This is a genomic window from uncultured Amphritea sp. (assembly GCF_937127095.1).
GTDB lineage: Bacteria > Pseudomonadota > Gammaproteobacteria > Pseudomonadales > Balneatricaceae > Amphritea.
In genome coordinates this window covers 57,672-115,342 of the sequence record NZ_CAKZLP010000050.1, presented here as the reverse complement: position 1 = coordinate 115,342, position 57,671 = coordinate 57,672, and the positions used below count along the sequence as shown (strand labels likewise).

At 50.2% G+C, this 57,671-nt stretch carries 46 protein-coding genes and 3 tRNA genes (2 of these 49 cut by a window edge); 11 read left to right on the top strand and 38 right to left on the bottom strand.

All coding sequences use genetic code 11. From position 1 onward, the window contains the following. The 3 genes in view from Q0499_RS11475 to Q0499_RS11465 are tightly spaced (each overlapping or abutting the next) and all read right to left on the bottom strand, a layout consistent with a single transcriptional unit that may run on beyond the window. Window positions 1-749, bottom strand: the 5' portion of a protein-coding gene (locus Q0499_RS11475) for an ABC transporter ATP-binding protein (RefSeq protein ID WP_299199441.1). 28 nt of this gene lie to the left of the window's left edge; only the first 749 of its 777 coding nucleotides appear in the window; it begins with the start codon at window positions 747-749; the stop codon falls past the left edge of the window. Then, entirely contained in the window at window positions 736-1,503 is a 768-nt protein-coding gene (locus tag Q0499_RS11470) for an ABC transporter permease subunit (protein ID WP_299199439.1), read from the bottom strand. Before Q0499_RS11470 ends, Q0499_RS11475 begins: the two co-directional genes overlap by 14 nt. After that, entirely contained in the window at window positions 1,500-2,612 is a 1,113-nt protein-coding gene (locus tag Q0499_RS11465; RefSeq protein ID WP_299199437.1) for an ABC transporter substrate-binding protein, read from the bottom strand. Before Q0499_RS11465 ends, Q0499_RS11470 begins: the two co-directional genes overlap by 4 nt. 735 nt (window positions 2,613-3,347) lie before the next feature. Here Q0499_RS11465 and Q0499_RS11460 point away from each other — a divergent pair. Further along, complete coding sequence (locus Q0499_RS11460; RefSeq protein ID WP_299199435.1) at window positions 3,348-4,553, top strand: porin; 1,206 nt, start codon at window positions 3,348-3,350, stop codon at window positions 4,551-4,553. Between the two features lie 564 nt (window positions 4,554-5,117). Here the strand turns inward: Q0499_RS11460 and Q0499_RS11455 are convergent. The 10 genes from Q0499_RS11455 to hppD all read right to left on the bottom strand — a co-directional run bounded on the left by Q0499_RS11455 (window position 5,118) and on the right by hppD (window position 14,790). After that, window positions 5,118-6,698: a GMC family oxidoreductase gene (locus Q0499_RS11455; protein WP_299199433.1), complete on the bottom strand. Its 1,581-nt coding sequence runs from the start codon at window positions 6,696-6,698 to the stop codon at window positions 5,118-5,120. 14 nt (window positions 6,699-6,712) lie between these two features. Further along, entirely contained in the window at window positions 6,713-7,291 is a 579-nt protein-coding gene (locus Q0499_RS11450) for a gluconate 2-dehydrogenase subunit 3 family protein (protein ID WP_299199430.1), read from the bottom strand. Between the two features lie 80 nt (window positions 7,292-7,371). Continuing rightward, window positions 7,372-8,133, bottom strand: coding sequence for a lipoate--protein ligase family protein (locus Q0499_RS11445; protein ID WP_299199428.1), 762 nt, complete (start codon window positions 8,131-8,133; stop codon window positions 7,372-7,374). After that, entirely contained in the window at window positions 8,126-8,803 is a 678-nt protein-coding gene (locus Q0499_RS11440; protein WP_299199427.1) for a 2-oxo acid dehydrogenase subunit E2, read from the bottom strand. Before Q0499_RS11440 ends, Q0499_RS11445 begins: the two co-directional genes overlap by 8 nt. 17 nt (window positions 8,804-8,820) lie before the next feature. Continuing rightward, window positions 8,821-9,054 (bottom strand): lipoyl domain-containing protein, encoded by a 234-nt coding sequence (locus Q0499_RS11435; RefSeq protein WP_299199425.1) that lies wholly within the window; start codon window positions 9,052-9,054, stop codon window positions 8,821-8,823. A gap of 3 nt (window positions 9,055-9,057) precedes the next feature. Beyond that, the gene (locus Q0499_RS11430) at window positions 9,058-10,080 is read right to left on the bottom strand and encodes an alpha-ketoacid dehydrogenase subunit beta (protein ID WP_299199422.1); all 1,023 of its coding nucleotides are present in this window, start codon (window positions 10,078-10,080) and stop codon (window positions 9,058-9,060) included. Between the two features lie 41 nt (window positions 10,081-10,121). Continuing rightward, entirely contained in the window at window positions 10,122-11,108 is a 987-nt protein-coding gene (locus tag Q0499_RS11425; RefSeq protein WP_299199421.1) for a thiamine pyrophosphate-dependent dehydrogenase E1 component subunit alpha, read from the bottom strand. A 402-nt stretch (window positions 11,109-11,510) separates the two neighbouring features. Next, entirely contained in the window at window positions 11,511-12,857 is a 1,347-nt protein-coding gene (locus tag Q0499_RS11420) for a peptidoglycan DD-metalloendopeptidase family protein (RefSeq protein ID WP_299199419.1), read from the bottom strand. A 247-nt stretch (window positions 12,858-13,104) separates the two neighbouring features. Then, window positions 13,105-13,629, bottom strand: a complete 525-nt coding sequence (locus Q0499_RS11415; protein WP_299199417.1) for a gamma carbonic anhydrase family protein — start codon at window positions 13,627-13,629, stop codon at window positions 13,105-13,107. Between the two features lie 84 nt (window positions 13,630-13,713). Continuing rightward, window positions 13,714-14,790, bottom strand: a complete 1,077-nt coding sequence (gene hppD, locus Q0499_RS11410) for a 4-hydroxyphenylpyruvate dioxygenase (protein WP_299199415.1) — start codon at window positions 14,788-14,790, stop codon at window positions 13,714-13,716. Between the two features lie 548 nt (window positions 14,791-15,338). Here hppD and hisA point away from each other — a divergent pair. From hisA to Q0499_RS11395, 3 genes are all read left to right on the top strand, one after another. Beyond that, window positions 15,339-16,094: a phosphoribosylformimino-5-aminoimidazole carboxamide ribotide isomerase gene (gene hisA / locus Q0499_RS11405; protein WP_299199412.1), complete on the top strand. Its 756-nt coding sequence runs from the start codon at window positions 15,339-15,341 to the stop codon at window positions 16,092-16,094. Next, entirely contained in the window at window positions 16,075-16,686 is a 612-nt protein-coding gene (locus tag Q0499_RS11400) for a GDSL-type esterase/lipase family protein (protein ID WP_299199410.1), read from the top strand. Before hisA ends, Q0499_RS11400 begins: the two co-directional genes overlap by 20 nt. A gap of 79 nt (window positions 16,687-16,765) precedes the next feature. Then, on the top strand, window positions 16,766-17,191 hold the full coding sequence (locus tag Q0499_RS11395; protein ID WP_299199408.1) for a hypothetical protein: 426 nt from the start codon (window positions 16,766-16,768) through the stop codon (window positions 17,189-17,191). A gap of 157 nt (window positions 17,192-17,348) precedes the next feature. On the opposite strand, the gene Q0499_RS11390 is transcribed toward Q0499_RS11395, so the two are convergent. Next, entirely contained in the window at window positions 17,349-17,888 is a 540-nt protein-coding gene (locus tag Q0499_RS11390) for a cytochrome b (RefSeq protein WP_299199406.1), read from the bottom strand. Window positions 17,889-18,099: 211 nt separating this feature from the next. Here Q0499_RS11390 and Q0499_RS11385 point away from each other — a divergent pair, with 211 nt between their 5' ends. Next, a complete protein-coding gene (locus tag Q0499_RS11385) occupies window positions 18,100-18,882 on the top strand; it encodes a DUF4197 domain-containing protein (RefSeq protein WP_299199404.1) in 783 nt (260 codons plus the stop codon). Window positions 18,883-18,891: 9 nt separating this feature from the next. Continuing rightward, on the top strand, window positions 18,892-19,452 hold the full coding sequence (locus Q0499_RS11380) for a peptidylprolyl isomerase (protein ID WP_299199402.1): 561 nt from the start codon (window positions 18,892-18,894) through the stop codon (window positions 19,450-19,452). A 154-nt stretch (window positions 19,453-19,606) separates the two neighbouring features. Here the strand turns inward: Q0499_RS11380 and Q0499_RS11375 are convergent, their stop codons facing one another. The 5 genes from Q0499_RS11375 to Q0499_RS11355 are packed head-to-tail and all read right to left on the bottom strand — an operon-like array spanning window position 19,607 to window position 23,232. Continuing rightward, window positions 19,607-20,065 (bottom strand): YiiD C-terminal domain-containing protein, encoded by a 459-nt coding sequence (locus Q0499_RS11375; protein WP_299199399.1) that lies wholly within the window; start codon window positions 20,063-20,065, stop codon window positions 19,607-19,609. A gap of 33 nt (window positions 20,066-20,098) precedes the next feature. Beyond that, window positions 20,099-20,650: a nitroreductase family protein gene (locus Q0499_RS11370; RefSeq protein ID WP_299199397.1), complete on the bottom strand. Its 552-nt coding sequence runs from the start codon at window positions 20,648-20,650 to the stop codon at window positions 20,099-20,101. 24 nt (window positions 20,651-20,674) lie between these two features. Beyond that, a complete protein-coding gene (queF, locus tag Q0499_RS11365) occupies window positions 20,675-21,502 on the bottom strand; it encodes an NADPH-dependent 7-cyano-7-deazaguanine reductase QueF (RefSeq protein ID WP_299199395.1) in 828 nt (275 codons plus the stop codon). 13 nt (window positions 21,503-21,515) lie between these two features. Continuing rightward, window positions 21,516-22,289 (bottom strand): ABC transporter permease, encoded by a 774-nt coding sequence (locus tag Q0499_RS11360; protein ID WP_299199392.1) that lies wholly within the window; start codon window positions 22,287-22,289, stop codon window positions 21,516-21,518. Next, window positions 22,282-23,232: an ABC transporter ATP-binding protein gene (locus Q0499_RS11355; protein ID WP_299199389.1), complete on the bottom strand. Its 951-nt coding sequence runs from the start codon at window positions 23,230-23,232 to the stop codon at window positions 22,282-22,284. Before Q0499_RS11355 ends, Q0499_RS11360 begins: the two co-directional genes overlap by 8 nt. A gap of 162 nt (window positions 23,233-23,394) precedes the next feature. On the opposite strand from Q0499_RS11355, the gene Q0499_RS11350 reads away from it, so the two are divergent. Next, a complete protein-coding gene (locus tag Q0499_RS11350) occupies window positions 23,395-23,790 on the top strand; it encodes a PA2817 family protein (protein ID WP_299199387.1) in 396 nt (131 codons plus the stop codon). A gap of 72 nt (window positions 23,791-23,862) precedes the next feature. Here the strand turns inward: Q0499_RS11350 and Q0499_RS11345 are convergent, their stop codons facing one another. The 7 genes from Q0499_RS11345 to Q0499_RS11315 all read right to left on the bottom strand — a co-directional run bounded on the left by Q0499_RS11345 (window position 23,863) and on the right by Q0499_RS11315 (window position 29,713). Next, window positions 23,863-26,727, bottom strand: coding sequence for an EAL domain-containing protein (locus Q0499_RS11345; protein ID WP_299199384.1), 2,865 nt, complete (start codon window positions 26,725-26,727; stop codon window positions 23,863-23,865). A 26-nt stretch (window positions 26,728-26,753) separates the two neighbouring features. Then, a complete protein-coding gene (locus Q0499_RS11340) occupies window positions 26,754-27,959 on the bottom strand; it encodes a hypothetical protein (protein ID WP_299199381.1) in 1,206 nt (401 codons plus the stop codon). Continuing rightward, window positions 27,949-28,377, bottom strand: coding sequence for a hypothetical protein (locus tag Q0499_RS11335; RefSeq protein WP_299199378.1), 429 nt, complete (start codon window positions 28,375-28,377; stop codon window positions 27,949-27,951). Before Q0499_RS11335 ends, Q0499_RS11340 begins: the two co-directional genes overlap by 11 nt. A gap of 161 nt (window positions 28,378-28,538) precedes the next feature. Then, a tRNA-Glu gene (locus Q0499_RS11330) sits at window positions 28,539-28,614 on the bottom strand. Window positions 28,615-28,852: 238 nt separating this feature from the next. Further along, a tRNA-Gly gene (locus Q0499_RS11325) sits at window positions 28,853-28,928 on the bottom strand. Between the two features lie 10 nt (window positions 28,929-28,938). Then, window positions 28,939-29,014: transfer RNA gene (locus Q0499_RS11320), tRNA-Glu, on the bottom strand. A gap of 234 nt (window positions 29,015-29,248) precedes the next feature. Further along, window positions 29,249-29,713, bottom strand: a complete 465-nt coding sequence (locus Q0499_RS11315) for an Lrp/AsnC family transcriptional regulator (RefSeq protein ID WP_299199376.1) — start codon at window positions 29,711-29,713, stop codon at window positions 29,249-29,251. Between the two features lie 141 nt (window positions 29,714-29,854). Here Q0499_RS11315 and Q0499_RS11310 point away from each other — a divergent pair, with 141 nt between their 5' ends. Both Q0499_RS11310 and rarD read left to right on the top strand, forming a co-directional pair. Then, window positions 29,855-30,838, top strand: a complete 984-nt coding sequence (locus tag Q0499_RS11310; RefSeq protein ID WP_299199374.1) for a hypothetical protein — start codon at window positions 29,855-29,857, stop codon at window positions 30,836-30,838. 10 nt (window positions 30,839-30,848) lie between these two features. Next, window positions 30,849-31,766 (top strand): EamA family transporter RarD, encoded by a 918-nt coding sequence (rarD, locus tag Q0499_RS11305; protein WP_299199372.1) that lies wholly within the window; start codon window positions 30,849-30,851, stop codon window positions 31,764-31,766. 81 nt (window positions 31,767-31,847) lie between these two features. On the opposite strand, the gene pobA is transcribed toward rarD, so the two are convergent. The 8 genes from pobA to Q0499_RS11265 all read right to left on the bottom strand — a co-directional run bounded on the left by pobA (window position 31,848) and on the right by Q0499_RS11265 (window position 38,589). Beyond that, window positions 31,848-33,053 (bottom strand): 4-hydroxybenzoate 3-monooxygenase, encoded by a 1,206-nt coding sequence (gene pobA / locus Q0499_RS11300; RefSeq protein WP_299199465.1) that lies wholly within the window; start codon window positions 33,051-33,053, stop codon window positions 31,848-31,850. A gap of 192 nt (window positions 33,054-33,245) precedes the next feature. Continuing rightward, on the bottom strand, window positions 33,246-33,935 hold the full coding sequence (locus tag Q0499_RS11295) for a VIT family protein (protein ID WP_299199369.1): 690 nt from the start codon (window positions 33,933-33,935) through the stop codon (window positions 33,246-33,248). Between the two features lie 175 nt (window positions 33,936-34,110). After that, a complete protein-coding gene (locus tag Q0499_RS11290) occupies window positions 34,111-34,773 on the bottom strand; it encodes a TrkA family potassium uptake protein (protein WP_299199367.1) in 663 nt (220 codons plus the stop codon). Continuing rightward, entirely contained in the window at window positions 34,770-36,224 is a 1,455-nt protein-coding gene (locus Q0499_RS11285; RefSeq protein ID WP_299199365.1) for a potassium transporter TrkG, read from the bottom strand. The genes Q0499_RS11290 and Q0499_RS11285 overlap by 4 nt, the downstream gene beginning before the upstream one ends. 103 nt (window positions 36,225-36,327) lie before the next feature. Further along, window positions 36,328-36,768 (bottom strand): OsmC family protein, encoded by a 441-nt coding sequence (locus Q0499_RS11280; RefSeq protein ID WP_299199363.1) that lies wholly within the window; start codon window positions 36,766-36,768, stop codon window positions 36,328-36,330. A gap of 58 nt (window positions 36,769-36,826) precedes the next feature. Next, window positions 36,827-37,867: a zinc-dependent alcohol dehydrogenase family protein gene (locus tag Q0499_RS11275; RefSeq protein ID WP_299199362.1), complete on the bottom strand. Its 1,041-nt coding sequence runs from the start codon at window positions 37,865-37,867 to the stop codon at window positions 36,827-36,829. A gap of 206 nt (window positions 37,868-38,073) precedes the next feature. Then, complete coding sequence (locus tag Q0499_RS11270) at window positions 38,074-38,265, bottom strand: hypothetical protein (protein WP_299199359.1); 192 nt, start codon at window positions 38,263-38,265, stop codon at window positions 38,074-38,076. Window positions 38,266-38,355: 90 nt separating this feature from the next. Then, the gene (locus tag Q0499_RS11265) at window positions 38,356-38,589 is read right to left on the bottom strand and encodes a glycine zipper 2TM domain-containing protein (RefSeq protein ID WP_299199357.1); all 234 of its coding nucleotides are present in this window, start codon (window positions 38,587-38,589) and stop codon (window positions 38,356-38,358) included. 398 nt (window positions 38,590-38,987) lie between these two features. Between Q0499_RS11265 and Q0499_RS11260 the strand changes: the two genes are divergently transcribed. Both Q0499_RS11260 and Q0499_RS11255 read left to right on the top strand, forming a co-directional pair. Further along, the gene (locus Q0499_RS11260) at window positions 38,988-39,548 is read left to right on the top strand and encodes a lipid-binding SYLF domain-containing protein (RefSeq protein ID WP_299199355.1); all 561 of its coding nucleotides are present in this window, start codon (window positions 38,988-38,990) and stop codon (window positions 39,546-39,548) included. Window positions 39,549-39,662: 114 nt separating this feature from the next. Continuing rightward, entirely contained in the window at window positions 39,663-39,851 is a 189-nt protein-coding gene (locus Q0499_RS11255) for a Thivi_2564 family membrane protein (RefSeq protein WP_299199353.1), read from the top strand. Window positions 39,852-40,230: 379 nt separating this feature from the next. Here the strand turns inward: Q0499_RS11255 and Q0499_RS11250 are convergent, their stop codons facing one another. The 4 genes from Q0499_RS11250 to Q0499_RS11235 all read right to left on the bottom strand — a co-directional run. Beyond that, window positions 40,231-40,404, bottom strand: a complete 174-nt coding sequence (locus tag Q0499_RS11250) for a hypothetical protein (protein WP_299199351.1) — start codon at window positions 40,402-40,404, stop codon at window positions 40,231-40,233. 242 nt (window positions 40,405-40,646) lie between these two features. Further along, window positions 40,647-41,981, bottom strand: a complete 1,335-nt coding sequence (locus tag Q0499_RS11245; RefSeq protein WP_299199349.1) for an HlyD family type I secretion periplasmic adaptor subunit — start codon at window positions 41,979-41,981, stop codon at window positions 40,647-40,649. Next, complete coding sequence (locus Q0499_RS11240; RefSeq protein WP_299199346.1) at window positions 41,981-43,654, bottom strand: ATP-binding cassette domain-containing protein; 1,674 nt, start codon at window positions 43,652-43,654, stop codon at window positions 41,981-41,983. Before Q0499_RS11240 ends, Q0499_RS11245 begins: the two co-directional genes overlap by 1 nt. A 10-nt stretch (window positions 43,655-43,664) precedes the next feature. Further along, a protein-coding gene (locus Q0499_RS11235) for a Calx-beta domain-containing protein (protein ID WP_299199344.1) crosses the window boundary here: on the bottom strand, window positions 43,665-57,671 show its 3' portion. 3,345 nt of this gene lie beyond the right edge of the window; the window shows 14,007 of its 17,352 coding nt (coding positions 3,346-17,352); its start codon lies beyond the right edge, outside the window; it ends in the stop codon at window positions 43,665-43,667.

The following is a 57,671-nucleotide window of genomic DNA, read 5'->3' as shown; positions in this document are numbered from 1 at the left end:
CCAGGGCCAGAGAGCACCCCTTCTAACAAACCGGAATAGTCACAGAGCAGCTCGGTTTTCCAGCGCTGCAGTCTGCTATCGTCAGGCAAACGGGGGCGCGCTATATCAACCGGTTTATCCAGAATCACCATCCCCGGCGCTGAGGAGAGAAACAGAATCCGGTCCGCCAGCTGAATCGCTTCATGCAGGTCATGGGTGACAAAGATAACGCTGGGTTGCTGCTCCACCCATAACTCACTTAACAGTGAACGCAGGTTGTCCGCATTGGGGGCGTCCAGTGAGACAAAAGGCTCATCCAGCAGCAACAGATCCGGTTCGGTCAGAAAAGCCCGGGCGATACTGACTCTGCGCTGCATCCCGCCAGACAGATGCTTTGGATAGAGAGGTGATTTACCGGCCAGCCCCACCTTATTCAGAATCTCAGCAATATCAGACTCTGTCGCGTCAGGCTTCACCAGGCGCAGATTCTCAGCCACCGTTAGCCAGGGCATCAGTCTCGGCTGCTGGAAGATATAACCGATCTTACAGTCGGGCTTACCGGTCAGAGGGCAACCGTTAAACTTAATCTCACCGGGAGCACAGCTTTGCAACGCCGCAATCATATTCAGCAGGGTCGTTTTACCCGCACCCGAAGGGCCAACCAGCGCGACAAACTCACCCGGGGATACGTTAAAAGACAGCGGCCCCAGTACTTTGTCCGGGCTGTTGGCATAGAACTTACTCTGGAGGGCAATATCAAGACTGACCATGGTATCCCCCCCGGGCAATGTAACGATCCAACGGACGCATAATCAGCCCCTCAATCACCAGAATGATGGCTGCAAACGCCAGGGTATAAGCCAGAATGCTGGAGATATCAAAAAACTGGAAATAGGTGCCCAGCTGAAAACCAACGCCATCACTGCGCCCCAGCAATTCAACCACCAGCACAATCTTCCAGATCAATGACAGACCGGAGCGGGCGGATGCCATAATGAAGGGGTAAAGCTGTGGCAGATATACTTTAAAGAAGTAACGTAACGGAGCAACCTGAAACACCTTTGCCACCTCCAGTAGATCCCGGTCAACCACCCGGGCGCCTTCACGCACCATCACCACAACGGTGGGGATTTTATTAATCGCCACCGCAGCAATGGCCGCCGCCTCTACCAGACCAAACCAGACATAACAGAGCATAATGGTAACCAGCGCTGGCACGTTAAGAGCGATAATCAGAATAGAGTCGCCTGCGGCATTCAGACGGGTAAACGCCCCCATCATAATGCCGATAAACACCCCCAGCAGCATCGCAATGGTAAAACTGAGCAACACCCTCAGCAGGGTCACCAGCAGGTGATGCAACATATCCCCTTCAAACAGGTGGCTTCGCAGACTGGCAAACACCTGAAGTACACTGGGGAGGTTACTGTTATCCATCAGCACAGCGGCACACTGCCAGACTAAAAACAGCGTAGCGAGGGGCAACACGCCAAGCAGCAGCTGTTTTATACCGGGAACGATCATGGGGCCTCCTCCCCGGCTGCCACCTGTGTCACACCCGACTGGGCGTTTGCTATCCAGAACAGGGACCGGTCCAGTTTATCGGCCCCCCCTGTCAGCTCTGCCCCTCCCTCGCGTAACATAAAGGCATAGATACTCTCCAGTGCATCCAATTCATCTTTACCGAACTGCAACTGTACGCCTGAACGATAGCCCTTCCTCAGCGCCGCAAAAATCTGCTCATCTTCCGCTCGGGTCAAATTGCGGATGCGCAGCCATTCGGCATCGGAGACCAGCAGAATCTCCCTGGCTTCCCGGGACGCCTTTAAAAAATTCCCCAGCAATTCACTATGCTGCTGTCGCCAGGGTTCAGCAAACACCCAACCCAGCATGGGTACCTGATGATTGACGCCTAACCCCCTGATCATCTCGTCAACCGAGATAATCGGCTTAAACCCGCGGGCTTCAAGTCTGGCGCCGTAATGCCAGAAATTAAGACTCAATGGCAACTTTCCGTCATACATTAACTGATTCAGCAAAGGAGGTGCGGCAAACACCGGCTCAACCACGTCTAAAAGATCTTTTCCCAACACCTGCTTACTGTAGGCCTGTAGCAGCAGCCAGCTCTTATCGACAGCCCCCCCGGCAACGCCCATGCGTACACCCTGAATATCCTTCACAGATGAAACCGCGCTCTGGGGCTGAGCATAAAGCCCTCCGGTTGCGGCTGAGACAGGCGAGAAACCGAACATCCTGTGATTAAATCGCTGCCGGTTCACCCAGACCCAATCGCTGTAGATCAGATCGACAGCAGCACTCTGCAATGCAACAGCACTGGCGTTTTTACCTGCAACAGGGGTCACCTCAAGGGAGAAATGGTATTTCTTATCAAGAGCATGGTGGCGTATTACATCCATCTCCCAGTTGACGGTGCCAAATTGCAACGCAGCAACCCGCACCGTCGGCAGAGATTCAGCAAAAGAAAGAGAACAAGGCAGCAAGCCCAACGCCGCGGTAAAAAACAAAGCCGCGACACTGGCTTTGCCCTTTTTAATCAAAGCCTGTCTGTTCAACACAATGTTGATCAGAACAGATAAGCTCACTGAAGAAACAGCAGAAAACACGATCTTCATAACAGCATTCCCAGATATCAGATTTAAGGTGGCTGAGGCCTTTCTTTTTCATACGCAGTCCCCTTCGTCATCAGCCACACGGTGAGATTAAAAAAGGCCCGACATATCGTACAAAACACCCTGAAGGGGAAGGGGTAAATAAGGTATCGGTTACGATATGCCGGACAAATAACTTACGAAAATACAATCAGTAAGCTGGATTAAGTCTCACAACTAACAATTGTAATTACAGCAATAACAGTACCAAAAACATAAGTTATTGATAATTGTACGAAATAACTAATTTTCAAATTATTCATCCCTGCAGGATACTCTTCGATGAAACAAACTGTCTCGATTATATGCGACACAAAGTCTTAAAAATGTATAGCCCGAAAAAGAGAAAAAAAATACAAAATTAAAAATTAAATTTTTTATCCTATTAAAATCTGATGATACTTATATTTTAACGCCACAGTATGGTTCATAAAGATGAAACAAACTGTTTCATAACCTGACCTCATATATTCGATATGGTTTTTATTAAAAATAGTCCAAACATAAAACAAACCAACAACCCATTGAAACAAATAATAACTTTTATTATTTAAAGACAAAAAATATATATTGGCATACTCCCTGCTTTTCCCACACCGGGTCGATATTAAATCACTTTTCACTTTCTTCTTTAAAAGAATGCAAAAGTGAAAACCCCGTAAATAAATCTAACTATAAATTCCATTGGGGAGTAACTCTATGAACTTAAAAAAGGTATCCCGAAAAAAGATGGCGATAATCAGTCCTGTTAAAACGCTGACAGCGATGATTATTCTATCAGGGGCAGCAACCCATGCATCAGCCGATATTCTGATCGGCGAAGCAACCAATACTAAACTGTCGATGTATGGCATTCTTGATGCGGGGGTTCTCTATCAGGATAAAGTGTCCACTGATGGTGATGAGAAACTGGGAATGGAAACCAGTGGTTTACGTCAAACAGTACTGGGATTTAAAGGCTCCCGGTCACTGGATAATGGAATGGATGCCTTCTTTAACCTTGAAGCCCACTTCGATCTGGATACCGGTATGTTTCATGGTACCGGTGATGCAACTACAGATGGCGATGACAGCAGTGGCAGACTGCTTTTTCGCCGCCAGGCAAACCTAGGGGTAACTGGTGACTGGGGTACGGTGATCATTGGCCGTCAATATGGCCCCGCACTGCTGGCTCACCTGGGCACCGAACCACGCATCTTCAAGGAGCAGTTCTCCAACCTCTATGCCTGGGCCTATAGCCAGTACTTCTCTACCGTGAATGATCCTGCCAGCACTGATGGTCGCAATGCTAATAATGATGTCGGTATCTTCTTTAAGAATGCGGTGCAGTATCGAAACAACATCAATGGTTTAGACTTTGGCGTACTTTACTCTTTCGGCGGTCAGGAAGGCTCGCAGAAAGAGGGGGACGTTGTTGCCATCGGTGCTGCGTATAACGCAGGTCCGGTAACGCTGTCCGGTTCTTACCAGAATATGCGTGACCAGCAAACCGCTGAAGATGTTGTCACCAGCTGGGCACTGGGCGCCGCCTATGCCGTTGGCGATCTGAACTTCAAAACCAACTTCATGAACACTGAAAACAATGATGCTAACGGCAATCAGATTCTGGATCTGGATGCACTGGGCGTTGGTATGGACTGGCAGTGGAATGAGAAAAATAGCGCAACCCTGGCATATTACATCAATAAGGATAAAGCGCCCAGTAAGAGTGTAGAAACTAAATCACTGGTGTTGAGCAACGAATACACCATTGGTGAATCGACTATTGTTTATGCTCAGATGGCCCATGTCGATGCGGATGAGATGGGTACGATTTCACGCTATGCTACCTCTATTGTTGCCAGCCCTGCACCTGCAGGCGAGACAACCACACTGATCAACGTTGGTTTTAACTTTGCGTTCTAACTAGTCCCTCCCTTTCAAGCCCCACGGGAGTCAGCTTCCCTGGGGCTTTTCGTTTTTTATAGCCCCCCAATCGGGTAAAACACTCCACCCCTTTTACCACACAGCCGACCTATCGTTATCAGCTCAGCCCGCTTCTATCCTACCTTCTCAGGATGCTATGACACCGTTTGTTAACTACCCCTCTGCCCAGGCATACACTGAGTGACGACTAAAAACTGACCGGGAACGCCATCAGGTATTCACCAGTAGTCCCCCGTAACAAATCGCTAAAAGCGGATTTTGAAACACCACTCATCAATAACTGAACCGCTGTGTCTGAGTGTCTGAAGTCTGAGGTGTCAGGTGCCAGGTGAGTAAAGCAGAGATAAAAAGCAGGCGAATTAAATGAATGGCGTGAACGTGAAGGGTTCACAGAAGATAAGGTTGAGCGTTCAATTCGGCACAAACGATATATATAACCACTGAACATATAGCCTAATTAATATAATTACACAGCACTAAAACAAAAAAGGCACGTCCGAAGACGTGCCAAAGAGTTACACCGAGTGAAACTGATTGATGCGATCAGATCGCCTGTTTATTCATCTGGTCAACAATATATTCCGCCTGTCGAATCGCCAGAGCAACAATGGTTAAAGTTGGGTTTTCAGTTCCACTTGAGGTGAACTGGCTGCCATCAGAGACGAACAGATTCTTAATATCGTGTGCCTGACCCCAACGGTTAACCACACCATCTTTAGCATGCTCACTCATCCGGTTGGTGCCCATATTATGGCTGGCGGGATAGGGAGGAAGTTTATTCACTTTAAGCGCGCCGATAGAATCGAACAGTTCCTGTGAGCGAGCATAAGCATGGTTACGCATGCGGGTATCGTTAATGTGATCGGTTTTATACACCACCGGTACCGGCAGTCCATACTGGTCTTTCTCTGTCGGGTGGAGGGTAATATTGTTGGATTCTACCGCCATATCCTCACCACAGATCCAGAAACCAGCCATATTCTGGTAATTTGCCAGTGAATCAGACACTTCACGTCCCCAACCACCTTTACCGGGATTCAGGAAAGCTGACATAAAAGGCAGGCCCAGATGCAAGATTTCCAGTTCATAACCCGCCAGGTGCCCCCGGCTAGGGTCATTATCCTTCCACTCATGGACAATACCCGGTACGACCGTGCTCTTATACATATGCACCGGCTTTTCGAACTCCGCATATACACCACCGGCGGTATGGGTCATATAGTTCTGCCCTACCTGGCCCGATGAGTTAGCCAGGCCATCCGGAAACATTGATGAAGCCGAGTTCAGCAGCATCCGTGGTGACTCGATAGAGTTACCGGCAACGGCAACGACCCGGGCTTTTTGCAGCTGCTGATTACCATCTTTATCCGCGTAGAGTACGCCGGTCACTTTACCGGTTTTGTCATGCTCAATTCTGAGCACCATCGATTCCGGGCGCACCTCGGTTTTACCTGTGGCTTCAGCCTGAGGGATCTCGGTGTACATAGTTGACCACTTCGCACCGATACGGCAACCCTGCATACAGAAACCATTAACCTGACAAGAAGGACGTCCATCCCGGGTTTCCGTATTGATCGCCAGAGTAGCCTGTTCACATTTAGCACCGATCCGTTTAGCACCCTCAGCAATCACTTTGTAGTGATTACTTTCACCGTGAAACGGCATACCTGTGGCCTCAGTACCACAGACCCCCATCTTCTTTTCAGCCTTGAAATAGTATGGTTCCATCTCTTTCAGGGTGACCGGCCAGTCGAGAACATTCGCACCCGCAACCGTGCCGTTGGTGGTTTTCATCTTAAATTCGTGTTCCTGAAAACGCATCGCCACACCGGCCCAGTGCATCGTCGCACCGCCTACACCTTTTACAATCCACGCGGGCAGATTAGGGAAATCACTAGCAAGTCTCGCTGGCCCCTCGACAATGCGCTTGTCCAGCCAGGAAATTTTACCAAACATCTTCCATTCATCATTTTCGATATCATCCATTTTGAAGCGCTTACCCGCTTCCAGTACAACCGACCGGATACCCTTCTGCGCCAGTTCATTGGCCAATGTGCCGCCACCCGCTCCAGAACCAATGATTACCACCAGGCTGTCATCGTTTAAATCAAATTTAGTAGACATAATTATTCCCCTCTTCAGATCCAGTCAATATCGTTGTAACCACGGTTGATGTAGCCGCCTTTTTCCCAGGCAGATCCACCAAATCCAAAGCGAGGCCATAGATCCGGGTTGTTGTAGATGCCCATCATCAGAGCACCCTTAATGTTCTGAAAGAAAGGAGACGACTCGATCTGTTTCAGTACAACAACACGCTCTTGTTCAGATTTGATATCGATATAACTGACACCAAACTGCTGCGAAGCGATCTGATCCAGAGATTTAGCACCGCCAGACAATTCCGACAACTTTGTATCATCGGTGGCCGCAGCGGTAATCATTGGCGTTAACACCTGGGTATAATATTTATCTTCCAATGTGTCGTGAGGATAAATATCCCGCGCCATTTTCAACAGTGTGATATTCGCTTTATCGCCAATTTTCTTAGCGGCATACGAGTCAGGCGCGAACAAGCCTCCACTAATAACGACAGCCGATGCGGCTACTGCGTATGTACCGGTTTTAGACAGGAAGCGTCTTCGATTCATACAGACCTCATCTGCTTTGCCTTTAGCGGCACCCACAGATGGTGATAAATCCTTCTTATTTTTATTCATAATGATCTCCAGGGTTTACATTATTTTTCAAACTGAATAGCGACCAGACTAAACAGTTAAAAACGCAACGATCTTTCTATCTAAATATATTTCTCAATATAGTTATTCAGATATGCATCCAGTCCATCAAGCGACTTTAAAACAAAGCTCTCACCTGATTTATTCATTAGCTGAGCAAGCGATATATGCTTACCTTCAACAATAAAGGGGGTCAGCTGACACTTTTCATAAAACTGATTTGAAATATTCCACATCGCTGCCAGATCGCCATCACACAAAATAACTGCATGCATCAATAGCGCCGTATCACTACCATCCGTACTGGCTAAAGGGTTGGTAATTTTCTTCCAGCGCTGTGCGGTACCGGCTATTTTCTGCTCCCCAACGACCACATTAAAATCACCATCACAGAACGCTCCCTCTATAGAGGAACACCTCCCCTGAATGCCGTTGTCAGATAGCCACCCCAGAATCGCATTGCAGATCACCAGATAACTGTCGCGGATGCTCATCTGACCTTTTTTGCATTTGATTGCCATCGTCAGATTGATGAAGCCTTCACTCTGCGGCGTCAGCTCTCCTCCGGTACTGCGAATCACCACCGGCCAGCCCTGTGCGGCACAATAGTCACTGGCGGCCTGAAAATTACTGCGGTTGGTTGCGCTTTTAGGCACAACCAGCGCCTGTTGACTGCGCCACAAGGCATAACCACATTGCACCTGACCTGACAGCACCCGGTCTAACAGCTGCTGCTCAAGCTCAAGGCCGTGAGTAATATCAACCGGCGTCCTCATCCTTATCTTCGCGATTTGGCTACGCCCGCTGATCGTCAGACTATTCACTTTCAATCTCCCGACAGAGGTCAGTGAGAAAATCAGCCGCCGGACCACCATCGACACCGCGATGATCAAATGTCAGGGACAAGCCCATCATCCGCTTAGTCACGAACTGACCATCCTCGACAGCCACCTCAGTGTAGGTTTCACCGATACCTAAAATAGCCAGTTGTGGGAGGTTGATAATGGGCGTAAAAAACCGCACCCGGCTGCGACCGATATTGGTCAGCGTAAAGGTACCGCCCTTCATCTCCGGGATGGTTAACTGCCCATCTTTAGCCCGATTAAGCAGCTCACGACGGGCGGCAGCGCGTTCCTGAATATCTTTCTGGTCAGCTGCAAACAGTGCTGGCGCCATCAACTTGCCACCGGGTAACCCGATGGCATAGCACAGATCAATAGTGCGGTAGATAGAGATCTCGTTGTTCTCAATACGTCCATTCAGCACCGGATGTTTACCCAGGACGTTAACAACGTAATCAGCCAACAGATCTTCAACCGAGATGTTGATACCCTGTTCGGCCATTTTCTCTTTGCGGCGCCACATGTTATCGACGCAACAGACCGCGTGGTGTGTCAGTTGAGCAGCCTCATCAAGGCTGCGTTTCATATTGTTGGCAATCATGCCTCTCAAGCCTTTGAGAGGCGTTACCCTGATTATGTCTGAGGCTGTCATCTGTATCTCCCGATCAACTAGCCAATGGTGGCGACTTTCTGGCCTTTTTCGACGATCTCATCCACATCATTGATGATTTTTAAGACCCCGGAAGCGGTTGCTTCAAGTTCATACTGAATTTTTTCGACCATTAGTTCTGCGATCACATCGCCCTCGGCAACCTCACCACCATCACTGGCCAGCCAGGATGTGATAACGCCCTCAGAATCTTCTTCCCACATATCGACGGGTACAATTACATCTGTTGTCATCTCTTAGTCTTCCTTCATTTTGTTAAAAGCTGCGATAATTTTTTCCGGGCTTGGCAGGGCCCACTGTTCCATAGGACGGGCGAACGGAATGGGAATATCCGGATACGCCACTCGCTGAGGCGCCGCTTTCAAAGGAACGCCTGCTTCGACCACACTGGCGATAATCTCTGCGGTCATGCCGTAGCTGTGATAATCCTCATCCACAACGATCAGACGGCCGGTCTTCTTAACGGACTCGATCACGGTGTCACGGTCCAGCGGCGCCAGTGATCGCAGATCAACTACCTCTGCACTGACGCCCTGCTCTCCTAAAATCCGCGCGGCTTTCAGCCCGAAGTGCACTCCGGAGGTGATACCCACAATCGTTACATCGGTACCCGGACGAGTCACAATTGCTTTACCCAGCTCAACCTCATAGGCGGCTTCAGGCACATGCACAATCGCCTCTTTCTCAGTACCCAGCCAGCCCATACCCTGAAGGGCTTTATGGAACATAAACACCACCGGGTTAGGATCACGAATCGCCGCAATCATCATCCCTTTGGCATCGTAGGCATTGGATGGCGCAACCACTTTCATACCGGGCAGATGGGCAAAGGTGGCATGCACACACTGAGAGTGCTGACCACCATCGGAATAACCACCACCGGTTGAGGTCATCAACACCATTGGCACGGTGACATTACCACCCGAAAAATAGGTATTCTTCGCCATCATGTTGTAGATCGCATCGAAACAAACACCGAAAAAGTCGACAAACATTAACTCGACAACCGGCTTCATCCCATCGGACGCTGCACCAACCGCGGCACCGATAAAGGCGGTTTCAGAGATCGGCGTATCGCGAACACGCTCACCACCAAACTCTTCATGCAAACCCCGGGTATTGCCGAATACACCACCTAATTCACCGATGTCTTCACCCATAACAAACACTTTGTCATCGGTGCGCATCTCCTGAGCAATCGCTTCAGCCATCGCCCGTGCGATCGTCAACTTGCGTTCTTTTTCTTTTACTTGAGTCATTTTTATATCTCCTGGATCCTGACCTGATTTCGCATTACCGATTAAACAAATACTTTTTCCATCGCCTCTTCAGGCGCGGCGTATTCACTGTCCCGGGCGAACTGAATCGCTTCATCAACCAGCGCATGCGCCTCTTCGACAAACGCAGCATCTGCGGCATCAGTCAGAATTCCCTCGGCCATCAAGCGTTGCTTCATAACAGGAATAGGATCGATCTTCTGTAGTGCCTCTTTTTCACCTGCGGGACGATAAGCTTCACCATCGCCCATAAAGTGACCCGCCAGGCGTGAGGTTTCAATTTCAATCAGCGTAGGGCCACCGCCATTGCGGGCACGGGCAATCGCTTCACCTACCACATCAAAGATAGCGACCGGGTCATTACCTTCGATAAACTCACCCGGCATACCATAAGAAACCGCCCGATCAGAATTTCGCTCGATCGCAGTACTGGCACGCTTGGAAACGGAGATACCCCAGGAGTTATCCTCAATCACGAAGATGACCGGCAGCTGCCAGACACCCGCCATGTTCAGCGCTTCATGGAACGCGCCCTGATTCGCCGCCCCCTCACCCAGATAGGCGACAGCAACCCCGCTTTTCTTCTGCATCACCCGAGATAACGCGGCACCCACCGCTGGGCCAACACTCTGCCCAATAATCCCTGAACAGGAGAAATTCACCTTAGGATCAAAAATATGCATATGCCCGCCACGGCCACCGCTGAGGCCGGTTTTCTTACCGAAAATTTCAGCGGCCATCGCTTTGAGATCAACGCCTTTAGCGATAGCGACGTGATGGGGGCGGTGAGTAGAGGTGACTACATCTTCCGCAGTCAGATGGGCACAAACGCCAACAGCGCAAGGTTCCTGGCCATTCGAAAGATGCATCTCTCCAGGGATAGGGCCATTGGCCATATTGAAAGCGGGGGTTTTACCTTCCATATAGATCTTTTCAATCGCCTCTTCAAAGAAACGACTCACAAGCATGTGCCTATACATCCATACCTGTTGTTCCTGGCTCGGTTTCATATCATGCTCCAAAATATCAGTTGTTATATTTTTCTATATCACTGAAAGAGCAAGGCCTGTGCCATAAACATAAACAATTGATTTATATGAAATTTTTAGTTTTATTTAATATTATGATTCACCTTTGCACGGTTATTTAAACCAGGGTGACGCACTCAGTGCGACACTCTGTTCCACCCTTAAAACAATGCAACATGCAACACAACAAGCCGCTGAATATTCAGAAAACTAGCAGAACGTATCGCGATAAATGAGGGCAAACCGGGGGAGAGTGATCAATACGGCGTAACGATGAGCGCTATCAAGCCGCTACACCGCGGGCAACAAAAAGCCCGATGCGTCTGCGCCGGGCTTTTTAATCGAGCTTTACACTAGAAACGGTTCTATATAAACAGGGGGATACTACTGTTTTTTGGCCAGCGCCAGTTGTTCAGCCATCTGGGATTTCAGTTCAGCAACCTGCTGCTTAAATAGGTTACGTTTTTTACTGGCGATGGTCTGGACCACCGGAATCGGCGCCGTCATAGCATTCACCGGACGGTCATGCACGCGCAGTTCGTAGTGGAGGTGAGCACCGGTGGACCGACCGGAGTTACCGGAAGCAGCGATCTTCTGACCACGGGAGACTTTCTGCCCTTTGCGAACATAGGCTTTGCTCAGATGTAGATAGCGGGTTTTATATTTCTGGTTATGCTGAATCTCAATATACAGACCGGCATAACGATGTTTAATAACACGGGAAACCACACCGTCACCGGCAGCCAGTACCGGCGTGCCAATAGGCACAGAAAAGTCAGTACCGTTATGGGGGCGAATCAATCCGGTAACCGGGTGCTTCCGCTTAGGGTTAAAGCTGGAAGATATGCGATATTTTCGTTGCAGAGGAATCCGCTGAAACGCTTTTTCCAGGCTCTCGCCGTCGGCATCAAAATAGCTGCCATCAAACAGAAAAGCCGACTGCTTGCGAATAACCCCGTCATAGACAAAGCCCTCGATAATGCTGTTGCCGGTATACTCATCATTGACATACTGGCGGGACACCGCCAGCTCAAACCGGTCGCCCGCGCGCAGATGACTCCTGAAATTCATTCGCTCTTTCAGCAGACTGGTAACCTGGTAGGCTTCAGCGATGCGCGCCCCCGCCCTTTTCATCGACCGTGGCAGATCACCCTCAACAGTGCCGCTGATGATCTCCCGCCGATAACCGCCTTTCTCGATGAACTCTTCATATTCAAAATCGCCCTTCTCGCCGCGATCAAACACCACTTTGTAGGTCAGCCCGGAACGAAAGATAAACTGCGCGAGTGCACCCTCGCTATCAAAATTGAACCCTAACTGATGGCCCGGCTGAATAGTGTCCAGCGCCAGGACGTTAAGGTCGGCTTCCATCAGTTTATACAGAGTTGGCTGTGAGATATGCAAAAAATCAAAAATAGTGCTCAGGGTATCCCCTTTTTGCACCACATAACTGATCTCAGGGTCCGGGTCTTTCAGCGGTGCAGAACTATTGGCTATCCCCTCAGCGGCATCGGGGGCATCACTCTCCTGCAGATCGATAGCAAGATTACTTCTGAACTGTCCTGGTGCGACCGCCACAGCAGAACTATTATCCGAGACGGTAAGCGAAACAAGCAAAATAAGTGACGCGCAACCCAGCACAACACGGTGCGGAGTTGGCAGATGGCTCAGCAAGGTGATGGCTGTGCTAAAAAACGACTTCAGTCGTAAAGTGATATTACCGGTTTTCAAACGCTGCCACTCTGCCTAAATAAGTACTACTAATAAGTACTACTAAATTTGATCCATTACCCCCATGGCTGATGCTGTGACCACCACCGCAGTGAGTTGTTCAGTCCGATTATGCCTGAAGTGGCACAGAAATTCCTCTCAAAGCAGATCAGTCCACGCCAGGATTCAACAAAATGCGCACTTCAACGGCAACAAAGTGGTAAGTAAAGCGGCACTCCTGAAACTAAAAATCCGGCTATAGCAACGATTAGCCGATCTTTTTCAGTGCTGTTTTATACAGCGCCGCTTTGTCGATATAGGTTTGTGTATTGGCACGAATACCAGCGCACGCTTCATCGGACAGTGTTTTGACCACCTTAGCCGGCACCCCGAGAATCAGCGAGTTATCCGGAAATATAGCCCCCTCAGTGACCAGCGCACCCGCCCCCACCAGGCAGTTTTTACCGATCACTGCGCCATTAAGCACAACCGCCTGAATACCGATAAGAGATCCCTCCCCGACCGTACAACCATGCAGCATCGCCTGATGGCCGATAGTGACATGTTCAGCCACATTCAGAGGAAAGCCCGGGTCGGTATGCAAGACAGCGCCATCCTGAACATTACTGCCAGCACCAATCGTGATCGGTTCGCTGTCACCCCGCAAAACCGCTTGTGGCCATACAGAAGCGTTCGCCTTCAAAATCACGTCACCGATCAGTGTCGCTTGGTCTGCAACGAAACAACTGTCATCGATCAGCGGGGCTTTACTTCCCAGCGCATAGAGTGCCATATAGAGATCCTTTGTTATGATTGAGCCTGATTAAATAATAACAGAGCCTGCACCGGGGCAGACTCTGTTATTCACAGCAGAAAATTATTCTGGCTTTGCGATAACGCCCCGATTCAACTGATCACGCTCGATCGATTCGAACAGGGCTTTAAAGTTACCTTCACCAAAACCATCGTCCTCTTTGCGTTGAATAAACTCAAAAAATACCGGCCCCAGCAGATTGGTGGAGAATATCTGCAGCAGTAAACGGGGCCCATCATCGGTATTACCATCCAGCAGAATACCCCGCGCTTTGAGCTCATCCACCGGTTCACCATGTCCCGGAAGGCGCTCTTCCAGCATCTGGTAGTAAGTTTCAGGCGGGGCTGTCATCAGCTCAAGACCACCGGCACGTAACTTATCAACGCTATCAAGCAGGTTCTCAGTACGTAACGCTATATGCTGAATGCCTTCGCCGTTAAACGCCATCAGAAACTCTTCAATCTGCCCGCCGCCTTTAGATGACTCTTCATTCAGCGGGATGCGAATCTTACCATCCGGCGCGGTCATCGCTTTCGAGGTCAGTCCGGTATATTCGCCTTTAATATCGAAGTAGCGAATCTCCCGAAAATTGAACAGGGTCTCATAAAAATTGGCCCAGTGATTCATCCGGCCTTTATAAACATTGTGAGTCAGATGGTCGATCTCATAAAAACCGTATCCCCGAGGATAACGATCCACACCGTCGATAAAGTTAAAATCGATATCATAGATTGAGCTGCCATCCTCATAGCGGTCGATCAGATAGATCGGCGCACCACCGATCCCCTTAATCGCAGGCAAGCGCAGTTCCATCGGCCCGGTGGGGATCTCAATCGGTTGCGCACCTTTGTCCAGCACATACTGGTAGGCATGATGTGCATTTTCCACCCGAAACCCCATACCTGCCGCCGAGTTGCCATGTTCCTGGCCAAAATAGAACGCTTCACTGTTGGGTTCGCGGTTAAGGATAAAATTGATCCCTCCCTGACGATACAGCTCTACATCTTTTGACCGGTGCCGGGCCACCAGGGTAAACCCAAGCAACTCAAACACCCGGGCGATGGCATCGGGCTGGGGCCCGGAAAACTCACAAAATTCAAAGCCTTTCAGGCCAACAGGATTTTCAAAAAGATCAGTCATTATTATTCTCCTGACAGAGCAGTGCATACAACAGGGCATACCGCAGCGCTCTGAAATCAGTATTCAGTTGTTACAAACGGACCAGACGGCCCCTTAAGCTGATTTAATTTTGAGAAAAAGCAGGAGGAGGTATAGCGATACCACGGGTCGACCGGGACCAGTGCTGACCAATAGACAGTTGCCAGATCAGTGCAGGTACAAAGGATTTACTGTCCATCAGTAATGGCCTTACAACAGAGCAATAGCGGAGCGGACTTTATGACAGTGACGGATGAATCGTTGTTAATAACCAGCGGACTTATCCTCAGGGGCAATGCAATCATGCGCAACAGCGAACTCACCATCATTATCCTCCCCATGCCAGCCAGTTGAAATCCATCGACACCCTTGCCGACAGCATAATTGATATAGTTATAGCGTATATGGAGGGCCACTGTCGACCCGTAACAGCTACAAGCCCAACCTCGGTTATACCGTAAAAACAGATATCTGCTACAATGCGCCGCTCGTCCCTAATGTTTTTGTCACAGTGTTTCGGAGAATGCCCTTTGACCCAGTTTCGCCCCTGTATTGACCTGCACCAGGGTCAGGTAAAACAGATTGTGGGTGGCAGCCTGAATGATCAGGGCGCCACAACCAACTTTGTCAGTCAGTATGATGCGGAGTATTACGCCAGCCTCTACCGCAAGCACAATCTGACCGGTGGTCATGTGATCGCGCTGGGGCCTGGAAATAAAGAACAGGCGCTGAAAGCACTGGCCGCCTGGCCCGACGGCCTGCAGTTTGGTGGCGGGGTGAATAACAGCAATGCGGCGGAGTTTATTGCGGCGGGTGCTTCCCATGTGATTGTGACCTCCTGGCTGTTTGAGAAGGGTCAGTTCAGTTGGCAACGGCTGGAGCAGATCAAAGCGATTACCGGCAAAGAGCGGCTGATTCTTGATCTGAGTTGCCGCCGCACAGACACTGGCTGGAATATCGCCACTGACCGCTGGCAGACGGTGACTGAAACTCAGGTGAATGCTGAGACGCTGGCAGAACTCAGCCAGCACTGTGCCGAGTTTCTGATCCATGCGGCGGATGTTGAAGGGCTGCAATCGGGGATTGATGAAGAGTTAGTTAAACTGTTGGGTGAGGCCTGCCCGATTCCGGTGACCTATGCCGGCGGCGCTCGCTCACTCGACGATCTGAAACTGGTCGACCAGCTATCCAATGGCAAGGTCGATCTCACCATCGGCAGCGCGCTGGATATTTTCGGCGGCAACGGTGTCACTCTGGAGCAATGCATTGAATGGAATCAGCGTTAAAACCGTTTTACTGGCGCTGCTGCTGACACTGGTCGGCTGCAGCGATCAGAAAGAGCTAACCTATATCCCGCCGGAAGGTGTGATTCTGGCGTTTGGCGACAGTCTTACTCAGGGGGTCGGCAGTCGGGATAATGGCGATTACCCTGCACAGTTACAGCAACTAACCGGGCGTAAGGTAATCAATGCCGGTGTCTCAGGAGAGCTATCTGCTGAGGGGCTACAGCGTCTGCCTGCACTGCTCGATCAGCACCAGCCCGCTCTGCTGATTCTGCTGGAGGGTGGTAATGATATTCTGCAAAACCGGAATAAAGCTCAGCTAAAACAGAATCTGGCCCGAATGATTGAAGCGGCGCAACAACGCCAGATCGATATTGTTTTCATCGGCGTTCCGGAAAAAGCACTGTTCTCGAATAGTGCCCCACTGTATCAGGAGCTCGCAGAACAGTATCAGCTAGTATTTGAACCCGCGGTTATTGCCGAACTTCTGCGTGACGCGCAATACAAGTCTGACCCGGTGCACTTCAATAACAGGGGCTATACCGCGCTGGCAGTGCGTATTGAATCGCTGCTAAAAGAGCATAACGCTTTATAACGAATGGAATTTTTACGGGCTGGCAGAGTCATAACATCAGGCCCGTCCATCTATACGTTTCAGATTGCTGTATTAATCTATGCTATTAAAAATATCATCTATTATTCTCGCTACCGTTCTGATCGGTCAGTGCAACTTAGTGCAAGCAGAAAGCAGTCAGGAGAGTCTGTCCATTACCCGGCAGGCAATAAACGACTTTCGTCAGATCTCTGTTCGCATTCTGTCTGCTTATAAAACACCACCCCGCTATATTGGCTCGACAACCAAATGGCACCTGTTCCTGAAAAAAGAAACCCGGGAAGCCGTTGATAAACAGTTCAGCACGATCTTTGGCTATAAGATCCCCCGCAAGGACACTCCCATAGAAAATGGCTGGGAACTCAGCCTGCCGATTATTGAGATCGCCCCTGATAACTGCCCTGAAGTGGCCAGCTACAGAGATGACAAAAGCGGCTTTAGCCTGCCTGCCGGAACAGATGTAGCCTTCCGCTGTATCAGCCAGTAAACATCCACATAAGGGATAGGCAAAGAGCTGTATTACCACAGAGGGCACCGAGTTCACCGAGACAAGCGTAAAGACTAAAGGGGGCTTTTTCTTATCAACAAGCAATAAAAAAGCCGCATTACGCGGCTTTTGATCCCCTTCAAACTCGGTTGAGATATCAGGCCACTCTACGGCCCAGCATCCGCTGCAAAGTGCCATCTTTAGTCAGCAGATGGTGTTTTACAGAAGCCGCGACATGCAACGCAATCGCCGCAATCATGACGTTGCCCCCCAGACCATGCATAATTTTTCCCGTTTCCCCCAGCAACTCATTCTTGTCACCACCGGCAATCAGCTCTAAACCGAAAACAGAGATTGAATGACCACCACCGATCGACATCAGCATGCCAGAGGTCGGCATCAGCAAGGTGCCAGCCAGCAGGATAAAATGCACAAGCGTGGTTACTTTTTCCTGCCATTTAGCCACGGGCGATAAATGCTCGGGCATACGATTACGGATGCGCCAGATAAGACGATAAAGCGCCACCACTAACACCAGTACACCAATCGACTTGTGCAGAGCGATCAGCTCAATTTTTTCCGGGCCGCGCGGCAGTTCTTCGATATATATACCGAATGCCAGGCTGCCAATCATGGCAATAGCAATTATCCAGTGCAAAGCAACCGTTGTTTTAGTGAATTGAGTACGGCTATCCATGATCTACTCCGTTAATATATTGATCTGCTTACTTTAAATCCTATCGATGGAAAAAATAACCAACCGAAAGGTAAAGAAAGGTAAAGTTTTGATTTGTAGACATATAAACGATAAGTTTTTTATACAACCAACACCGATTATTAAGGTTATTTTAAGCATTAGTGCTTAGACTGAATCAAATCTATCCGCAAGTCGGCAGGGAGAATACACTATGCGCAAGGCGACCATCGGTAAAGTAGGGATCACCCTGCTTTCCTGCACCATCACAGCAACCGCTTTTGGCGGATTCGGAGACCTGCTGAAGAAGGTTGAAGAGAGCGGCAAACAGCTGATTGAACAGAAAACCACTACGCCATCCTCAGCAGGCAGTACGGCAAACAGTAGCCTCGACTACAACACGGTGATCGCCGGACTTAAAGAAGCACTGGAGGTGGGCAGTCGACAGGCGATTGAAAGCGTCAGTCAGGAAAACGGTTACTTTAATAACGCCCAGATCAAAATCCCTCTGCCAGATCAGTTGCAGCAGATCAGCGGTCTATTGAAACAATACGGTCTGGGGTCGCAGGTAGAACAGTTTGAGCTGAGTATGAACCGGGCAGCAGAACAGGCGGCACCGGAAGCCACCGAGATTCTGGTGACAGCGATCAAGGATATGAGCATAGAAGATGCCCGCAATATCCTTAACGGCCCGGATAATGCCGCAACAGAGTATTTCAGAGAAAAAACCTCAACCCGACTGGGTGAGCTGTTCCGTCCTTCGGTTGAAACCTCGATGAACCAGGTGGGCGTTACTAAGTATTATGGTGACCTGACGAAACAAGCCACCAAAGTGCCTATGGTCGGCAATCTGGCGCAGAACTATAATCTCGAAGACTACGTGACCGAAGGTGCATTAAACGGCCTGTTCACGATGATCGCAGAGGAAGAGAAGAAGATTCGTGAAAACCCTGCAGCACGCACCACCGATCTGCTGAAACAAGTATTCAACTTTTAAGGAATAACCATGCTTAAAAAATATCTGCTATCGCTTTTGCTAAGTGTCACGTTTTTCAGCACGGCATTCGCTGAAGAGGTTAAACCGGTTGTTGTTATGACCACCAGCGCCGGTGTGATCGAACTGGAACTGAATCCCGAACAGGCGCCGCTGACCGTGGCCAATTTTCTGCGTTATGTTGAAAACGGTTTTTTCACCGATACGATTTTCCACCGGGTGATCGATAACTTTATGATTCAGGGTGGTGGTTTCAGCGTCGATATGGAACGCAAAGATACGTTGCCCCCGGTAGCGAATGAATCGGTTAACGGCCTGTCCAATATGCGCGGCACCATCGCTATGGCCCGCACCAATGACCCACACAGCGCCACTTCACAGTTTTTCATCAACCTGAAAAACAACGATTTCCTCAATGCCAACGGCCCACGCCCCGGCTATGCGGTGTTTGGTAAAGTCATCAGCGGGATGGATGTGATCACCCAGATAGGCCATGTACAGACCGGCAGACAGGGGCCTTACAGTGATGTACCGGTAGAACCGATTGTGATTCAGAGTGTTGTTTTGAAATAAGGCAGTAGTCCGGGGTCCGAACGCTTTGCTTGTCCGACGTCCGAAAAAACGGGCAAGCAAAGCTAATAACTCCTAAGACATATCACCCATAAGATAATCTGGCTTTTCGGACTTCGGACAAGTCACGCTTTTTGTGACGTTCGGACTACGATTTTTATCTTTCCACCGCCACATAGGCACCGCTTAATGTCATCGCCACCTTATCCCCCTGACGGATCTCAACATCGAGATTGAGGCGGCCACGGCCTTTACTGTCCATAAAGCTCATAAAGCCATCCAGCTCTGATTGCTCAGGTAAGCGGGTTATTGCGCTAAAGTCTCCGGTTACCGGCAACAGATACTTAAGCTGACTGTCGCGGATCATCACATCACAGTCACGCCCCTGCTGTCGCAGGTAGAGGGTCACCAGCGCCCAGCCACAAAGAGTCGCAAGCGTCGCCAGTGAGCCGCCAAAACCGGTGCCTTTATCATTGACGTTGGGCGCCAGCGCTGCAGACAGCGTCAGTGAGTCACCATCGTAAGCGGGTTCAGCCAGGCCCATATGATTAATCAGCGGTATCTGACCTTTCAGCCAGTCAATAAACTGTTCTGCCGTTTGCTGATGCTCAGTCATACCCTCTCCTCTTTGACGTTTGCAGACGATAAATCAGCCCCAATCGCTGACAAATGCGCTGATATCGACTTCAGGCGGAGTGCGTTCACGCATCGGCGTACCCACATAGAGGAAGCCGACGATCTCTTCACCCTGCTGTAAACCTAAACCCGCCATCACCGTTGTATTGTAGGCAAATTCACCGGTACGCCAGATCGCGCCTAACCCCTGAGCATGAGCTGCCAGCAGCATATTCTGGACTGCACAGCCAGCCGCGATCACCTGTTCTGAACGGGGCACCTTGGGGTGTTCTTTGGTCGCGGCAATCGCCACAATAATCAGCGGTGCCCTTAACGGCATATTGAGATATTTAGCCTGCTGCTCTGCAGACAGTGACTGCCCTTCGGCTGCCGCCTGCAGGAAGAGTTCACCTAAACGGTTACGTCCGTCGTCCTGAACATTGAGAAACCTCCAGGGCTGAATCGCACCATGGTCAGGCGCGCGCAACGCGGCACGGTACATATTTTCCAGCTGTTCCGGCGTGGGGCCCGGGCCTTCCAGTGCCGGGATTGATACCCGCTGATGCAGGTTGTCCAGTGCGTTCATGTTCGCTCCTATTAATAACGGCTGTTACTGTCGGCTTAAGCGCAGGTTGTCAGGCTTACCCGCTTCACTGCTGCGCCATGGGTTAATATCCAGTCCACCCCGTCGCAGATAACGAGCATAGACGGTCAGTGCCTCCGGTTGACAGTGGTTCCAGATATCCATAAAGATCGACTCCACACACTGTTCATGAAAGTCACCATGTTCACGGTAAGAGATCAGGTATTGCAACAGCCCCTCGCGGTCAATCGCCGGGCCACGATACTCAATCGCGATACTGGCCCAGTCCGGCTGACCGGTGACCGGGCAGTTGGACTTCAGCAGATGGCTGTAAAGCGACTCGTCGACCACCTCGCCGGTCGCTTTCAAGCGCTCCGGCGCGGGGCTATAATCGGTGATTTCAACATCCAGCTCATCCAGACACTCACCCTTAAAGCCGCTGATCGGCTCATTGTTATCCAGAGGCTTTAGTAATACTTCAACCTGCCCTCCGGCAGCGGCTGACAGATCTTCTGCCATCCGTTTTTGCACCTCGGCCACAGAAGCAAACCGGGTCAGGTTGAAGGTGTTGAGATAGAGTTTAAAGGACTTTGATTCAATGATATTGGCACTATCGGCCGGAATACGAAATTCAGCCAGTCGCACCACCGGCTTACCCCGGCTGTTAAGCCAGGAAATTTCATAAGCGTTCCAGATATCGCAGCCCTGAAACGGCAGTTCACTGCGCTCAACACCCTGAGATTTCCAGTTAAGGTGTCGGGCAATCGGGAACAGCAGTGATGCATCGTACTGATTGATATACTGCGTATCGGCACCCAGCGGTGCATACTCTAAACCTGTCTGATGACCTTTCATATAACCGCCTCGCTTACTGCCTGATCCCTTTTCCTGTATTCAGGAGGTACATTGAATAACTGAACAGTATCACAATCACACCGATGATCATGGCATAAGCAACACCGATATTAATATCACTGACGCCGAGAATACCGTAACGGAAGGTGTTGACCATATAGAGTATCGGGTTGATCTGCGACACATGCTGCCAGAACTCCGGCAACAGGCTGATCGAGTAGAACACGCCCCCCAGATAGGTCAGCGGCGTCAGCACGAAGGTCGGAATAATCGATATGTGGTCAAAGCTGTTCGCAAACACCGCATTGATAAAGCCTCCCAGCGAAAACAGAATGGCGGTAAGAAACACCACCGATACGATCACCCAGAAGTTATGGATATACAGATCGGTAAAAAACAGCGATAGCAGGGTGACAATCAAGCCCACCAGCAGGCCACGCACTGAGCCGCCGATCACATAGCCGCTGAGAATAATCCAGTTAGGGGTGGGTGACACCAGCAGCTCTTCGATATGGCGCTGAAACTTGGTGCTATAGAAAGAGGACACCACATTGCCATAGGAGTTGGTGATCACCGACATCATGATCAGACCGGGGACGATAAACTCCATATAGTTGAAGCCACCCATCTGCCCGATTCGGGAGCCGATCAGATTACCGAAAATGATAAAATAGAGTGTCATAGTGATCGCAGGCGGCAACAGAGTCTGCGCCCAGATACGGGTAAAACGACGAACCTCTTTTACCAGAATGGTCCAGAAGGCGATAAACAGTTGCCGGTTATTCATCTGCAGCACCTCCTTTTGCATTATCTCCAAGGGTTTTATCCACCAGCGAGACAAACAACTCTTCCAGACGGTTACTCTTATTGCGCATACTGGTTACCTCAATCCCCTGCCCTGACAACTGGGCAAATACCTGATTCAGCCCCTGAGATTTTTCCACATCCACCAGCAGGGTATGATCGCCCTGTAGCGTTACCTGATAGCCATCCAGCTGCGGACACTCAGTTTGCGCCGGGCTGATATCCAGAATGAAGGTTTCGGTATTCAGCTGTTGCAGCAGTTCACGCATACTGGTGTTGGTGATGATTTTACCGCGATCAATAATACCGATATTGCGGCACAGGCTTTCTGCTTCCTCCAGATAGTGAGTGGTGAGGATAATGGTGGTGCCTTTGGCATTAATTTCCCGCAGAAACTCCCACATAGAGCGGCGCAATTCGATATCTACACCCGCGGTCGGCTCGTCCAGAATCAGTAAGCGTGGTTCATGCATCAGTGCCCGGGCGATCATCAGGCGGCGCTTCATCCCTCCGGACAGACTTCTCGACGGTTCGTTGCGCTTATCCCATAAACCCAGTTTACGCAGATAAAACTCACTGCGTTTTTTTGCCTCTGCCGCCGGAATGCCGTAATACCCCGCCTGAGTAATGACGATGTCCTCGACCTTCTCAAACATATTGAAGTTGAATTCCTGTGGCACTACGCCCAGTTCGCACTTCGCTTTACTGGCATCGGTATCGAGGTTATAGCCAAACACTTCGACCTGGCCGGAGCTTTTATTCACCAGCGATGAGACGATACCCAGGGTGGTTGATTTACCCGCACCATTAGGGCCTAGCAGTGCGAAGAAATCCCCTTCCTGGACGTCAAAGGAGATGCCTTTCAGGGCTTCAAAGCCGTTATTGTAGACCTTACGCAGGTCTTTTATGGAGAGCGCAGTTGTCATGCAGTTTCCTGTTGGATCCTGTGGGAAGTACTAAAAAATAGGATGAAATGGTGATTAGAGAACATAGATTGGGGCAAATAACCCATTTTTCAACGGTTACCGCCTGTTAAATTCTGGGTTAAAATAGCGCTTTCCTGAATACCACAACCGCTTCGGAACGCTATGACACCTTATCAGTTTCATCACCTCAACTTCCTCAAAATCGCCTATAACAACTTTATCCGCCAGGAACCCTTCACCCTCGAGGATATCACCGCAGAAGAGGAGCAGTTCATTCTCGATTTTCAGCAACTGATCCATGATTTTGAAAAGGGAGAGGAGCAAGCATACGCAGATGGCGAGCTGTTTATGGAGCGGGCGTTCCGTATGTATCCGCAACTGGCCCACCTGATCGCCCGTGACCTGCTGTGGTTTTTTGGCGGCAGCGGGCTGCACAACATGCCTGATGATGAGATCGAAAAATTCCAGCGACTCGATGAACTGCGGTTTGCAGCCGAAGAACGGGGTGAGGAGTTTGACTATATCAATAGCCGCGCCAGTGTTTTTGGACAAAACTAACCGGCGACCTGCCTTTGGCTTTTCAGGGCTTTAGTTTTAAAGCCCTGAAAATATGCACAACGCCAGAGTCCATCAGGACATTTGTTTTGTCCCATCCATCTGTTGCCGGCTGCACATAAAAGCCATGAAAGCTTCCGGCGGCAGGGGTTTACTGTAGTAATAACCCTGAATGATATGGCAGCCATTATCCAACAGAAAATTCAGCTGCTCGGTGGTTTCAACACCTTCAGCCACCACTTCCAGCCCGAGAGAATGACACATCGCCAGGGTCGCTTTAATAATGGACTCATCACCACGATCCACACCGATATCTTTGACAAAACTACGGTCAATTTTTAATCGGTCAATGGGTAATTTTTTCAGATAACTCAGCGATGAGTAACCGGTACCAAAATCATCCATCGCCAGGGTAATACCCTGATCACGCAGATAGGTGAGCTTACCCACGGTGACTTCCGGTTGCTGGATAACAAAGTTTTCGGTGACTTCAAGCTCAAGACAGTCCGCGCTAAGCCCGGAACTGGCCAGGGCTTCCTCGACACTTTTGATCAGCCGCTCATGGGCGATCTGCTGACCCGCCAGATTAACCGCCATGGTCATCTTCGGCAAGCCAATCTGTATCCATGCCTGCATCTGCTGACACGCCTCACGCAACACCCATTCACCCAGCGGAATAATCAGATCCAGCTCTTCGGCCAGCGGAATAAAGCGATCCGGAGGCAGCAAGCCCGCCGTCGGATGCTGCCAGCGAACCAGTGCCTCAACACCGATCACCCGGTCTGAAATGGCATCAACCTGGGGCTGATAATAGAGCACCAGTTCATCATTATGTATCGCTTTACGCAGATCAGCACCCAGTGAGAAGCGTTCAAAGCGCTGGTGATCTTTTTCCACATCATAGATGAAATAGCAGTTTTTACCGGCATCTTTAGCCTGAAACATCGCTACATCGGCATGTTTGATCAGAGTGGCGCCATCGACTCCATGATCCGGAAACAGGCTGATCCCGATACTCACGGTAACCACAATCTCATATTCACCAATCCAGAACGGTTGCTGAAATGTTTGCAGTATTTTACTGGCAACCACTTCAGCCCCTTCCAGATCCCTGACACTGGTTAGCAGGACACTAAACTCATCGCCGCCCTGCCGGGCCAATAGATCACTGTCGCGGATACAGTCGCTGATCCGCCCGGTTGCAACTTTTAGAAGTTTGTCACCCACACTATGTCCCAGCGAGTCATTCACCTCTTTAAAACGATCCAGATCGATAAACAAAACGGCCACATTACTCTGCTGGCCCCGACTTTTCTCAATCGCATCATTCAGGCAGCTCATAAAGAATAACCGGTTGGGTCGCTCAGTGAGCGGGTCATGGTTCGCCAGCCATTGAAGGCGACGCTCGGCGCGCTTACGGTCACTGATATCCATGCCAATACTCAGCATCAGCGGCTCATCACCCTGAGAATTTCGCAGTCGCACATGTAACCATGAAAGGTCATGACGGTTACCCACGGCATCCAGAAGGACGCTGTCGGTACGCACCTCAGTTTCCAGTCCATCCATCAATCTGCGGGTATTACTAAGAAACTCCAGCCGCTCCTCTTCCCGCTGCAGCGTGTCGATAAAACTGGCTTTACGCAGAGACTTTCCTTCCAGATCCATCAACTGCAAACCGAAATGGTTAACACTACGCAGCTGACCTTTAATGTTCTGGGTAATAATCACCAGCGGTGCTGTCTCCAGCAGGCCAAAGAGAAAATCTCGCTCTTTGGTTAACGCCTGACGACTTTTTTCCAGGCTATCGGTGCGTTCATCAACTTCATCTTCCAGCCTTTCCAGCTGTTCACTCAACAGTATGGCGCTGCTGACCAACAGATCCCGCTCATCCTCGCCAAAGGTTTTGTCCCGGTTACGAAACTGCTCCAGTGATTCACGAAACGAACCAAACTCACTCTGGCTAAGCTGGGAAAGCTCTTGCGCCAGCAAGGTAAAAAAATGGATCGGTTTTTGTAACAGCAAAGACAGCAGCACCAGGGCTGTCAGAATGCCGCCGACACCCAGCAACAGATAGTTCATCAGGCTCTGGCGGATACTCAACAGATGGCCGGAGATATCATCAAGCACCACCCAGTAGGCACTGCCTTCACTGACACCTTTCAGAGGGGAAAACAGCAGTTCAAAATAACGATCGTTATGATTGAGAACATAGCTACCACCTTCCGGTTTAAAAACCTGCTGCAGGCTAACCTGTTCAAGAAGCTCCTGATTTTGTGAACGATTCGTCAGCGAGTTGATCAACAACCCCCAGTTGCCGAGCTCTCCAGCACCTTCCGGCGCTTGCAGCACCAGGCCGATATCAAGCGCAGTCTGCTGTTTAATGTCGTAGATCACATCGTAGAGGAAGCGCCCGACCATCAACACCCCCTGCTTTTTACCTTCAAGCTGAATCGGTATTGCCACATAACGCAGACACACCGATGTGCAGGTCAGCTTTCGCAGCGGTCGTTCAGTATCGTAAACCTGTTGAATATCGGCTTCGCTGATATGCACCTTCTCACCCCAGAAACCAACCATACGGGCCTGGCTATCATAGAGGTAAGCGGCATTGACCGAGCCGGTTAACTGGAATGCATCGAACTTAAGATTGATTGTCTGGCTCAGCCGGGCCAGCGGAGTCAAGTCATTATCCTGACGGGTATCGATCAGCGGCAACAATTCCGCGGCTTCAAGCAGGCGCTGATAAGAGGCTTCCACCGAGCCATCAAGGCGGGCAATCTCAGAGGCATTAATCTGCTCACGCTGCTGTCTGAACTGTTCATTCAGTTGAGAGAGGGAAAAAAAGGCATACATCCCCTGCACCCCGACCAGCACCACCACCAGCAGGATAAAGATCTTCCACCTGAGACTTACAAACTTTCTGTGAGTGCCATCCATAATGCGTTATCTCACGACTTCATTGTTTAAAAATGGTAGGTCGCCTGCAATGAAAATGCGTTCCAGTACTTCCGCAAAGCCAACGCGTCAGGATTATCCTGCTCTGCTAACCAGCCGGTACCCTCAACATTGTGCAGTTCAGCCCTGAAGAGCCACTTTGGATCTGGTCTCCAGCCAACACCCAGAGTCAGATCTTTGGCATAAAAATTATGCGCCGGCCGGGTATAAAACAGAACACTATTCTGTTTACCCTGGGGGTCATCTTTATCAAGCTTAAGATCATCATAGCGCAGTAACAGATCCCAGCTGTAATTAAACCGGTATTGTAACTGCACATAGTAGGACTCAATAGTGGTTACCGGGTTGAGAGTGAAAACACCGCCCAGCTCACGCCAATCGAGTTCATGTAGCATATACTCGCCGGTGAGACTCCAGTTTTCAGAATTGTACTGAGCTGACAGCGCCAGGACACTGAGATTGAGGTTTCCCTCATTAAGTTCGTTCCACAAGGTTGGGTCATTTCCAGGCTTATAGCCCAGCCGGTATTCAGCGCCGGTCAGTCCCACCCGGATTCGGCCACCATCAACACTGTAGATAGCCCGCCCCATAACACCATCGGAGTCGTTAAGTTTACCCGGGGCATCAAACGCAAAGTAGGCATATTCCACGTTAGTATCCGTTTGCGGACTACCGTACAGCAGATCCAGATCCAGCCAGCCACCCGGCACTTCCAAAGAGCTATATAAAATCACCCCATCAATAGAAAGTTCCAGATCCCGCGCCTGATCAAAATAGAGTGACTGTGGCAACATAATACTGGGACGGGTAAAGGCAACATCGCGGGTTTCATTGTAAAAACCAAACGGAATCTTCAGACGGCCTACCCGCACACCAACGGCTTTTTCCACCGAATCATTAAAGCGATAATCCAGCAGCGCATAATCCAGTTTGGGTTCGCCATTATCAACCTCGCCCGCCTGCCGCGACATCACCTGTACGGCCCCGCGCAATTCTGGAGCAAAGCGGTAGGCTGTATTCAGACCGATTTCATGAAAATCGAAACTCGGCTTATTATCACTGTCACCATAAACATTGTTATTGTCGGTGTAAAAAACACCCTGAGTGATGAAGCCATTGACCGAAAAGGTCTCCTCTGCAGCCCGCACAGACGACGATAAACACAGACCACTGACCGCAGATAACAGCAGAGTCGCGAAATATTTAAAATTCATCGACAACCCTCACCGTCTCAAGGTTTAACTTAAAAGATTCAGCAATGTAACCAATCGATCCTTCGGTTTGGCTAACCATACGATACATCTCCTCCATGTTCTCAACGGTGACCGGAAACGATCCTGTTCCGGTATAAACCTGTCGATCCCAATTATTTCGCAGCTGATAGGGGAATACTTGCAGGTGCTGCTTTACAAACCGTTGATGCAGGTTGTTACGGTCAGGCAAGACAAAAACCCGTATCGGCCTGCCATCCGGCCAACGGGTAATGCGCATTGAAAATGCAGCGAGAAGAAAGTTTTTATTTATCGCCTGCTCTTTTACATCCAGAGAAACAATCACTGAATCAGCCAGAAGCGGTCCCGAAGACAGCCCCAGCACAACAAAGAGCAACGACATCCTTATCAGCGAAATCATTAAAATGATTAACCCATGAAATCATTGAGCTTTTATAAGCATTGAGTCGCCAGTATATACGATGCACGGGTAACAGAATACGGTCTGCAAGAAAAAGCTACTCAGGATGAGGAATGTGTATAGTTGTGAGTAATGAATAGAAAAGCAGAGAGATATAGAAGTGGCGTCCCATAGGGGGTTCGAACCCCTGTTACCGCCGTGAAAGGGCGGTGTCCTAGGCCACTAGACGAATGGGACACAGTCACATTTGTAACTTCCTCGTCAGAGGAGGCGCGTATATTAATGACTAACCCCACCCTCGTCAAGAAAAAAACAACAAAAAAGTCATCCTACTGAAACAACTGCAGCACACTAAAAAAACCGGCGTAAAAACCAGCATAGAACTGATCGGGTTAACGTGAGGAGATAGCAAAACAATAATCAGGGATGGGGTAAAAAAAGTGGAGTGATAAGATAACAACAGGATAGATAAAAATGGAGCGGAATATCGGGCTCGAACCGACGACCTGAACCTTGGCAAGGTTCCGCTCTACCAACTGAGCTAATTCCGCGTCATAAAGATGGCGTCCCATAGGGGGTTCGAACCCCTGTTACCGCCGTGAAAGGGCGGTGTCCTAGGCCACTAGACGAATGGGACGCTGAGTGACTCCGTTTCCGGAAGACGGTGCGTATCTTATTGATATGGCCTGTTTCGGTCAACCCCTTAAGGATGATTTTGTCGCATTTTTTTCATCATTCTTTGTCATGAAAATTGTCGTGAAAATCTGACTCAACCGGCATTCACCCGTTACCGCAAATTTCCCCTTAGATCCCCGGCCAAAAACCGTTCCCGCACGGTTGCGTACAGCCCCGGAGCAACAGCGAAACAGCGTTACAACGGGATCGCCGTACTGAACTTATCCCGACGCAGAGAGATCAGTGTGCGAAACTTGCTCAGATTCGCATCGGTTGAGAGGTATTTACGCGTAAAGGTCTCGTAGCTCTCCATATCTTCCACCATCAGCATCAACAGGAAATCGACCTCTCCGGTCACCTGATAGCACTGGGTCACCTCCGGAGCGGCATCCATCTTACGCTTAAAGGCATCATAGATATCCAGCTGATCACGGACCATCTCAACCTCAACAATAATATTGATATAGCGCCCCACTAATCGCGGGTTGATCAGCGCCACTTCCGCCATAATAATCCCCTCCTCTCTCAGACGACGCACTCGGCGTAAGCACGCTGGCGGGGACAAGCCGATCTTTTCTGCCAGATCCTGATTACTAATCCGGCTATCACGCTGCAGTATATTGAGGATATGCCGGTCTGTTCTATCCAGCCCTGATGTCATCAAAAACCCTCCGCCTTAATTTATGAAAAGAATATTAATCATAATAGAAATATAATTAGGTATAACACCTCAAAAACAAAATCGAAAGCCAGAGCTGTCGATTAAACTAGCAGCTTCTTGCATCTGTTCATGGCCTCTTAAATGCAGCATCGACTTAAAGCATTTTTTTATCAAACCGTTCCCAGCCTGGCGAATGAGATCTATGCGGTCTGCCTGATGCTGTTTAAGCTGATGATTCCAGTGCTGATCATCGTCAAGATCCTGGAAGAACTGGGTGCTATTCCCTATATCAGCAAGGTATTAGAGCCTGCGATGCTGCTGGTAGGTCTGCCGGATTCGATGGGACTGGTGTGGGCCACCACTCTGCTAACCAGTATCTACGGTGGAATGCTGATCTTCTTTCAGCTAGCGCCGCAGGAAAACCTGAGCGTCGCCCAGGTGACCGTCATTAGCACCATGATGCTGATCGCTCATAGCCTGCCCATAGAGCTGCGCATTGTACAAAAAGCCGGTGTGAAACTGATGGTCGCCCTGCTGATCCGTATCGTTGCGGCGTTAGTACTCGGAGCACTATTACATTACAGCTACCGCTGGGGTGACTGGCTACAGCAACCGGCGGTACTGATCTGGCAAACACCAGCAACCGATGACAGCCTGCTCAGCTGGTGCATCAGCCAACTGCAAAGTTTTGCCATGATCATTCTAATTATCACTGCGTTGATGAGCCTGCTGCGTTTCCTGCGCTGGATTCATATCGAGCGCCTGATGATCTGGTTACTACAGCCACTGCTCAAACTGCTGGGCATTGGCCCGCAGGCGACCTCGCTGACGATTATCGGTGTAACACTGGGCCTGTCATTTGGTGGAGGATTATTGATCCGCGAAGCCCAGAGCGGCCAGGTCAGCGCCAAAGACTGTTTTTCAGCGTTGTGTCTGCTCAGCCTGTGTCACAGCATGATCGAAGACACCCTGCTGGTACTGACACTGGGTGCCGATCTCTCGGGCGTGCTCTGGGCCAGACTTGCCTTTGGCCTGCTGTTTGTCGCCATCATGACCCGTGTGCTGAAGCGGATTTCCGTGTCCACCCAACAGCGCTGGTTACTTCACCCCGTTACCCGAGATTAAGGAAATCTGCATGCAAATCGACACCAGCGAACAACGCAAAGGCATATTGTTCGCACTCTCCGCTTATGGCATGTGGGGCCTGTTTCCCATCTACTTTAAAAGCGTTGCTGAGGTCAGCCCCTTTGAAGTGCTTTCTCACCGTATTATCTGGTCAGTTATCTTCATGGCCCTGTTCATCGCTGCATCTGGCCGATGTCAGGAGTTGCTGCGAAACCTGCGCCAAAAGAAACTACTCGCCAAACTGGCCGCTTCCGCTATTTTGATCTCCATTAACTGGGTGGTGTTTATCTGGTCCGTAGGACAAGGACATATCCTCGATACTTCGATGGGATACTTCATCAACCCGCTTGTTAGTTTGCTGTTAGGCATGTTAATTCTTGGCGAGCGACTCAGACGAGTTCAGTGGCTTGCAGTTTCAATGGCAGTTATCGGCGTTGCCTATCAACTTGTTCTACTCGGCAGCCTGCCCTGGGTTGCACTGGTGCTAGCCTGTAGTTTCGGCACCTATGGCCTGCTGCGCAAACAGATAGTGGTCGACCCGTTCTCAGGCCTGTTGATTGAAACCCTGCTACTCAGCCCTTTTGCCCTGCTCTATCTGTTCTGGCTGGCACAACACAACGAGTTGGCCTTTGTTTCTGAAAGCGTCCGGATGTCCGTGCTACTGATCGCTGCGGGTATTGTCACCAGCCTGCCACTGATCTGCTTTGCCGCAGGCGCTAAACGCCTGACGCTGACCATTAACGGGCTGTTGATGTACATTACCCCCAGCCTTACCTTTATCCTTGCTGTGGTCGTTTATGATGAACCGCTGGACGCTAATAAGCTGGTGACCTTTGCACTGATCTGGACCGGCTTAATACTGTTCACCGCAGAGGGGATATGGCAGAGTAAAAAGATGCCTGTTAAAACGCTTAAAGCGCAGCCATAAAAACAAAAACACCGGCATCGGCCGGTGTTTCTTTATCCACTAACAGACTTAGCGGTCTTGACTAAACGGATCGACCCCGGATTAAGGCGCCAACTCTTCGTAGGGTAAACCAACATATTGCTCGGCAATCACCCGACGACCATTTTCAGAGTTCAGGTAGTAGTTCAGCTCTGAATCCATAAACCGTTTGAAGGTTGCGGCATCCATATCGCCGGTTTCCATCTGCCCAAAGTTGTGCAGCATATTACTCATCCACCAGGAGAAGCGCTCACCGTTCCACACCCGGCGCAAGGCGATATCTGAGTACTGGGTAATACACTCAGGATCGTTCTCTTTATAGACACGGGTCATAATTTTGTACAGGGTCGCCACATCAGACGCCGCAAGGTTAAGACCTTTAGCACCGGTTGGCGGCACGATATGCGCGGCATCCCCCACCAGGAACAGACGACCATACTGCATCGGCTCACAAACAAACGATCGTAGCGGCGCAATACTTTTCTCGATGCTTGGCCCGGTGACCATGTTTTCAGCCACATCGGCAGGCAGACGCTTCTTCAGCTCTTCCCAGAAAGCGTCATCCGACCAGTCTTCCACTTTATCGGTCAGTGGCACTTGCAGGTAATAGCGGGAGCGGGTTTCAGAACGCATACTCGCCAGCGCGAAACCGCGCTCATGCTTGCAGTAGATCAACTCACTATTACAAGGTGGCGTATCACTCAGCAGCCCCAGCCAACCAAATGGATAGACCCGCTCAAACTCGGTCCGCACATTTTCAGGAATGGTCTGCCGCGAAACACCGTGAAAACCATCACAGCCCGCGATGTAATCACACTGAAGTTCATACTGCTCGCCATCATGGGTAAAAGTAACAGAGGGGGAATCGGATTTTACATTCAACGGTTGCACATCAGAGGCTTCGTAGTAAGTCGGCAGGCTCGCCGCTTCACGGGCATCCATCAGATCCTGGGTAATCTCGACCTGCCCATAGCAGACCACGGTTTTACCGCCGGTCAGACCTTTCAGGTCGATGTGATAGCGTTCGCCATTGGCGGAGATTTCAAAACCATCATGGACATCACCGCTGCTATCCATACGTTCAGCAACACCCGCCTCACGCACCAGATCGGCAAAGCCCTGCTCCAGAATACCCGCACGAATACGGCCTAAAACATAATCACCGGTGACCCGCTCAAGAATAATATTGCTGATCCCCTGCTTCGCCAGCAGCTGGCCCAGCAACAAACCCGAAGGACCTGCACCAATAATAGCAACCTGTGTTTTTATAGTTTTCATCATCACCTCTTGTCTTAACAGCATAGAACCGCAATGCATTGCATTGACCTGTGTCTATAGTGCGGTCAACAAGGGTGTTAATGAATAGATTATCAGATCGATTGATTGTACTTTTTTGACAGTCAGATAAGCAGTTTCAGGCGCACACGGGTTTCACCAGGGTGCGCTTTGTGCTGATGACGTTCAGGCAACCACACCAAAAAGCTGCCCTACTCCGGCGGTCAGCGCCATCGCAAGTGCCCCCCAGAATGTCACCCTGATAGCACCGATAGTGATTGATGCCCCACCTGCACGCGCTGCAACCCCGCCAAGGAGGGCAAGAAACACCAGCGAAAACAGCGCAACCATAATCATCAGCAAGCTGCCAGGCACGGCCCAGGCCACCACTAATGGCAGCGCAGCACCAATAGTAAAGGTGCCTGCTGAATAAAACGCCGCCTGAACTGGCTGGGCACTTCCGGTTTCGGTGATACCGATCTCATCCCGGGCATGGGCACCCAGAGCGTCATGTTCCATCAGCTGTTCAGCGACCTGCTTAGCCAACGCCGGTTCGAGCCCTCGTCCGACATAGATAGTGGCAAGCTCTTTTTTCTCAAACTCAACATCATCTTCTAAAGACTTCCGCTCAATTTCGAGATCAGCATTTTCCGTATCCGACTGCGAACTGACGGATACATACTCACCCGCCGCCATAGACATAGCGCCAGCGACTAACCCCGCCACCCCCGCCAACAACACACCCTCATGAGTAGTGCTCGCCGCGGCAACCCCGATAATCAGGCTGGCCGTTGAGACTATGCCATCGTTTGCCCCCAGTACTGCAGCACGCAACCAACCTACCCGGTGCGATCTGTGGATCTCTTCATGGCTCATATAACGTCCTGTTTCATATCGATTGAATAGAGGTTGAGTAGAATGTCAGCTGATGCTGAGTGTAGGGCCAACCCTTTGGCCTGTACAGTGATGTGAGGCAGTGATATTCAGCTATGGGCATTCATTAAATATCGGGGTTTAAATTATCACTGTCAGTGTTATCCGCGTCTGCGGCTTACTCTATATCGTCAATAGGGGTACTCAACTGCTTACGCAGTGTTTCAAGATTTTTTCGATGGGTAATAATAATCACCTCATCTTCCTCTTCAATCAGCTGATCTTCTTGCGGAATAATCAATTTTTCGTTGCGATAGATACACATAATGCGGCTGTCTTTGGGCAATGCCAGACCACTCACTTCGCCAACATCTTTTTCCTGCGCAACAAACGAAAACGGCGATGCGTCATATCGAAACATCGTAGAGAGTTCAAACAAATCACGGCCTTCGAACATATCCGCCAGGTGCCTGCCGATGGTACGTGACGGGGTAATGGTGGCCTCCAGCCCGAGTTCGATGCAGATATGCTCATAACTCGGATCCTGTATCTTCGTCACAACCTTATCAAAGCCTAACGAACGGCCAACCAGACTGGCAATGATGTTGGTCTGATCATGACCGGTAAGACAGTAGAGAACATCGGTGTCTTCCGGGTTCGTTTCCCTCAGCAATGAAGGTTTACTACCATCGCCATGCAGAAAACCACAATCTAAATCGTTACAGATCTCATCAATCTTATCTTTATCCCGCTCAATAATAATCACGTCATGATTACGTTTTAGGAGAAACTGTGCGGTCATTATCGCGGTGGAACTTGCACCCACAAATATCGCTTTCATGATAATTCCTTACGTTTGCCGATCCAGTTGGGCAGATACAGCACCACCAGCAATGCAATCATTTCCAGCCGTCCAAAGAGCATATCCAGACACAGAATAAGCTTCAGGAACGTTGGCATATCAACCGTGGTGATGCCCGTGCTCAAGCCTACCGTGGCCGTTGCTGACACCACCTCAAACAGTGCATTCATCGGGCTGAAACCGTAGAGCAAAAATACAAACCAGGAGCAAACCACCACCCCGAGAAATAACAGAATAAGAATCAGAGCGCGTTGTACTTCAGTATCTTCTAACACCTTGCCTCCCAATTTTGGGTAAAGCACGGCCTGTGGTGGCATCATCACACGCCGCATGACAATCTGAATCAGGCGCAGCACAATCAGCAAGCGTAATAGTTTGATACCACCGGCTGTCGAACCGACACCGCCACCGATTAACATCGATACAATCATGCTGAGTTTGGCGCTATCGTCTATCCGGCTCAGGTCAAGCGTAGTAAAGCCCGTGGTCGACTGTGCCGAGATCGCCAGTGACAACGCATGCCCGACAGCATCGCCAAACGCCATGTCTGAATGAAAATAAAAGGACAGCAACAGCAGCAGCGTCACCAGCGCCACCGCCACAATAAGCGCACGCAGCTCTGCATCCTCAACACCTTTGCGCCATTTTTTTGAGCACAACACCGCATAGAGAGGCAACGGTAAAGCACCACACAGACTGATTGTTAAAATAGCCCACCGACTATATCGGCTATCGATATCCGCAAGACTGTTATCAAATTGAGAAAAACCACCCGTTGATACTGCGGATAACACATGGTTTACGGAAACCATGCCGTTACCGGAGATCAGCCAGACCAGAGCAATGCCGATAACCGTCAGTACGCTGTAGATAATCAACGTCTGGCGCGCATGAATACAGGTCGCTGTCGCCAGAGTTTCACCGCCCAGCGGCTCACTCAGCGTTCGCCCCGGAAGCTGAGCGCCCATTAACATCGCAACCGACAACACGATAATGCCCAGCCCTCCGTACCACTGCATCCATGAACGGGCAAAGAGAAACGTCTGAGGCTTACCGGCAAGATCGGTGGTCACCGACAGGCCTGTCGTAGTGACCGCTGACACCGCTTCAAACAGCGCGTTAGAAAAACTTAAACCACTGCCCATAAACGGAAAGGTCATCAGTAATGGAGAAAACACAAAGGCCAGCGCAACAATTGTCAGCGCCTCATTCGTTTGTATATGTCTGGGTTCAACGATGGCGCGTGACATACTCCAGGAAAGCATCAGTACAGCAATGACACCGAGGTAGCGTAGCGCGATCTCAAAGTCCTGAAACATAACCGCAGCCGCCAGCGGCACGAGCGTCAACAGAGCCAGCATAAAAGCCAGCAAACCCAGATATTTTGCTAACACCGGGAGGCGCACGGCATAACTGAGTTTAGCGGTCATAATAGCCATCTACAGAAGAGACCGATTGAGAGTAAAAAACTCGGTGATGGAGTGCCTTAACCTTTGCAGAAAAACACTGATAACATCCTCGGGTATTAAGTCGCTAATCACCACTACTGATAATTTCACATTCGAGGTTCGACTGGCACAATAAAGAGTTACTGATAAAACAGGTTTCCCCTGCTTTCTTAAGTGCTTTCCGGGCTGCTTCTATATTTTCCGTTGCCAGAATTTGTAATTTGGCTTTGGTTAAAATATCGGTAAACTGGACCTGCCTGTTGGCACTGTCTAACGTCCCCACCGCGACGCACTCTATGGCGGACCATTCAAGCTTAGAGGCTGTCGCTATCGCCCTGAATGAAAGCACAAAACAGCTGGCAACCGATGCCATGAGCAACGCTTCGGGTGACCATTGATCTCCGGGGCCGCCAAATTGTGATGGCGGTGCCACATCAAGCGCGGGCAGATTTTCAGCTTTTGCAGTCAGACTACTTTCCGGTTTGCCTGCAACGGTGACAGTGTAGGTATGGGGAAACTGGCTCATTATCAGATGCTCTCGACTGCATTGGGAAGATCAGGGTTAACCGCGAACTCAGCTACCACTAAGCCACCTCGATAATGACTTTAATCGCTTTGGTTTTAGCCGCGTTCTCAAATACCTCATAGGCTTCAATAATCTGATCCAGCTTAAAACGGTGGGTAACCAACTGTACCGGGTCAACCTTTTTAGACTGTACGCTGGACAAAAGCATCGGCGTAGAAACAGTATCCACAAGGCGCGTGGTGATAGAGATATTTTGTGACCAGAGTCGCTCCAGATGCAGGTCGACTTTTTTACCATGTACGCCGATATTCGCAATGGTTCCGCCGGGCGCAATAATGTCCTGACACAACTCGAATGTGAGCGGAATACCAACCGCTTCCATTGCCGTATCAACACCACGCTGCTGAGTAAGCTTCATAATGGTCTCGGCCGCCTTACCATCGCTGTTATTGACGATAGTTGTCGCACCAAACTGTTTGGCAACCTCCAGGCGTGCATCATCAATATCCACCATGATTATCTGCGCCGGTGAGTAAAACTGTGCTGTCAACAACGCTGATAGTCCGATCGGACCGGAGCCCACGATTGCAACCGTCGAGCCTGGCGCAACTTTGCCATTGCAGACACCACATTCATAGCCGGTCGGCAGAATATCACTCAACATCACATACGCTTCTTCGTCAGCGCCTTCAGGAATAGGATAGAGACTAGTGTCGGCATGCGGAGTACGCACATATTCAGCTTGCGTGCCGTCGATCTCATTACCCAGAATCCAGCCCCCGGTGGTGCAGTGAGAATACATTCCACGTCGACAATATTCGCACTTACCACAAGCAGAAACACAGGAGATCAAAACCCGGTCGCCGGGATGAAATGCCGTCACGCCAGCACCTACAGAGTCGATAATACCCACCCCTTCGTGACCCAGTATGCGCCCCGGTTCACAGGTTTCAACATCGCCTTTGAGGATATGTAAATCGGTACCACAAATGGTTGTTTTCACCATTTTCACGATGGCGTCGCCCGGCTCCTGCAGCTCAGGTTTAGGTCGGTCTTCAAGTACTTTTAGTCCCTTACCCTGATAAACAAAAGCTTTCATAGTTGTATCCTTCAGTTCACTATGCGGCGGTAAGGCGCGCATTAAATAACCACTTTGCACCTAAAGCAGAACAAGATCTGTACGCTGCCACACATAGACTCATCATTTCAGATGAAAGGGGATAGCCGGTTGGTATCCCTATTCGTCAGTGATTGGTCATCAGTGATTGACCAATGGCCGCTATTTAAGACTCAGGGCTAACGCAATTAGTTATTTCCCTGTGCCGTGTCCTTAACCGATTCACCGGTATCCTCCAGCTTTTCACCTACTTTCTCTGCCGCACTGTCGATACTTTCACCGGCCTTTTCCATTGGGCCATCCTGGCTGTCACAACCAGGCAGAGTCATAAGTAAAGCACTTGCCATAAGGGCGGCACTGATAATCTGCATTAGTTTCATCTTTAATTTCTCTTATTACGTTTTGAGCATTGCGTTCTGAGTATTACCTTTTGAGGATCTCGATCTTGCACATTGATCGACAGGCCATCGCTACTTGTCGATTTCGTGCCCGATTACACCGCCAACCGCGGCACCACCGACGGTTCCGGCCGCACTGCCCCCTGTAAGAATGGAACCACCAACGGCACCAACACCTGCACCGATAGCGGTATTCTGTTCTTGTCTCGACATACTGTTGCATCCAGCCAGGCTGAGCAGCATAAGGGCAGCCATCGTAGTGACTGCGCAGCGCTTCAGGGTCTTCATGCTATCTACCTTATTCATGGTCTTTCCTTTTTTTTGATGAGACTCTTTTGATGAGATTTTTTTGATGAGCGGGTTCTTAAACATCGACCAGTCATACTTAGAGGCTCCTGGCGTCACACTCTCAAAAGGTTTGGTATCGGTTCCAGTGGGTTTAGCTTACCCAGAATCCACATCGCCATCTGTCTGCTGACGTACATAAGCAGCAACAAAGATATCAGCCGCGCAAAAGGCCGCCCTCTGACACTGAACTGAATAAACCGCAGAGTGTTCGCTAACGTACAGACCGCGCCTGATTTGTGGCGCAACCTCATCATCAGCACTAACGACACAGCTGCACAGACCACAACTCTGATTCGTCCAGCAGGAGATTAGTACTCGTCAGTAAACATCAGAGCCCCACTTGCAGGAGTAGCACAATGTACACATCATCCAAAAAATTAATAACTTCCTTTCTCTCAGCGGCAGCAATCATCGCGATGACCGTTATGACCCCGGTCAGCGCAGCAACATCAGAAGATCTGGACAAGGACTCAAAGCAAGCCTTGCAGACACTCTATGACACACAAACGGTTGCTAAAACGTTATCGAAGACCGCCAAAGCGGTGCTGGTATTTCCCAATATGGTCAAGGCAGGCCTGGTATTCGGCGGTAGCTATGGTGAAGGCGAACTGATCGAAAACGATCAGGTTGTCGATTATTACAACAGCGTCACCGGCTCATGGGGCTTACAAATAGGCGCGCAAACTTACGGCTATGCGGTTTTCCTGATGACCGACAAAGCGGTTAAATATCTCAAGGATTCAAAAGGCTGGGAACTGGGTGTAGGCCCAACCGTGGTCGTCGTTGATGACGGTGTGGCAAAGAATATGTCGACATCCTCAATGAAAGATGACGCCTATGCTTTCATATTCAGCCAACAAGGATTGATGGCCGGAATCAGTATTGAGGGCACCAAAATCTCCAAAATTAACCGCTAAACCCTGAACAAAGTAAGCCGGACACGATCAGTGTCCGTCTTATCTATTTCTCTACCCTGGTCGACCGGTAAGTGAACATCAGCCGGAATATCAGCAAACCTTAAGGATACCCACATGCCACTGATTAATCTGATTGTCGCCCTGATTGTAGTGGGCGTGCTGCTTTGGCTGGTCAATACTTACCTGCCGATGGACCGCAAGATCAAAAACATCCTCAACATCGTCGTCGTCATTGTTGTTGTGATATGGTTGCTACAAGCATTCGGTGTATTGGGATCGATGCAGAGTATACGTATTGGATAACGCTTCGTTATACAAAAAAGCGGATGCATCGTGATAAGACTATCAGATCTGTTTATGGTCTTGAGGCGGGCACCGGCGCATCGTTATTTTTCGGGGGGATTGCCCTCCCTGGGCACTCAGCACTTTACACAATGACGATACAAATTTTTAAGGTTTGCAGATCGGCTCCGGAGCTCAAGTCATTTTAGAAGCAGAATGCACCTTACCGTTTGTCCGTCAACACACATTACCGACCTGGAAGCGCCAGCTTTTGTCCCGTTTCGGTGCGAGCAGCCAGGGCTGCAGAACTAACGCGCTCTCTTTTCATTAAAGCTCTTTTTTAAATTATTAAAGCTCCCGGGTAAGTTTACAATTCCCAGGCACCACCCCTTATTAGCTGTCACTCATCATCTTTGCTAATCGTGATCTCAATAGATTTGCTGTTACCTGCAAACCACTTCTGAACATACAAAGAGCCGACGATTGGCGCGGTTCCCTCTTCGGGTACTTCTTTATAACGCACACTGTTTTTGGTTTCTTTCTCGAACTCAAACCTGACTACTTTCTTAGACATAAAGCTTTCCCGCTAAGCTATTTCGTCCTGACTATACAGCGACGACTATTATTTAACACGTGACCAATTGTACAACCAGCCATCCGCCTAATAAATCCGACTGACAGTCTGGGTATAAGGCCACAAAGAGTATATTTTCACCGCAGTATTGCGCAATTTTACATGTTGGAAGTGATACCACGAGAGACAGCACATAAAACAATCTTCATCGTTCCGACGCTCCTGCGTGGGAACGACACAATTCAGGGCTCAATCAGCGCATTTTGAGAGATCGACATAAACGGCTCGAACAGATAGCTGATAACCGTACGGGAGCCAACCAGTATCGACACCTGGACACGTACCCCCGGAATCAACCGAAACGATTGCGCTCCGCGAATAAACTCATAAGTATCAGGCCTGACTCTGACCTTATAAAAAGGCATACCGTCATTATCCACCATACGATCGGCACTCACCGACACCACCTCACCGGTGATAGGGCGGAAGCCTCTGGCAGTACCTGACATCAACTCCATCCGCACCCGATGGCCGACCCTGACCAGGCCAACATCCCCTACCGGCAAGCGGGTTTCAATCACTAAGGGGTCATCAACGGGGACCAGGTTCATCAAGGTACCGCCGGGTTTAACCACAACATCAGGCCCCAGCACATTGAGGTTTAAAACAGTACCATCTGAAGGTGCAGTAACGATAAGCCGGTCCTGAGTGTCGGATAACTTAAGACGCTGATCTTGCAGTTCTTCGAGTTCCATCCGGGCTTCGGAAAACTCAGTTTCTAAGGCTTCGATCTCTGTTGAACGAAATGACTCCAGTTCCGACTGAGCGGCACTGATTGAGGCCTCGGCGCTCTGTTTAGTCGAACGAATCTCGGCCACCGCACCGGTCAGTGATCGCTCTTCCTGCAGCAGATTCAACTGCTCATATTTGGTTACCAGACCATCTTTTAGCAACGCATTATTAATACTCACCTGCTCTCTGAGTAAGCGTAATTTCTGATTAAGATGTAACTCTCTGGAATTCAGTTCTCTCAACTCAGCTTCTCGCTGCTCGATCAGTCTTAACAGCCGATCCTGAGTGGAGCGATACCGATCAAAAGCGGCAGTCAGAATCTGATTAGCATTATCGATCTGTTGAGCATCCTGTGGTGAATACCCCTTAGGCACCGGCAAAGAGGATTCACCGGCAAGCTGCGCCCGAATTCTCATCACCCGAATTTCAAGTGAGCGGATACGCTTTTCCACGACCCCCAGATCAGCTTCGGAGGCAACACGCTTCAGCTCGACCAACGGCTGGCCCTTTTCGACTCGTTGCCCCTCAGACACGAGAATAGCGCGGACAATCCCCCCTTCAAGATGCTGAATGGGCTTGGTCAGCGTTGCCGGTATCACTTCGCCTACGGACCGACTCGCCATATCAAGGGTAAAAAAAGACACCCAAAGAGCCAGCAGCAGCAATAATACTCCAAGCCCCCAGATATGTAAGCGACTGGATAAAATGCCACGGATGTCGTCCGGATCATGATCGGGTTTGAAGTATTGCGTTAACTGACTGAGCCCCAGGATTTTAAATGGCATTATTTAGCATCCAACTCATGTTTTATGGGTTCTGCGTGAACAACGCCCGGCTGAGGCTTTTTATCGAGATCGATCATAAAATTGGCTGCTTTAATGATAAATGCTTCATTCGACATCACAACAACGGTTTTTCCCGCTTTGATTAACCGGTTGAGAATATTCGCGACAGCGATACAACCCTGGCTATCAAGCGCTTCGGTAGGATCATCAAAGATGACAACCTGACCATCGACTAACAACGCCCGCGCTAGTGCGATACGCCTTCTGACGCCCATAGAGAGAGAGGCACCATTGGCATAAAGCGGCATCAACAGCCCCTCTTTGCTGTTTTGCAAAAAGCTCCCCAAACCCACTTCTTGCAGCGTCTCAACCAACAGATCATCATCGATATCTCGACCCATTGTGAGGTTTTCCCTTAAGGGAGCATCGAGAAACATCGGCTCCTGCGGAAAATAGGTTAGCTGCTGACTCCACCATACTTGCGAGGCCTGACGCAGATCCATATCGTCTATTTTGATACGCCCCCTCGCAGGCTCCAGCAGGCCGGTTAACAGTCGGGCAAACGTGGTTTTACCGGCCCCGTTCGCCCCTTTAAAAACCAACACCGTGCCGGGAGGTTGTTTGAAATCAAGGGATTCAAATAACGGCACCGGCTGACCAGGATACGCAAAGGCAAGATCCTCAAAGGCAAGATCACCCTTAACATGCGTCAGGCTCATCCCCGCTTCATTCTGCTGCGGTAAGCGGGCAAGCTGTCCCAAAAGCTCAAGTGAGCGCATCCCTCTTTTGACCGGTTCGATAAGTTGCATCACCCGATTTAACTGGCCAATCGCCCGGGAGCCTAAAATACTGGCGCCAATCAGAGAACCCACATCAAGATTACCCGCTAGAACCTCGCGAGAACCTAAGCCGAAGATAACGATACTACCGAGCGCGGCACTGATAACACCAATGGTGCCGATATGCCCCTGCAGACCCGCCACCATTCCCCTGAAGCGAGTCACATCCTGAACATTTTCATCCCATTTAGCCGCCACCAATGTTTGTGTTGGAAATGCACGGGTTAACTCCGCACTGGAACAAAGGCCGTTTTGCAAACGCCCCCAGGAGACCACCGACTTAATCAGCCCTTTGGAAGGGTCATCGATGGCGTTATACAGCAGCCAGGTAAATCCTGCGATGATCAGACTTAATAACAGTACTCCTGACCCCACCACAGGACTCAACAGAAAAACGAACAACACAAAAATCAACCCAAATGGGCCATCCACGAGGGATAACAGATTCTGTGGGCCAAATGACATCTGTACTGTATTAAGACCACTCAAGGCCTCACGCCGCGCCTCTGAAGGTAGATTTTCAAAGGACAGATAGCGACTGGAGGTAATAGCATGCATCGCAGCTTTCGCCATCTGTTTATCGGATTTGCGACAGAGCCATTTAACGACATTATGCCGGGCGCCTCGTAAAAACACCTCAAGTCCAATGGCGATCAGTGCACCTAATGTTAATGTAATCAGTGTTTCATCAATGCCCAGGGCCAGATAGCGGTTGAGCACCTGAATGCTGTATAACGATGACACCAGCCCCAGCATATTGATAATCAGTGATACCACGAGCACTTCAATGGCAAGGCGCCTCTCCTGAGTGAGGCGCCGGTAGAACTCCTTCATTTAATGTACCCTACAGTGACTCGGTGATAATCGCATCATCGACGGTGGTGGCATCAGCAACAGAGGTCATCTCGGCCACCGCGATCAAACCACTACCATCGTCTCCGGCATTGGTATCAGCATCGTAATACAAGCGTGTCTGCGCACCATTAGACACAAGGAACAAGCCCGCACCCGTATGATCACCATTGGTCATGGCGGCCTCAAGCTCATCAAGATTTCCGGCTGCGCCATTATCAAAGCTGAAGTCAGCATTCATATTGACAACATAGAGATCGGCATCCGGCTGAGATGCCAGCACCCCAAGCGTGGTGCTGACATCGGTTTCAAATGACGCGAGCGCTTTAGTCATCAGGCCCGGAATACCTGCAAAAGTCTGACTATTCAGTACGATAGTATCACCCTCTGCTGCGGCAAAGTCTCTGATAACATCCATGCCATGAGTCGGAGCTTCAAACACAAAGCGATCGGCACCCGCACCACCAATCAGCACATCGGTGCCTTCTCCACCCCATAGACTATCATCACCATCGCCGCCTTCCAGACGGTCACCACCGGCGAAACCGTAAAGTTGATCGCCACCCAGCAGCCCCAGCAAGGTGTCAGCCTGATTGCTGCCTTCGACAACATCATCACCATCACCCGCCACATCATCATCCGTAATCTGTGTCGCAGCACTGCTATTCAACAGCGTCATAGCACTGTCAATTTCAACCGTCAGCAACTCATCCAGTTCAACGGTTTGATCCTGATTGAGCTCTACCGTCACTGATTGAGTACCATCGGCGGTAAACACCAGTGAACCGGTAGGCAATACACCACCACTGAAATCACTTGCCGAGACATCAGCACCGCCAGTCCCGATCAGCCCCCAATCAACCTGAGTGCTGCCGTTTACACCGGTTGCGATAACATCAAACGTGATCTGCGTAATACCGCCAGCACTGCCTTCAACAACTGCTGATTCTCGCGCCACAATTCTAACGCCCTGCTCGTCGGCGAGGATAGTGCTATCCACCGGCGTGCTGTCAATATTAAGATCAGCACCACTGAGCGTCAGTCTGAACGTTTCATCGGCTTCGATCAGATCATCACCCTGCACTGTCACCACAAACTGCTGGCTACTCACACCGGCGGCCATGGTAATAGTGCCATTTAACGCGGTAACCAAGTCATCCTGATCCACATCACCACTGATGGCATAGTTGATCGTTACCGGGTTATCGGTATTACCCGAGCGTAATATCTGATAGGTAAACTGGGTTTGAGTCCCCGCTTCGCCTTCAAACCGTTCCACATCAAGCCCCAGCAGAATCACACCTTCATCATCGGTGATAATAGTGGCAGTCGCCTGACTGGCATTGGTATCCAGAGCAACCCCTTGAGATGGATTTTGCAACTGCACAGCAAAACCTTCATTCACCTCGGTGACCATATCCGACGCAACTTCAACTGATATCGTTTTACTGGTTTCACCAAGACCAAAGGTGATTATATCGCCTGGCAATACCCCACCGATAAAGTCGCTGGCATCGGCCTGATTACCACCATTGCCGACCACAACCCATTCGACTGTATCAACTTTGTCAACCGCTCCACTGCGTGTCACGGTGAACTCATAAATAACCGAACCGCTATCACCTTCCAGCTGACTCGCTGCACCGGCGTTGGCAATCGTCATCAGACTATCGTCATTCTGTATCACGCCCAGAGCGACATCATTAACGAGATTATCGCCATCAATGACCACTCTGAAAGTCTGATCCTGACCGGGCTCATTATCACCGGCCACCACAATAACGATCTCAGCAGACGCTTGATTTTGTGCAAACTCAATGCTGCCCGATGGCATTACTCCACCGACAAAATCATCAGCACCCGCCTGATAGCTGCCATAACCCTCAACTGCCCAGGTAATGGTAGTCGGTGACAAGTCGCCGACACGTTCAACACGGTAAGTGAAGCTGCTGGTTTCACCCAGGTCACCCTCTGCTTTTTCTGCATCCACAGCAAATACAGAGACGCCGGTATCATCGTTTGCAATCTCAGTGCTAGCCTCGCCCTGAAGTATATCCACACCATCGGGTTCAGACAGAACCAGGGTGAATGATTCATCAAACTCACCAATATCATCACCCATCACCACAACACTAATGGTCGCGGTTTGCTGGCCCGGACTGAAGCCAACCACCCCGGAAGGATAGAAGCCACCAAAATCGAGAGCATTCACCGGGTTATCGCCGCTCGGCTGTACCGACCAGACGGCACTGCCCGCGCCACTGACATCACCGCTTCGGGTCGCCGTAAAAGTAAACACGGTTTCAACGCCATCAGCACCTTCATTACGCGATACCTGATCGGCGGCGATAGTTAAAACCGCATCATCGTTCAAGACCGTAGCTTGTGCGGTAACATCAGCAATGGTGGAGCCAAAGCTGGGGCTATCAAGCGATACGGTGAAACTTTCGTCATATTCACCGAGGTTATCCCCATAAACCTCAACCGTGAATGTTTTACTGGTCTCACCATCGGCAAACACCACGGTGCCCGATGTATCCACAAACTCACTTAACTCGAGTGGGTGCTCACCAGTACCGGCAACACTCCAGCCAACACTGGCAGCACCGGTAGTGGTGCCGGTGCGATCAACACGGAAGGTAAATGCCCGGCTTCCGCTATCCCCTTCAGTCTGAGGACCAGAGACAGCAACCACGGTCAGGGTATCATCGTCATCAACAATCGTACCCGTCACGCTGCCGACAGTGATATCGGCTTCATTGCTCGGGTTGGTTAACTCAACATTAAAGGTTTCATTGCCTTCATCCAATCCATCTGCAGCGAGGTCAACGGTAATGGTTTTACTGGTTTCACCCGCCATAAACGTGAGACTGCCGGAAGGTAAAACAGCGCCGGCAAAGTCAGCAGCGGTAGCCGAACCGGCAACCACTTGCCAATCCACCGTGGTTTCTGCGGTCAGATCGCCACTACGGCTGACCGTAAAGGTTGTCGATCCGGCACTGGATTCGTCACCCTCGACAGCACTCGCCACCACGCCACTCAGGACCAGGTCAACATCATCATTTCTAATCAGTCCAGCGGCACTGCCTGCCGCTCCGGCAATCGTGCTACCACTGCCTGCATCGTAGAGCTCGACCGTAAACCCTTCATCAGCCTCAACATTGCGGTCTCCGATAACATTGATGGACAACACCTGGCTGGACTCGCCGTCTGCGAATTCAACCACCCCAGAAGTTGCGTCAAAGTCAGCCGCCGACGTATCCGTATGGATAATGCGCCAGCCAACCGTAGACACACCATCAAAGCTGCCGTCCCGCGTTACCGTGAAGGTTAAGCCTGTGTTAGTGCCAGAACCTTCAATCTGATCAGCATTCAGCGCTGCGATGGACATAACATCATCATCATTGGCGATGGTGACATCCGCGGTTTGCTGAGCAAAGGTATGGTTGAGCCCATCGGTCGGCGGCGTTAGTGAAACCGTAAACCCTTCATCCGCTTCCAGCTGGTTATCGCCACTGATATTGACGATAAATGTCTGGCTGACCTGCCCCTGAACAAAAGTGAGCGTGCCAGAAGGTAAAAAGTTGCCGACAAAATCGCTTGCAGTGGCGGCATCAGCACCACTTCCGGCAACAGACCAATCGAGAGTTGTCGCTGACAGGCTGCCGGTGCGCGAAACCGTGAATACAAATTCACTATTGCTGTCACCTTCCACCGGAATAGTGGTAGCACTAACCGTCCATGCCAGATCATCGCTGACCACGGTGCCGGTGGCGCTGCCATCGACGACCCCGTGACCAATTGAGCTGGTTGAAATTTCAATATTAAAGAGCTCATCCGGTTCAACCAGAAGATCACCCAGCACGCCAATCGTAATGGTTTTAGATTCAGTATCACCGGCGGTAAAGCTCACAGACCCTGAAGGTAAGCCATTATTCACACCCAACGTATCCTGGCCCGCCACAAAATCATCCAGGCTCGCTGAATCCAGCCCCTGCGGCAGAGTTAGGCTCCAGTCCACATCAGCGGCAAGAGCTTTATTCCCTTCACGGCTGATAACAAAGGTGTAATAAGTCAGATCGCCATCCTGCCCTTCTGCTTTATAAGCATCCGTAGCCGTAATATTCACAGCGGTTTCATCATCGGTAATCACCGCATCGGCGGTGTCATTGATAAAGTGAATACCGTCAGGGCCGGTCAGCGTAACACGGAAGCTTTCATTATCTTCAACCAGGTAGTCGCCGGTGACGGGCACTCGAATGGTTTGCTCTGTGTCATTAACATCGAATGTTACGGTGCCGGTAATCGCATCAAAATCACTGACGGCAGCCGGATTATCACCGATACCAGCAACGTTCCATGTCAGTGTCTGACTGGCATCGAGGTTGCCACTGCGGCTTACAACAAAGTCGAAGTAAGTCGTCGTACCCGTATCGCCTTCCACCACCGGATTGGCCGGTGCGGCAATATCAAACACCACATCATCGGTCTGGATCGTCCCTATTGCGGTGTCCTGAGTGATCGTTACCCCCTCACTCGGATCGCTCAGGGTGACAGTAAAGCCTTCATCAAACTCGCCGGCGATATCACCACTAACATAGATCGTTAATGTCGTTGACGCTTCACCCGCCGCGAGACTCAGCGTACCCGACGGCAAAGCACCACCAAAGTCATCACCATCGGCAGCCTGGGCACCATTACCCGTCACGGCATAATTAACCGTTGCCGCGGTCGCTAAATAGCCTGTGCGAGCGACAGTAAAGGTAAAGGCTGTCAGGCTTGAATCACCCTCAGCCTTAACCGCGTCAGCAGCACTGATGGACAGTGTCGAATCATCATTCACTATCGTTGTTGAAGCGGTAGCCGTTGTTATCGTTGCCGTTCCAGCCGTTGTCGAGGCCGCATCGGATAGCGTCAGGGTGAAAGGTTCATCGGCCTCTAACGTCTCATCACCACTCACTTCAATGGTAATCGTCTGATAACGATCGCCGGTAAATGTCAGTGAGCCACTCGGTAGCCCGCCGTTATTACCCAAGTCGTCCACCGTTATAAAATCGGTTTCCGTTAGTGCAGCTGCGCCTGATAAGGACCAGTTCACAGTACCGTATCCGGATACACTGTCCACGGTGAAGGTCAGAGAGCGACTGCCGCTGTTACCTTCCAGCTCGGTCGCAGCATTGGCAACGATACTGAACTCTGCATCATTGTCCAGAATCTGACCAACTGCAGACGCAGTGGTTATGGTATCGCCGCTGGTACCAGCCCCCAGACTGATATCGACCACATAACCCTCAGGGGTTTCGGCGCTGGCGTCATCAAACGCTGTTACCGTAAAGGTCTTGCTCAGCTCACCGGTAGCGAAAGTCACTGATCCGGTGGGGAAACTACCATTAAAATCAGCTGTATCGGTATCTGTCCCAGCACTGACCGACCAGTTAATCGTTTGTGATTGCGCCGTATCATGGCTACGTGTCACGGTAAAGGTTTGTGCCGTACCTTCCACAGCAGCAGCGCCCGCCTGGATCGAGAAACTACTATCATCATTAAGAATGGTGCCCGCAGCCGAACTGTCGATCACCTCATCAACGTTGACAATATCACTCAGCTGAATAGTGAAGCTTTCGGATTGTTCCGGCGTGATATCCCCGGCAACGGTCACCTGAATCTGCTGACTGTTCTCACCCGCCGCAAAGCTGATCGCGCCGGTTGTCGCGCCCACAAAATCACTCGCCGCCGTGGAGACGTTCACCAGGCTCCAGTTCATTGTTGAGCTGCCACTCAAATCACCACTGCGGGTGATGGTAAAGGTGAGTGTCTGATCTGAGTCCGCTTCGGCAATCTGTGCATCAGCAATACTGATACCGGTATCATCCGTCAGGATAGTCAACGCTGCACTGGCAATACTGTGGGCATTAGTAATGTCCGGATTAGGCGCTGTTAACGTATCTTCAAACAACACCACCCGAAACTGTTCGTTATTCTCAGCAATAATGTCGCCTGACACCACAACACTGAACTGGTTAGTCAAAACACCATCGGCAAAGGAAACGGTGCCACTTGGCAGCCCGTTATTCGTGCCTAATGAGTCCGATGTACTGAAGTCGTCAGCATCAGTGCCTGCACCGACCGCTTCAACCCGCCATTTCAGCGTTGCCGCACCATTGTAGCCGGTGCTGGCACGATCAACCGTAAAGGAGAACGTCTGGCTGGAACCGGTATCGGTCTCGACCAGACTCGTACTCGCGGGTGTCAGGGTGTAAGTGGTATCGTCATCGTAGAGCGTGGCAGCAAGATCCAAGGTAGTCGACTTGCCACTGTAACCGTTATTCCATGCGGTTGTGTTGATCGCATAACTCTGGAAACGGACATAGGAGCCTTCTGCATCGCCCGGCGTGGTCAGCCTTAAGGTAAAGTTTTCATTGGTCTCAACCAGTGTATCGTCGGTCAGCAGATCCTCTATCGATACATTATAGGTGTAACCACTACTATAACTGTAGGCTTGAGCGTCAAGTGTAAAGGTGCCACTGGTAGTCACAAAATCGCCGGCGGTTGCACTACCGGTAATAATTTCATAGCCCACCGTGACATCGTTATCCATCCGCCCAGCACGAACCATGGTAAATGAGAGGGGATTGCCCTCATAAGCACTGACATTCAGGTTGGTGTTGTAGCCCCCGGCATCACTGCCGTTGGTATCCCAGCCACCAACCCACAGCCGTACATCATCATTCTTAATGACCACTTGCTGCTGTATGTAATTATTTTCAATGCTGGTATCGATATTGGCAGGACCATAGCCATTTTGATCCGCGGCACCGCCATAAATATCATAGTAAGAGCTTTCTGCCTGATCAGCCTCCATCAGGCGGAAAGTCAGCGTTTCATCATTTTCGACGAAGTCATCGCCATTAAAGGTAATTGTAACGGTCTTCTGGGTTTCTCCGGCAGCAAAATAGACATTGCCGTAGGTAGAGCCGCTGTTGTACTCATAAGCCCTATTGACCGCACCATAGTCTTTAATATCTCCATAGTCGCCCCTGTTAATGTTTGAACCACTGAGATACCAGGCTACCGTGGAGGTATAGTCAAGCGTATCGTCTTGCTGGTCAGTACGGGTAATAGTGAAGGTAACCGTATTCCCGGTATTCTGATCATTGTATACAGGATTGGCAGCCGTACCTTCAAATACAGAGGTGTTGTCGACCGTCAGCGTCAGAATCGGGTCTGGCTCATTGTCATACACCCATGCCGAATCCGTATATCCCTCTGTGGCTGTTTCAAGGTCATGATTGACCTCGCCATCATCAACGTTGTTCGCGTTACCTAGGGTGATGGCAATATTTTCTCGCCAACTTTCCGGCCAGCTGTCGTCTATGGTGTCCATGGTAATGATTTTAGAGGTTTCACCATCAGTAAAGGTCAGCGAGCCCGTCCAGCGATTGTTACCCGCATCAAATGTAGCGGTACCGTTGCCTGGAACAGGGGTATTAACATCCGATGGATCCAGCTTGTACCAGGTCGACTCATCGCTGGTACTTTCATTAGTCGTTTCATTACCCGTGAAGGTGATGAACCAGTCTACCGTATCCGTACCACGGGTATCGCCATCGCGGGTAATCGTAAAGGTGACTGTGCCCCCTTCAATGGTGTCGCTTGCAGCAGCATCAAAACGAGTGTCGTCGTTATTGATATATCCTGTATTCCTATAACGATCACCAACATCATCAAGGCTATACACTGAAGAACCCGCACTTGGATTTTCCAGATAGACACTGAAGCTTTCATCATACTCACCCACATCATCCGCAAGCGTATAAAACTTGATATACGCCCACTCCTGACCGTCGGCAAATGTCACCGTACCCGAAGGAAACGCAGTCGACACACTGGCAGCAGTAACCACACCATTCACATCAAAAGTCAGATCAACGAAATCATCAACTTCGACCGGATCATTATAGTAAGTGCTAACACGCCAATCGACAGTTGCCTCACCCGCGGTTGCCACCTGACGCTGAACCGCAAAAATATGTTCAACATAGGCGTAATCGGTTCCCCCAACATTAACGGTTATCGAACCTGCACCCCCATCGGCAGCAGTATCGCCTTCATTCCGTTGATACAGATCATTGCCTGGAGACAGCGTTTCAACTGTCTCGTCGGCAACTTCCCGATCACTCAGATAGAAAATAGCTTCATCGCGCTCAATGGAGGTAAACAGGTAGTTTTTATCAGCCGTAGTGTTGTTACTAGCGCTGCTTACTTCCTGATTATCGTAATAATAGGTCCAATTTCCGCTATAGTTATTGTTATAGGTTCTAAAGAGCGTTGTATTATCCGTCTCATTCGGATCATCATACTTAACAACAACTTCATCATAACCACTGGTCGCGGCGATATTAACGACAAACCACTGATCATCCTCAACGGTATTATCACCAGGCACTGTCACCGCAAAAGAAGCCGTTTCATCACCACTCGCCATGGTGATATTGCCTCCCGTAGGGAAACTGCCACCAAAGTCGGTTATGTCAGCATCATACTCCCATCGCTGTGATGGCGTATGGTCATAAACGCCGCCATTATTGTAGTGGGTTATGCTTTCCGCATCATTGACGTTCCAGTTGAACGCGGTGGTCTGATTCAGGAAACCCTCTCGGCTGACGGTATAGTTATATACCGTATTTTCTCCGGTCTTACCTTCGGCCTTTTCATAATCATCAACGGTCAACACCAGCTTTGCATCATCGTTGAGAATGGTGCTATTAAACGAACCATTAGCACCTAACGAACTGCCGGAATTGGCATTACTGAGCTGTATACTGAAGGTTTCATCTGTTTCAACACTGCCCACGCCGGTATCACCAGACACGTAGACCGTAATCTCTTTCGAGGTCTCGCCAGCACTGAATGTCAGGGTGCCGCTGGGAGTAATATTGGCATTACTACCATTACTGAAATCATTGATATCAGTGGTGCCATGAGCTACGTTCCAATCGACTGTGGTCACCTGATCGGTATTACCCGTACGGGTGACGGTATAGGTGTATGCCACACCGGTACCATGACCTGCATCACCCTCAGACAAGCTTGCAGTACCCGCGGTGATATTCAACTCAGCATCATCGTTGCGAACAACGCCGGTCGCCACTGCCGTGCCGATAACAGATCCGGTACTTGGATCAGATAGCGTCACCTGTAGGCTTTCATCAGCTTCAAGAACCGAGTCAGCCAATATCTGCACCGTCAGGGTTTTAGTGGTTTCACCAACGGCAAAAGAGACGCTACCACTGGGCAGACCACTATTGTCGCCCAGCGTATCAACTGTACCGTAGAAGTCGCTCGTAGTGACCGCATCATCACCACCACCGACACGCCACTCAACACTGCTTTCCTGATCCAAATAACCATTGCGGGTCAGTGTGAAAGTGTAGTCCACCAGGGTCACCGGGTTATAACTGACATCAGCGCCTGGATCAGTCAAATCCTCTATGCGTAAGGTGTAAATACCTTCGAATCCGCCTCCAGAATAGGAAGCAGCAGACACAAAGTAACTACCTGAGGTATCCGGGGCAAATGTTGTTTCAGCGGTATAACTCGGTGAGCCAGTAAAGGTGTTCGCCACGCCGCCTAGATAATTTCCATCAACATCATATACACCGTTGATACGGGGAGGGAGCAGTGTATTACCGTTACCGCTACCCGAGCCTTCGCTTCTGATTTTATACTCATGTCCGGCAACTAAGTTGACACGATACCAATCAGTATCTGTCCAATCTAAACCACCATCACCAATCTCACCCTGATAGGTACCGTCTGAACCGACAGAGAACCCTGAGGTATTATCCCCAGGCACTTCACCGGTTGTGACCGCAACAGCACTATTGCCCTCAACTTTATCCGCTAATAGATTCGCAATCGACAGCGTGGCATCATCATTGAGAATATCGGTGCTCGCTGCAGCGGTCCCAATAACCGAGTTAGCAGGCTCTCCCGATAACGTCACGGTTAAAGTCTCGTCGGCTTCGGTGACCGTATCCCCTTTAAGGGTAATCTCGATGTCCGCTGTATCCTGTCCATCAGCGAAGCTGACCGTGCCGGTCATCTGCTGAGCGTCAGCAAGATCCGTGGCATCGACTCCGGTGATGGTCCAGGTTAAATCCCGGGCACCTACCAGAGAACCGGTGCGACTGACGGTATACGTCAGGATGCTGTCACCTGAATGTCCTTCGAATGTAGAGTCCGTCTGCGCATTAATACTGAAACTATCATCGTCACTCAGAATCGTCGCGGACTCTGTGACGGTGCTGACCTGCGCACCGGACTGATCCAGGAAGATGCCATTGGTTGGGTTAGAGAACAGCACTGACAGCGTCTCATCATTTTCCAGATTCAGATCGCCTAGAACATTGATGGTTATGGTTTGGCTGTTTTCATTTGCAGCGAATGACACGACGCCACTGGGTAAACCGCCGTTACCCAACGCATCCTGCCCAGCAACAAAATCCCCAGCAGTCAGGCCTGTTGCAGCCTGCACTGCCCACTCAACGGTACCGGCTAAACTGATATCTCCGCTGCGACTGACAATAAACGAGAATGCAGTTGATACGCCGGCATCACCTTCATAGGCATTCGACGGCGCAGACACCTCATAGCTGGCATCATCGTTAGTCACCACCGTGGCGGCAGTCGCACCGGTAATAACCCCTACACTTGGGTTATTCAGTGTCAGAGTGTACGTTTCATCGTCTTCACCAAACAGATCACCCTTAACAAACACCGATACCGTTAATTCACTTACGCCGGGGTCAAACGTCAGCGCACCGGATGGCAGCGCTGTAGTCGTGTCATCGCTATCAACACCCGCACTACCGGTAACTGCGTAGTCAATACTGGCAGTCCCTGACAGATCGCCCGCGCGGGTAATCGTAAAGACAACCTCCTGCGTACTATTATCACCCTCGGCCAGACTGGCGTTAGCGGCAGTCACAGCAAAATTCTGATCATCGTTAACAATGCTACCGACTGCGGTATTAGTCTCAGCCGATATACCCAGCGCCCCACCGGCCTGCAAACGCGCATTACTGATCGATACAATAAACCCTTCAGCAAACTCTGCCAGGGTATCACCGGACACCTCAATACTCAGGGTAACTGTATCGGTATCAGCCGGAATATTTAAGGTGCCCTGCGGGAAGGTTCCGCCAAAGTCATCGGCATCGGCAGGGTTCTGCGAGCTTGCGCCAACCACCCAGTCAACCCAAGCGGCACCAGACAGATCGCCAGCCCGCACCACCTCAAATGTGAACGTCGTGGTGTTGTTATCGCCCTCGGCCTTGACGCTGTCTGCAGCAAAAATAGAGAAGCCCGAATCATCGTTGCTAATAGAACCACTAGCAGACGGTGATGACAGATCGACGTTATCCGCGTCAGAGACACTCAGAACAACGCTGAACGCTTCACTTTGCTCGACATTATCATCAGTGGCCAGATTCACTGTAATCTGTTGTGTAAGTTCGCCATCAGCAAACACGGCGGTACCCGAAGGCAGAGCACTGTTTGACCCGAGCGCATCCTGACCCGCAACAAAATCATTCAGTGCAGCAGAGGATAACCCGCCAGCCACCTGAACAGCCCAATCAACCGATGATGGCCCCAGTAAACTACTGCGTGTAATGGTGAAGGTATACGGTGTACTCGCCGCATCGGCGGTATTACCCTCAACAATCGCGGCGCTATCAGCGCTGATAGTTAGTTGCACATCATCATTAATGATGTCAGTGGTAGCCGTATCAGTGCCCAGCCAGGTGCGATCAAAGACCGCATCACCTGCATGTTTTGTCAGCGCAACAGACAGGGTTTCATCTGTTTCTAGTGTATTATCACCCGCGAGCGTTAAGCTGATCAGCTTGCTGGTTTCATTAGCAGCAAAAGCGAGTGTCCCGTTAAACTGAACGCCTGCAGTAAAGTCGTCTGCAGTCAGTCCGGTAGCCGCCCAGTCAACGCTCACCGCTGACGCCAAATCACCCGAACGGGTTACGCTAAACTGCACAACCTGATTGCTACCCGACGTGCCTTCAACAACCGAAACAGCCAGCGCTTCGATAGACAATTGAATATCATCGGCCAGGATAGTGCCAGAAGCTGAAGCGGTCTCGATATCAGCATTACCACTGGCACCGGATAAGGTGACAGAGAAAGACTCATCTGCCTCGATATCTGAATCCCCGGTTACTGCTAACTCGATAGTTTTACTTGATTCTCCATCGGCAAAGCTAAGCACACCAGAAGGCAACGTTCCACCAAAGTCGGCCGCATCCACATCACCTGACACTGTCCAGTTGACGGTTGTTGTACCTGTGGTTGTACCTGTTCGAGACACGGTAAACACATGAATATTTGAGCCACTATCACCTTCAGCGAGATCCGTTGTGGTAGGCGCAATCACCAAACCGGTATCGTCATTACGAATCTGACCTGCCACTGAGCCGACAACAACATCGGTGCCATCAGCAGGGGAACCCAAAACAACGTCAAAAGCTTCGTCCGCTTCTCTCAGGAAATCGCCCTGCACAGTAACCGTAATCGTCGCACTGGTTTGCCCGGCAATAAAATCAACGACGCCACTCGGTAGTATGCCATCAAGGAAATCATCAGCACTGGCAGCATTAGCCCCTGAGCCAAGCACACTCCAGCTAATACTGGTGGCTTTATCGGTAAACCCACTGCGGCTGATAGTGAACGTAAAGTCAGTCGTGGTGCCGTTCTCACCTTCTGCAAGATCAGCAGAGGCGGCCGATAGCGTCAGTTGATCATCATCATTGCTAATGACAACCGTCGCCTCACTGGCACCCGCGTCAACGGTAGCCCCTGGGGCAGGGTTATTAATCGTGACAACAAAACTCTCATCGTCTTCGACAACCGAGTCAGAGACGATATCGAAACTGATCAATTTACTCAGTTCATCAGGGGCAAAGGTTAGCGTACCTGAAGGGTATGTACCGCCAACAAAGTCAGCCCCGGAAATAGTTGAGCCTGCAGCAGCCGCCAGCGAGTATTCAACGCTATCGATACCAGACAGATCACCGCTGCGCTCAACTGTCAGAGTGACTGTTTTGCTACCACTATCACCTTCGGTAACAGCACTCAAAGGCAGCAGACTAAAGACGGCATCATCATTGAGAATGCTACCACTGACCTCGCCCACCAGGATTTCAGTGCCAATAGCAGGATCTGGATTACTCAGCTGGACACTAAAGCCTTTATCAACCTCAAGATCATTATCTGCTGCCAGGGTAATATTAACCACTTGACTACTGATACCCCGGGCAAAGGTTAATGAACCAGACAGCGCCGCCGCACCATCAGCAAAATCGGCGGCAGATATGCCATCAACCGCATCAGGCACCAGCGTCCAGTCAACAGAGGTCACTGAGTTAAGATCACCAGTGCGCTGTACTGTAAATGAAATTTGCGAAAGACTACCGGGGTTACCCTCCACTTCATCAAGATTGGTAGCTTCCAATGTCAAACCGACATCATCATTTAGCACCACCCCAGCCGCCGTATCATTTAGCAGTACGAAACCCTCTGAACCCGTGGTGAGAACAATACCGTAGCCTTCATTACCTTCAAATGAAGTATCAGCCGATGGGGTAATTGTCAGCGTCTTAAGCGTTTCGCCAGCAGCAAAAGTAATCGTGCCAGATGGCAACGTACCGCCAAAGTCATCTGCATCAACAGGGTTAGCTCCGGTGCCGACGAGGCTCCAGTTCACGGTAATAGCCGACCCCGCATATTCGGTGCGTGTCAGTGTAAAAGTATGATCCTGGGTCGCCGATGAACCCTCTTTCAATATCGTATTAGTCGCCTCAATAGAGACGGCTGCATCATCAGGATCAATAGTATGGCTAGCCGTGGCAGTGGTTATGAGCGTGTTATCATCCTGCGCTGACAGAGTCACAGCGAAGGTTTCAAATCCTTCCAGCTGCGTATCGCC

What these genes read in the sequence shown, in the direction of transcription:
- Q0499_RS11285 (WP_299199365.1), bottom strand. Translation starts at nt 36,224, where the DNA reads ATGACCGCTAAACTCAGTTATGCCGTGCGCCTCCCGGTGTTAGCAAAA.
- Q0499_RS11415 (WP_299199417.1), bottom strand. Translation starts at nt 13,629, where the DNA reads ATGGCACTCTATGCGCTGGGAAGTAAAGCCCCGCTGATCGATGACAGT.
- Q0499_RS11380 (WP_299199402.1), top strand. Translation starts at nt 18,892, where the DNA reads ATGCTTAAAAAATATCTGCTATCGCTTTTGCTAAGTGTCACGTTTTTC.
- Q0499_RS11350 (WP_299199387.1), top strand. Translation starts at nt 23,395, where the DNA reads ATGACACCTTATCAGTTTCATCACCTCAACTTCCTCAAAATCGCCTAT.
- Q0499_RS11360 (WP_299199392.1), bottom strand. Translation starts at nt 22,289, where the DNA reads ATGAATAACCGGCAACTGTTTATCGCCTTCTGGACCATTCTGGTAAAA.
- Q0499_RS11275 (WP_299199362.1), bottom strand. Translation starts at nt 37,867, where the DNA reads ATGAAAGCTTTTGTTTATCAGGGTAAGGGACTAAAAGTACTTGAAGAC.
- Q0499_RS11310 (WP_299199374.1), top strand. Translation starts at nt 29,855, where the DNA reads ATGCAGCATCGACTTAAAGCATTTTTTTATCAAACCGTTCCCAGCCTG.
- Q0499_RS11265 (WP_299199357.1), bottom strand. Translation starts at nt 38,589, where the DNA reads ATGAATAAGGTAGATAGCATGAAGACCCTGAAGCGCTGCGCAGTCACT.
- Q0499_RS11440 (WP_299199427.1), bottom strand. Translation starts at nt 8,803, where the DNA reads ATGACAGCCTCAGACATAATCAGGGTAACGCCTCTCAAAGGCTTGAGA.
- Q0499_RS11460 (WP_299199435.1), top strand. Translation starts at nt 3,348, where the DNA reads ATGAACTTAAAAAAGGTATCCCGAAAAAAGATGGCGATAATCAGTCCT.
- Q0499_RS11345 (WP_299199384.1), bottom strand. Translation starts at nt 26,727, where the DNA reads ATGGATGGCACTCACAGAAAGTTTGTAAGTCTCAGGTGGAAGATCTTT.
- Q0499_RS11450 (WP_299199430.1), bottom strand. Translation starts at nt 7,291, where the DNA reads ATGAATAAAAATAAGAAGGATTTATCACCATCTGTGGGTGCCGCTAAA.
- Q0499_RS11465 (WP_299199437.1), bottom strand. Translation starts at nt 2,612, where the DNA reads ATGAAGATCGTGTTTTCTGCTGTTTCTTCAGTGAGCTTATCTGTTCTG.
- Q0499_RS11255 (WP_299199353.1), top strand. Translation starts at nt 39,663, where the DNA reads ATGCCACTGATTAATCTGATTGTCGCCCTGATTGTAGTGGGCGTGCTG.
- Q0499_RS11280 (WP_299199363.1), bottom strand. Translation starts at nt 36,768, where the DNA reads ATGAGCCAGTTTCCCCATACCTACACTGTCACCGTTGCAGGCAAACCG.
- Q0499_RS11375 (WP_299199399.1), bottom strand. Translation starts at nt 20,065, where the DNA reads ATGACTGAGCATCAGCAAACGGCAGAACAGTTTATTGACTGGCTGAAA.
- Q0499_RS11240 (WP_299199346.1), bottom strand. Translation starts at nt 43,654, where the DNA reads ATGAAGGAGTTCTACCGGCGCCTCACTCAGGAGAGGCGCCTTGCCATT.
- Q0499_RS11250 (WP_299199351.1), bottom strand. Translation starts at nt 40,404, where the DNA reads ATGTCTAAGAAAGTAGTCAGGTTTGAGTTCGAGAAAGAAACCAAAAAC.
- Q0499_RS11455 (WP_299199433.1), bottom strand. Translation starts at nt 6,698, where the DNA reads ATGTCTACTAAATTTGATTTAAACGATGACAGCCTGGTGGTAATCATT.
- Q0499_RS11385 (WP_299199404.1), top strand. Translation starts at nt 18,100, where the DNA reads ATGCGCAAGGCGACCATCGGTAAAGTAGGGATCACCCTGCTTTCCTGC.
- Q0499_RS11315 (WP_299199376.1), bottom strand. Translation starts at nt 29,713, where the DNA reads ATGACATCAGGGCTGGATAGAACAGACCGGCATATCCTCAATATACTG.
- Q0499_RS11295 (WP_299199369.1), bottom strand. Translation starts at nt 33,935, where the DNA reads ATGAGCCATGAAGAGATCCACAGATCGCACCGGGTAGGTTGGTTGCGT.
- Q0499_RS11260 (WP_299199355.1), top strand. Translation starts at nt 38,988, where the DNA reads ATGTACACATCATCCAAAAAATTAATAACTTCCTTTCTCTCAGCGGCA.
- Q0499_RS11435 (WP_299199425.1), bottom strand. Translation starts at nt 9,054, where the DNA reads ATGACAACAGATGTAATTGTACCCGTCGATATGTGGGAAGAAGATTCT.
- Q0499_RS11470 (WP_299199439.1), bottom strand. Translation starts at nt 1,503, where the DNA reads ATGATCGTTCCCGGTATAAAACAGCTGCTGCTTGGCGTGTTGCCCCTC.
- Q0499_RS11290 (WP_299199367.1), bottom strand. Translation starts at nt 34,773, where the DNA reads ATGAAAGCGATATTTGTGGGTGCAAGTTCCACCGCGATAATGACCGCA.
- Q0499_RS11395 (WP_299199408.1), top strand. Translation starts at nt 16,766, where the DNA reads ATGCTATTAAAAATATCATCTATTATTCTCGCTACCGTTCTGATCGGT.
- Q0499_RS11390 (WP_299199406.1), bottom strand. Translation starts at nt 17,888, where the DNA reads ATGGATAGCCGTACTCAATTCACTAAAACAACGGTTGCTTTGCACTGG.
- rarD (WP_299199372.1), top strand. Translation starts at nt 30,849, where the DNA reads ATGCAAATCGACACCAGCGAACAACGCAAAGGCATATTGTTCGCACTC.
- Q0499_RS11370 (WP_299199397.1), bottom strand. Translation starts at nt 20,650, where the DNA reads ATGAACGCACTGGACAACCTGCATCAGCGGGTATCAATCCCGGCACTG.
- Q0499_RS11340 (WP_299199381.1), bottom strand. Translation starts at nt 27,959, where the DNA reads ATGAATTTTAAATATTTCGCGACTCTGCTGTTATCTGCGGTCAGTGGT.
- Q0499_RS11335 (WP_299199378.1), bottom strand. Translation starts at nt 28,377, where the DNA reads ATGATTTCGCTGATAAGGATGTCGTTGCTCTTTGTTGTGCTGGGGCTG.
- queF (WP_299199395.1), bottom strand. Translation starts at nt 21,502, where the DNA reads ATGAAAGGTCATCAGACAGGTTTAGAGTATGCACCGCTGGGTGCCGAT.
- hppD (WP_299199415.1), bottom strand. Translation starts at nt 14,790, where the DNA reads ATGACTGATCTTTTTGAAAATCCTGTTGGCCTGAAAGGCTTTGAATTT.
- Q0499_RS11355 (WP_299199389.1), bottom strand. Translation starts at nt 23,232, where the DNA reads ATGACAACTGCGCTCTCCATAAAAGACCTGCGTAAGGTCTACAATAAC.
- Q0499_RS11270 (WP_299199359.1), bottom strand. Translation starts at nt 38,265, where the DNA reads ATGAAACTAATGCAGATTATCAGTGCCGCCCTTATGGCAAGTGCTTTA.
- Q0499_RS11425 (WP_299199421.1), bottom strand. Translation starts at nt 11,108, where the DNA reads ATGAAACCGAGCCAGGAACAACAGGTATGGATGTATAGGCACATGCTT.
- Q0499_RS11430 (WP_299199422.1), bottom strand. Translation starts at nt 10,080, where the DNA reads ATGACTCAAGTAAAAGAAAAAGAACGCAAGTTGACGATCGCACGGGCG.
- Q0499_RS11245 (WP_299199349.1), bottom strand. Translation starts at nt 41,981, where the DNA reads ATGCCATTTAAAATCCTGGGGCTCAGTCAGTTAACGCAATACTTCAAA.